Annotated in this window: 55 protein-coding genes (2 of these 55 cut by a window edge); 31 read left to right on the top strand and 24 right to left on the bottom strand. The window is 49.7% G+C overall.

Annotated elements, in window-relative coordinates:
- The 3 genes from gtfA to D9T21_RS00685 form a co-directional block, all read left to right on the top strand.
- On the top strand, positions 1-1138 hold the 3' portion of the coding sequence (gene gtfA / locus D9T21_RS00695) for a sucrose phosphorylase (protein WP_123323277.1). It extends 353 nt beyond the left edge of the window; only the last 1138 of its 1491 coding nucleotides appear in the window; its start codon lies off the left edge, out of view; its stop codon occupies positions 1136-1138.
- Positions 1139-1377: 239 nt separating this feature from the next.
- Positions 1378-2454, top strand: coding sequence for an efflux RND transporter periplasmic adaptor subunit (locus tag D9T21_RS00690; protein WP_123323276.1), 1077 nt, complete (start codon positions 1378-1380; stop codon positions 2452-2454).
- Positions 2447-5575, top strand: a complete 3129-nt coding sequence (locus D9T21_RS00685) for an efflux RND transporter permease subunit (protein ID WP_123323275.1) — start codon at positions 2447-2449, stop codon at positions 5573-5575. The genes D9T21_RS00690 and D9T21_RS00685 overlap by 8 nt, the downstream gene beginning before the upstream one ends.
- Here the strand turns inward: D9T21_RS00685 and D9T21_RS00680 are convergent.
- The 3 genes from D9T21_RS00680 to D9T21_RS00670 form a co-directional block, all read right to left on the bottom strand.
- On the bottom strand, positions 5572-7161 hold the full coding sequence (locus tag D9T21_RS00680; protein WP_123323274.1) for an ABC-F family ATPase: 1590 nt from the start codon (positions 7159-7161) through the stop codon (positions 5572-5574). The two genes, D9T21_RS00685 and D9T21_RS00680, sit on opposite strands and share 4 nt — an antisense overlap.
- A 269-nt stretch (positions 7162-7430) precedes the next feature.
- Positions 7431-8003 (bottom strand): uracil-DNA glycosylase family protein, encoded by a 573-nt coding sequence (locus tag D9T21_RS00675; RefSeq protein WP_123323273.1) that lies wholly within the window; start codon positions 8001-8003, stop codon positions 7431-7433.
- Positions 8000-8917 (bottom strand): LysR family transcriptional regulator, encoded by a 918-nt coding sequence (locus D9T21_RS00670; RefSeq protein WP_123323272.1) that lies wholly within the window; start codon positions 8915-8917, stop codon positions 8000-8002. The genes D9T21_RS00675 and D9T21_RS00670 overlap by 4 nt, the downstream gene beginning before the upstream one ends.
- Before the next feature lie 121 nt (positions 8918-9038).
- On the opposite strand from D9T21_RS00670, the gene D9T21_RS00665 reads away from it, so the two are divergent.
- The 7 genes from D9T21_RS00665 to D9T21_RS00640 all read left to right on the top strand — a co-directional run bounded on the left by D9T21_RS00665 (position 9039) and on the right by D9T21_RS00640 (position 15047).
- Positions 9039-9635 (top strand): glutathione S-transferase family protein, encoded by a 597-nt coding sequence (locus tag D9T21_RS00665; RefSeq protein ID WP_123323271.1) that lies wholly within the window; start codon positions 9039-9041, stop codon positions 9633-9635.
- A 350-nt stretch (positions 9636-9985) separates the two neighbouring features.
- Entirely contained in the window at positions 9986-10135 is a 150-nt protein-coding gene (locus tag D9T21_RS22665) for a hypothetical protein (protein WP_164464534.1), read from the top strand.
- 354 nt (positions 10136-10489) lie between these two features.
- Positions 10490-10936, top strand: a complete 447-nt coding sequence (locus D9T21_RS00660; RefSeq protein WP_123323270.1) for a DUF4240 domain-containing protein — start codon at positions 10490-10492, stop codon at positions 10934-10936.
- A 111-nt stretch (positions 10937-11047) separates the two neighbouring features.
- Positions 11048-11407, top strand: a complete 360-nt coding sequence (locus tag D9T21_RS00655; RefSeq protein ID WP_123323269.1) for a hypothetical protein — start codon at positions 11048-11050, stop codon at positions 11405-11407.
- A gap of 72 nt (positions 11408-11479) precedes the next feature.
- A complete protein-coding gene (locus D9T21_RS00650; RefSeq protein WP_123323268.1) occupies positions 11480-12526 on the top strand; it encodes an AraC family transcriptional regulator in 1047 nt (348 codons plus the stop codon).
- Between the two features lie 125 nt (positions 12527-12651).
- Positions 12652-14133, top strand: coding sequence for an amidohydrolase family protein (locus D9T21_RS00645; protein ID WP_123323267.1), 1482 nt, complete (start codon positions 12652-12654; stop codon positions 14131-14133).
- Positions 14134-14174: 41 nt separating this feature from the next.
- Entirely contained in the window at positions 14175-15047 is an 873-nt protein-coding gene (locus D9T21_RS00640; RefSeq protein ID WP_123323266.1) for a WYL domain-containing protein, read from the top strand.
- A gap of 33 nt (positions 15048-15080) precedes the next feature.
- Here D9T21_RS00640 and D9T21_RS00635 read toward each other — a convergent pair whose 3' ends face one another.
- The gene (locus tag D9T21_RS00635; RefSeq protein ID WP_241155590.1) at positions 15081-16724 is read right to left on the bottom strand and encodes a fatty acid--CoA ligase; all 1644 of its coding nucleotides are present in this window, start codon (positions 16722-16724) and stop codon (positions 15081-15083) included.
- 150 nt (positions 16725-16874) lie between these two features.
- Here D9T21_RS00635 and D9T21_RS00630 point away from each other — a divergent pair, with 150 nt between their 5' ends.
- The 3 genes from D9T21_RS00630 (at position 16875) to D9T21_RS00620 (ending at position 18827) form a co-directional block, all read left to right on the top strand.
- On the top strand, positions 16875-17903 hold the full coding sequence (locus D9T21_RS00630) for an AraC family transcriptional regulator (RefSeq protein WP_123323264.1): 1029 nt from the start codon (positions 16875-16877) through the stop codon (positions 17901-17903).
- A gap of 123 nt (positions 17904-18026) precedes the next feature.
- The gene (locus D9T21_RS00625; RefSeq protein WP_164464533.1) at positions 18027-18287 is read left to right on the top strand and encodes a hypothetical protein; all 261 of its coding nucleotides are present in this window, start codon (positions 18027-18029) and stop codon (positions 18285-18287) included.
- Between the two features lie 78 nt (positions 18288-18365).
- Complete coding sequence (locus D9T21_RS00620) at positions 18366-18827, top strand: amino acid ABC transporter substrate-binding protein (protein WP_164464532.1); 462 nt, start codon at positions 18366-18368, stop codon at positions 18825-18827.
- A gap of 7 nt (positions 18828-18834) precedes the next feature.
- Here D9T21_RS00620 and D9T21_RS00615 read toward each other — a convergent pair whose 3' ends face one another.
- Both D9T21_RS00615 and D9T21_RS00610 read right to left on the bottom strand, forming a co-directional pair.
- Positions 18835-20754, bottom strand: coding sequence for a monovalent cation:proton antiporter-2 (CPA2) family protein (locus D9T21_RS00615; protein ID WP_123323261.1), 1920 nt, complete (start codon positions 20752-20754; stop codon positions 18835-18837).
- Positions 20751-21383 carry an NAD(P)H-dependent oxidoreductase gene (locus D9T21_RS00610; protein ID WP_123323260.1) on the bottom strand — a complete coding sequence of 211 codons (633 nt, stop codon included), beginning with the start codon at positions 21381-21383 and terminating at the stop codon, positions 20751-20753. The genes D9T21_RS00615 and D9T21_RS00610 overlap by 4 nt, the downstream gene beginning before the upstream one ends.
- A 422-nt stretch (positions 21384-21805) precedes the next feature.
- On the opposite strand from D9T21_RS00610, the gene D9T21_RS00605 reads away from it, so the two are divergent.
- Positions 21806-22999, top strand: a complete 1194-nt coding sequence (locus D9T21_RS00605) for an MFS transporter (protein WP_123323259.1) — start codon at positions 21806-21808, stop codon at positions 22997-22999.
- Between the two features lie 104 nt (positions 23000-23103).
- Positions 23104-25344 carry a penicillin acylase family protein gene (locus D9T21_RS00600; protein WP_206427208.1) on the top strand — a complete coding sequence of 747 codons (2241 nt, stop codon included), beginning with the start codon at positions 23104-23106 and terminating at the stop codon, positions 25342-25344.
- 46 nt (positions 25345-25390) lie between these two features.
- On the opposite strand, the gene D9T21_RS00595 is transcribed toward D9T21_RS00600, so the two are convergent.
- The 4 genes from D9T21_RS00595 to D9T21_RS00580 form a co-directional block, all read right to left on the bottom strand.
- The gene (locus D9T21_RS00595; RefSeq protein WP_123323258.1) at positions 25391-26170 is read right to left on the bottom strand and encodes an SDR family oxidoreductase; all 780 of its coding nucleotides are present in this window, start codon (positions 26168-26170) and stop codon (positions 25391-25393) included.
- A gap of 133 nt (positions 26171-26303) precedes the next feature.
- Complete coding sequence (locus D9T21_RS00590; RefSeq protein ID WP_123323257.1) at positions 26304-27557, bottom strand: sensor histidine kinase; 1254 nt, start codon at positions 27555-27557, stop codon at positions 26304-26306.
- Positions 27554-27664, bottom strand: coding sequence for a helix-turn-helix domain-containing protein (locus tag D9T21_RS00585; RefSeq protein ID WP_164464531.1), 111 nt, complete (start codon positions 27662-27664; stop codon positions 27554-27556). The genes D9T21_RS00590 and D9T21_RS00585 overlap by 4 nt, the downstream gene beginning before the upstream one ends.
- Positions 27665-27683: 19 nt before the next feature.
- On the bottom strand, positions 27684-28241 hold the full coding sequence (locus D9T21_RS00580; protein WP_164464530.1) for a response regulator transcription factor: 558 nt from the start codon (positions 28239-28241) through the stop codon (positions 27684-27686).
- Between the two features lie 209 nt (positions 28242-28450).
- Between D9T21_RS00580 and D9T21_RS00575 the strand changes: the two genes are divergently transcribed.
- A complete protein-coding gene (locus tag D9T21_RS00575) occupies positions 28451-29773 on the top strand; it encodes a S41 family peptidase (protein WP_164464529.1) in 1323 nt (440 codons plus the stop codon).
- Positions 29774-29940: 167 nt separating this feature from the next.
- Positions 29941-30753 (top strand): 4-hydroxy-2-oxoheptanedioate aldolase, encoded by an 813-nt coding sequence (gene hpaI / locus D9T21_RS00570; protein ID WP_123323253.1) that lies wholly within the window; start codon positions 29941-29943, stop codon positions 30751-30753.
- A gap of 31 nt (positions 30754-30784) precedes the next feature.
- On the opposite strand, the gene D9T21_RS00565 is transcribed toward hpaI, so the two are convergent.
- Positions 30785-33094 carry a winged helix-turn-helix domain-containing protein gene (locus tag D9T21_RS00565; RefSeq protein ID WP_241155589.1) on the bottom strand — a complete coding sequence of 770 codons (2310 nt, stop codon included), beginning with the start codon at positions 33092-33094 and terminating at the stop codon, positions 30785-30787.
- A gap of 238 nt (positions 33095-33332) precedes the next feature.
- Here D9T21_RS00565 and D9T21_RS00560 point away from each other — a divergent pair, with 238 nt between their 5' ends.
- Positions 33333-33818, top strand: a complete 486-nt coding sequence (locus tag D9T21_RS00560; RefSeq protein ID WP_123323251.1) for a tetratricopeptide repeat protein — start codon at positions 33333-33335, stop codon at positions 33816-33818.
- Positions 33819-33948: 130 nt separating this feature from the next.
- Here the strand turns inward: D9T21_RS00560 and D9T21_RS00555 are convergent, their stop codons facing one another.
- The 6 genes from D9T21_RS00555 to dld form a co-directional block, all read right to left on the bottom strand.
- Positions 33949-34476 carry a response regulator transcription factor gene (locus tag D9T21_RS00555; protein WP_123323250.1) on the bottom strand — a complete coding sequence of 176 codons (528 nt, stop codon included), beginning with the start codon at positions 34474-34476 and terminating at the stop codon, positions 33949-33951.
- Positions 34469-35533: a histidine kinase gene (locus D9T21_RS00550; RefSeq protein ID WP_123323249.1), complete on the bottom strand. Its 1065-nt coding sequence runs from the start codon at positions 35531-35533 to the stop codon at positions 34469-34471. The genes D9T21_RS00555 and D9T21_RS00550 overlap by 8 nt, the downstream gene beginning before the upstream one ends.
- A 149-nt stretch (positions 35534-35682) precedes the next feature.
- Positions 35683-37971, bottom strand: coding sequence for a TonB-dependent receptor plug domain-containing protein (locus D9T21_RS00545; RefSeq protein ID WP_123323248.1), 2289 nt, complete (start codon positions 37969-37971; stop codon positions 35683-35685).
- A gap of 137 nt (positions 37972-38108) precedes the next feature.
- The gene (locus D9T21_RS00540; RefSeq protein ID WP_123323247.1) at positions 38109-39107 is read right to left on the bottom strand and encodes a PepSY domain-containing protein; all 999 of its coding nucleotides are present in this window, start codon (positions 39105-39107) and stop codon (positions 38109-38111) included.
- The gene (locus D9T21_RS00535; protein ID WP_123323246.1) at positions 39104-39763 is read right to left on the bottom strand and encodes a PepSY domain-containing protein; all 660 of its coding nucleotides are present in this window, start codon (positions 39761-39763) and stop codon (positions 39104-39106) included. Before D9T21_RS00535 ends, D9T21_RS00540 begins: the two co-directional genes overlap by 4 nt.
- Before the next feature lie 77 nt (positions 39764-39840).
- A complete protein-coding gene (dld, locus tag D9T21_RS00530; RefSeq protein WP_123323245.1) occupies positions 39841-41541 on the bottom strand; it encodes a D-lactate dehydrogenase in 1701 nt (566 codons plus the stop codon).
- Between the two features lie 142 nt (positions 41542-41683).
- Between dld and D9T21_RS00525 the strand changes: the two genes are divergently transcribed.
- From D9T21_RS00525 to D9T21_RS00485, 10 genes are all read left to right on the top strand, one after another.
- Positions 41684-42589, top strand: a complete 906-nt coding sequence (locus D9T21_RS00525) for a LysR family transcriptional regulator (RefSeq protein WP_123323244.1) — start codon at positions 41684-41686, stop codon at positions 42587-42589.
- 51 nt (positions 42590-42640) lie between these two features.
- Positions 42641-42838: a hypothetical protein gene (locus tag D9T21_RS00520; RefSeq protein WP_123323243.1), complete on the top strand. Its 198-nt coding sequence runs from the start codon at positions 42641-42643 to the stop codon at positions 42836-42838.
- Between the two features lie 370 nt (positions 42839-43208).
- Positions 43209-43748 carry a hypothetical protein gene (locus tag D9T21_RS00515; protein ID WP_164464528.1) on the top strand — a complete coding sequence of 180 codons (540 nt, stop codon included), beginning with the start codon at positions 43209-43211 and terminating at the stop codon, positions 43746-43748.
- 160 nt (positions 43749-43908) lie between these two features.
- Positions 43909-44472 carry a BON domain-containing protein gene (locus tag D9T21_RS00510; protein WP_123323241.1) on the top strand — a complete coding sequence of 188 codons (564 nt, stop codon included), beginning with the start codon at positions 43909-43911 and terminating at the stop codon, positions 44470-44472.
- Between the two features lie 55 nt (positions 44473-44527).
- Positions 44528-44668: a hypothetical protein gene (locus D9T21_RS22660; RefSeq protein WP_164464527.1), complete on the top strand. Its 141-nt coding sequence runs from the start codon at positions 44528-44530 to the stop codon at positions 44666-44668.
- A gap of 233 nt (positions 44669-44901) precedes the next feature.
- On the top strand, positions 44902-45162 hold the full coding sequence (locus D9T21_RS00505) for a hypothetical protein (RefSeq protein ID WP_206427207.1): 261 nt from the start codon (positions 44902-44904) through the stop codon (positions 45160-45162).
- Entirely contained in the window at positions 45152-46021 is an 870-nt protein-coding gene (locus tag D9T21_RS00500) for an MlaA family lipoprotein (RefSeq protein ID WP_123323239.1), read from the top strand. The genes D9T21_RS00505 and D9T21_RS00500 overlap by 11 nt, the downstream gene beginning before the upstream one ends.
- On the top strand, positions 45999-48446 hold the full coding sequence (locus D9T21_RS00495; protein ID WP_123323238.1) for an efflux RND transporter permease subunit: 2448 nt from the start codon (positions 45999-46001) through the stop codon (positions 48444-48446). The genes D9T21_RS00500 and D9T21_RS00495 overlap by 23 nt, the downstream gene beginning before the upstream one ends.
- Positions 48439-48888: a hypothetical protein gene (locus tag D9T21_RS00490; RefSeq protein ID WP_123323237.1), complete on the top strand. Its 450-nt coding sequence runs from the start codon at positions 48439-48441 to the stop codon at positions 48886-48888. Before D9T21_RS00495 ends, D9T21_RS00490 begins: the two co-directional genes overlap by 8 nt.
- A 79-nt stretch (positions 48889-48967) precedes the next feature.
- Positions 48968-50044, top strand: a complete 1077-nt coding sequence (locus D9T21_RS00485) for an energy transducer TonB (protein WP_123323236.1) — start codon at positions 48968-48970, stop codon at positions 50042-50044.
- 12 nt (positions 50045-50056) lie between these two features.
- On the opposite strand, the gene D9T21_RS00480 is transcribed toward D9T21_RS00485, so the two are convergent.
- Entirely contained in the window at positions 50057-50365 is a 309-nt protein-coding gene (locus tag D9T21_RS00480) for a DUF1272 domain-containing protein (protein WP_123323294.1), read from the bottom strand.
- A gap of 94 nt (positions 50366-50459) precedes the next feature.
- Between D9T21_RS00480 and D9T21_RS00475 the strand changes: the two genes are divergently transcribed.
- Complete coding sequence (locus D9T21_RS00475; RefSeq protein ID WP_123323235.1) at positions 50460-51641, top strand: endonuclease/exonuclease/phosphatase family protein; 1182 nt, start codon at positions 50460-50462, stop codon at positions 51639-51641.
- Positions 51642-51845: 204 nt separating this feature from the next.
- Positions 51846-52337, top strand: coding sequence for a TIGR00645 family protein (locus D9T21_RS00470; protein WP_105934163.1), 492 nt, complete (start codon positions 51846-51848; stop codon positions 52335-52337).
- Between the two features lie 65 nt (positions 52338-52402).
- On the opposite strand, the gene D9T21_RS00465 is transcribed toward D9T21_RS00470, so the two are convergent.
- Together D9T21_RS00465 and D9T21_RS00460 are read right to left on the bottom strand one after the other, a co-directional pair.
- Positions 52403-52603 carry a hypothetical protein gene (locus D9T21_RS00465; RefSeq protein ID WP_123323234.1) on the bottom strand — a complete coding sequence of 67 codons (201 nt, stop codon included), beginning with the start codon at positions 52601-52603 and terminating at the stop codon, positions 52403-52405.
- Between the two features lie 37 nt (positions 52604-52640).
- Complete coding sequence (locus D9T21_RS00460) at positions 52641-52817, bottom strand: DUF1328 family protein (protein ID WP_123323233.1); 177 nt, start codon at positions 52815-52817, stop codon at positions 52641-52643.
- Between the two features lie 237 nt (positions 52818-53054).
- Between D9T21_RS00460 and yfbR the strand changes: the two genes are divergently transcribed.
- The gene (gene yfbR / locus D9T21_RS00455; RefSeq protein ID WP_123323232.1) at positions 53055-53705 is read left to right on the top strand and encodes a 5'-deoxynucleotidase; all 651 of its coding nucleotides are present in this window, start codon (positions 53055-53057) and stop codon (positions 53703-53705) included.
- Positions 53706-54097: 392 nt separating this feature from the next.
- Here the strand turns inward: yfbR and D9T21_RS00450 are convergent, their stop codons facing one another.
- The 4 genes from D9T21_RS00450 to D9T21_RS00435 all read right to left on the bottom strand — a co-directional run.
- Positions 54098-54634 (bottom strand): DUF2569 domain-containing protein, encoded by a 537-nt coding sequence (locus tag D9T21_RS00450; protein WP_123323231.1) that lies wholly within the window; start codon positions 54632-54634, stop codon positions 54098-54100.
- A gap of 386 nt (positions 54635-55020) precedes the next feature.
- Positions 55021-55443, bottom strand: a complete 423-nt coding sequence (locus D9T21_RS00445) for a hypothetical protein (protein WP_123323230.1) — start codon at positions 55441-55443, stop codon at positions 55021-55023.
- Positions 55444-55483: 40 nt separating this feature from the next.
- Positions 55484-56059, bottom strand: coding sequence for a CC0125/CC1285 family lipoprotein (locus D9T21_RS00440; protein ID WP_123323229.1), 576 nt, complete (start codon positions 56057-56059; stop codon positions 55484-55486).
- Between the two features lie 216 nt (positions 56060-56275).
- A protein-coding gene (locus D9T21_RS00435; RefSeq protein WP_123323228.1) for a response regulator crosses the window boundary here: on the bottom strand, positions 56276-57671 show its 3' portion. 563 nt of this gene lie beyond the right edge of the window; the window shows 1396 of its 1959 coding nt (coding positions 564-1959); its start codon lies off the right edge, out of view — the gene reads right to left on this strand; its stop codon occupies positions 56276-56278.

Raw genomic sequence — 57671 nt, 5'->3', positions numbered from 1 at the left:
CAAAGTCTTTGCGGCAGATGAACACCAGGATATCGCAAAAATATATCGCCCGCGCCCCACGCCGTGTTTTACCGATATTACCCTGCAAAATGGCCAAACCGTGCCGTTCTGGACCACATTCACCTCTAACCAGATCGACATTGATGTCGCCTCCGAGGCGGGTCAGGCGTATCTTGAAAGAATCTTAACCGCGTTCGAGCGCAACAACGTGGATCTTATTCGTTTGGATGCAGCCGGCTACGCCATTAAAAAGCCGGGCACTAATTGCTTTATGCTGGAAGAAACCTTTGATTTTATCGAAGACCTCAGCCAGCAGGCCCATAGCCGCAATATGAAGTGCCTGGTTGAGATACACAGTTACTATAAAACTCAAATTGAAATCGCCAAGCGCTGCGATATGGTGTACGACTTTGCTATGCCGCCACTGGTACTGCACAGCCTGTTTAGTGGCGATCCCTCTGCACTGGCTAACTGGTTGCAAATTTCGCCACGCAATTGCGTTACAGTGCTGGACACTCACGATGGTATCGGCATTGTGGATGTGGGCCCGGAAGGTGATAAACCCGGGCTACTTAATGCTGCTCAGATTGATTCACTGGTTGAGCAAATTCACGTAAACAGCAATGGCCAGAGTCGCGAGGCGACCGGCGCGGCGGCCAGTAACCTGGATTTATATCAGGTAAATTGCACCTATTACAACGCGCTGGGCGCCAATGACCAGGCTTACCTGATTGCTCGTGCAGTGCAGATATTCTCGCCGGGGATCCCACAGGTGTATTACGCCGGACTCTTTGCTGCCGAAAATGATATGGCATTGCTGGCCAAAACCAATGTGGGCCGTGACATCAACCGCCCTTATCTGGATGAACAGGCCGTCAGTGAGTCACTTGAAAAGCCCGTAGTCAAAGCATTGATTGCGCTGATTCGATTACGTAATTCGCTGGCCGCGCTGGCAGGTGAATTTAGCGTTACACAACAGCAAAATATCCTGCGCCTTAACTGGCAGGCAGAGCAGTCTGCCGCGCAGTTAACGGTAGATTTTGCTTCATTGGTGGCGTCTGTCACTTATAACGAAGAAGGTCTCGAGCGCCACGTAGATGTGTCGGTTGATGGCCTGGCTCAAAGCGCTGCGGCCTGATTTTAACTTTGCTCCTATCGGCCGCACTCGCGGCCCGTTACTTATTTGCTCTCCTTACTACCTTTCTGGCTAAGCTCTTTAGTTCCCCTTACACAGTTACCGGCTTGTTACATCACTGATCTATTTTTAACCTGTTGAGGTACAAAATGAAAAGTTAGGGAGTGGCTGTTGTGTAACCGGTTGCACTCTGTAATAACTACCCGGTCCGGGTAAAAAGTGATGGAAACACCGGAGGCGCAATGTACGGCTGTATCAAATACCTGTTCATGTTATTTGCTTGTATGGGCATCAGTTTCCCTACAAGCGCGCAAGACTCACCTATTAAAGTGACGGCGGCCTATCCGGTGGCCAGTCAGAAATATCAAAGTATTACCTTAAGTGGCGCCGTTAGTTCCGCCAATGATGCCTTCCTTGCACCGCTGCAGGCAGGATTTGTCGATAAGCTTTTTGTGGAAGTAGGCGATCATGTTCAGCAGGGTCAGCCATTACTGACTCTCGATAGCAAGCTCGCTGAGCTGGCGCGTCAACAAGCTGAGGCCGAGCTCGAAGTAGGCACTGTTGCTTACAACGAGGCCGAGCGCCTGCTAACTGAAGTGGATGCGTTATCACAACAACAACTCGCTGCCAAAACCTTATTTCAGCAGCGTAAAGCCGAAGTGGCCAACGCTAAAGCGGAGCTGGCCAGACTCAAAGCAATCCTTGCTTTGCGCAAAGAAGTTGTTTCCCGTCATACGCTAAAAGCGCCATTTGATGGTGTTATTTATCAGCGGGATGTTGATGTAGGGGAGTGGGTGGAGCCAACCACCGCCGTGCTCGGTTTAGTCTCTCAGCAGGCGAAACGCCTTACCATCGAAGTGCCGCAGGAATACTACAGTTATTTTACCAACCTTAATGGCGACATCAGCATTCATCCGGATACCGGCCTGCACGATACCATTACCGGCAAGCTGGAGCGCCTGGTTGCTGCCTCAGGCGGTCAGGGTCGCAGCTTCACCGCGCACATCGCGTTGCCGGAGAATACCGACTTGCTGGTGGGAATGTCCGCCGAAGCTGAAATCATGCTGCCGCAACTGGAAAACAAGCAGGTGTGGTTGCCGACAAGCGCGATCAGGCAGCATCCTGATGGTGGTGCCAGTGTGTTTGCCATTAACAACAATAAGGCCAGCCGGGTACTGGTGAATATTGTTCGTCAGCAGGGCGATGCAGTGTTAGTTGCCAATGCGAGTGAGGGACAATTATATGCTATCTCTGGCGTCTCGCGGTTGTATAACGAGGCGGCAGTCACTGTGACCAACAGGTCTGAAATCAATGATTGAGGCAACAGTAAAGCGCGGCATTCTGGTTGCCGTAGTCGTCGGGATTAGCTGTATTATGGGGATTGTGGCGGCGCTGTCGATTCCTGTGCAGATGATCCCTGATCTGGAAGTCAGAACCATCACCGTGCAAACCGGCTGGCCTGGTGCCACGCCGCAAGACATCGAAAAAGAGATCCTCATTGAGCAGGAACGCTACCTGCGCAATATCACCGGGTTAAAACGGATGATCTCCTTTGCCGAAATGGGCGAGGGGCGGGTAGAGCTTGAATTCCCGTTTGGTGTGGATGTTAATGAAGCCTTGATCCGGGTCAGTAACGCGCTAAGTCAGGTGCCTGATTACCCGGAGAATGTCGACCAGCCGCAGTTATTCTCTGATTCCTTTTCCAGTAACGCCTTCATGTACTTTCAGTTGATCCCCGCTGAGGGGAATCCCATGGCGCTGGATATTGATATGCTTTATGACTTTGCCGACGAGGTGGTTCGCCCGCAAATGGAAAGCGTTGAGGGCGTATCGCAAATTGAAATCAGTGGTGGTTCTCGTCGTCAGGTACAAATCATGGTCGATCCGGCAAAGCTGGCCCAACGCGGGATTAGCTTGATTGAGGTGCGCAATGCTATTGTCCAGCGTAACCAGGACTCCTCCGCCGGTGACATCGAAGCCGATAAAAGCCGCTATTTACTGCGGGTAGTAGGGCGTTTTGAGCAGTTAAACGAGCTGGAAAACCTCATCATCCAGCGCATCAACAATACCAACGTGTATTTAAAGGATGTGGCCGAAGTTAAACTCGATCACTTTGAACGGCGCCAGCTTTCCTATGCCAATGGCGATCGTAACCTTGGGCTCGCGGTGCGCCGTGAAACAGGCTCAAACGTAATAGCCATTAAACAGCAGATCCTGCCAATTGTTGATCAACTTAACGAGCAGGTATTACGCCCTAACGGCCTTAAAATGGAGCTGTTTACTGACGACGTGCTGTATGTTTCCAGTTCGCTGCGCAACGTGATGGTTAACCTGGCATTAGGGGCAGGGCTGGCAACGCTGGTGATGTTTTATTTTCTGCGTTCGGTGCGCTCCACGCTCATTGGCGTAATGGGCATCCCGCTGTGTACGATTGCCGCATTTATTGCCTTGCTGGCCTTTGGCCGCACCATTAACGTTATTTCCATGGCTGGGGTGGCTTTCGCCATTGGCATGACGGTAGATAACACCATTGTGGTGCTCGAATCCATTGTGCAATTCCGGCGACAGGGGCTGAGCCGGTTTAAGGCCTCGGTAGAAGGGGTTAAGGATGTATGGCCGGCGGTGCTCGCCTCTACGGTAACTACCATCCTGGTGTTTGCGCCTATCTTGTTTATTGAACAGGAAGCCGGGCAACTTTATTCAGATGTTGCCATTGCGATTGCCGGGGCGATTTTTGCCTCTATGCTCGCCGCCATTTTTGTTATTCCGGTAGCCATGGCCCGTCAGCCCAAACCAGAAGATAGCGACGCCAGTGGCCAGAAATGGTTTACCGCAAAATGTCTGTGGCTGGTTTCGGCGGTTATTAGTTCGCGCCTTCGCGCGCTGGTAATCGTAGTGGCGGGAGTGGTGTTGATATTAGGTAGCGCCTGGTGGCTGATGCCTGCGGCGGAATACCTGCCGGAAGGCGAGGAGCCCAAAGCGTTTTCGACCATGACTGCGCCACCGGATTATAACTTATCGTCTATGCAGGAAATTGGTGATGAGCTCAGGGCATTCTTTACACCCTACGTGAACGCCGATCCTCAAGCTTACGGGCGTGGTGAGGCAGAATTTCCGGCTCTGCAGTTTTATAATATGCGAGTAAGCATAGGTAGCGTATGGATGGTCACCATGCCGGTTAATCCCGATGAGGTGGGCGATATGATGGCTCTTATAAACGAGAAGTTTGAGAGCTACCCCGGCATGCGGGCGTTTTCCACCAAAGGGTCGATTATCTCTAGCAACGATGGCGGTACCCGGGCAGTGGCGGTAGACTTTTCCGGTAGCGATATTAATGCGTTATATCAGGCGGCCAATGCGTTATACACCAAAGCGGATGACTATTTTAATAACCCTCAGATTAATTCCGATCCCGGCTCGCTGACCCTTGAACAACCCTTTATTGAGATTCGCCCGGACTGGCAGCGACTTGCCGAACTCGGCATGAATGGCGATGATTTTGGTTACTCGGTGGCCGCAGTGAGTGACGGGGCCTTTGTGGATGAGTTTTTACTCAATGACGATCAGGTGGACATGTTTTTGTTCAACAACGCTGGCAATCAGCAGAGCATTGAGCAACTTGCCACAACGCCCATTCTTACCCCGCAAGGTACTATTTTACCGCTCAACGCCATTGCCACTTTACTGGAAAGTAAACGTAGCGACACGGTGCGGCGCATAGATGGCGAGCGCACCGTTTCGGTCTATGTGATTGCCCTCAAAGAAGTGGCCCTTGAAACGGCCGTTAACACGGTTAAAAACACCTTATTGCCGGAGCTGCGCGAAAGCGGTGCTATCCCGCAAAGCGTGAGTACCCGGATCACCGGCGCGGCCGATCAGCTCGCCGCCACACAGGATGCCTTATCGGTAAACTTTTTGATTGCCATTGCGTTGTGCTACCTGTTGCTGGTGGCCATCTTTAATCACTGGGGCTACCCGGCGTTTATTCTCACCATTATTCCTCTGGGGATGGCGGGTGGCCTGTTGGGGTTAATTGCCAACAACGCTGTATCGGGCATGCTCGGCGGTGCTTACCAACCCTTTGATATGATCACCATGCTGGGCTTTCTAATTTTGCTGGGCACGGTGGTGAATAACCCAATTCTGATAGTTGATCAGACCCGGCGATTACTGGCTCAGGGCGAAGCTTTACATAGTGCGGTAAAACAGGCTGTGGAAGTGCGTTTACGGCCAATAATGATGTCTACCTGTACCACGATCTTCGGGCTGGCACCGCTGGTGGTGATCCCCGGTGAAGGGACAGAGCTGTATCGTGGGGTAGGGATTATCGTACTCAGCGGTATTTTTGTCTCCACTGTGTTGAGCGTGACATTTTTACCCGCCTTGTTGGTAACGGTACTGGCCCGGTTTGCACCCAAAGCCAGTACCAGTTCCGATTAGTTGCCCAGGTGCGCCTGGAATTCTTCGTAGGTGCCGTCGAAGTGAGTGATTTGCTTATCTTTAATTTCGATCACCTGGGTGGCCAGTGACTCAACAAATTCACGGTCGTGGCTAACAAAAATTACTGTGCCTTCAAAGGCCATCAGCGCAATGTTAAGCGCCTCGATAGACTCCATGTCCAGGTGGTTGGTAGGCTCATCCATTACCAGTACGTTAATGTCCTGAAGCATGATTTTACCAAATAACAGGCGGTTCTTTTCACCCCCTGAGCACACGCTGACTTTCTTGTTAAAGTCGTCAGAGCCAAACAGCAGGCGGCCCAGCATGGCTTTAACCTGCAGGTCATCGTGTTTGGGCTGGCGCCATTGTGACATCCACTCAAACATAGTCATGTCGTTGGCAAAGTCTTTCGAGCTATCCTGAGGAACATAACCTACAGCCGCATTTTCGGCCCACTTTACGGTACCTTCTTTGGCGGTTTCATCACCAATCAGGCATTTAAGTAAGGTGGTTTTACCTGCACCGTTTTCACCAATAATCGCCAGTTTGGCACCGGCTTCCAGCAGCAGGTTTCCGCCACTGAACAGATGCTCACCGGTATAACCGTGACCGAGCTCTTCCAGGGTAATGGCTAAACGGTGAAGTTTTTTGTGCTGCTTAAACTGAATATAAGGCTTACGACGGCTCGAGGCCTTAATGTCGGCCAGCTCGATTTTCTCCAGACGTCTGGCCCGCGAGGTGGCTTGCTTTGCCTTTGAGGCGTTGGCAGAGAAGCGCGCTACGAAGCTTTGCAGTTCTTCAATTTCAGCGCTTTTCTTGGCATTTTCGTTTTGCAGCTGTTCCTGCACCAGTGCCGCCGCTTCTACAAAAGCGTCGTAATTACCCGGGTAAATGCGCAGTTCGCCGTAATCAATATCGGCCATGTGGGTACAAACCGAGTTTAAAAAGTGGCGATCGTGGGAAATGATGATCATGGTGGACTTACGCTTGTTCAGCTCTTCGGCCAGCCAGTGAATGGTATAAATATCCAGGTTGTTGGTAGGTTCGTCGAGCAGCAGCACGTCGGGTTCGGCAAATAATGCCTGGGCCAGTAGTACACGAACCTTACGGCCTGGCGCCACTTCGCGCATTAAACCAAAGTGATAGCTTTCTTCAATGCCGGCTGAAATCAGAATATCACCGGCGCGGGACTCGGCGGTGTAACCATCCATTTCCGCAAACTGCACTTCCAGCTCGGCCACTTCCATACCTTCTGCTTCGCTCATTTCGGCTTTGGCGTAGATTTCGTCGCGGCGCTGTTTTACTTCCCAGAGTTCACGGTCGCCCATGATCACAGCATCGACTACGCTCATGTCTTCAAAGGCAAACTGGTCCTGATTCAAAATACCCAGCTTGGTGCCCGGAGCCAGTGACACATTGCCTGCAGTTGGCGTTAATTTGCCGCTCAGGATTTTCATCAGGGTGGATTTACCACAGCCGTTAGCGCCAATCAGGCCATAACGATTGCCGTTGCCGAATTTGGCAGAAATATTTTCAAACAGTGGCTCAGAGCCAAATTGCATAGTGATGTTGGCGGTGGTAATCAAAACAGTCTTCCGGGATAGATAAAAATTGGCGGACGCCGGTGAAAAGGCATTAAAGGCGCGCAATATAAAGAAACATTGCTGGCCTGTCCAGCTGATGTGGCGTTTTATTAACCGCATTAGTCGTAAGCCCGCAATCTACGAGTAAATTCAGTTTTTATATCCTGTTTTTCTCCTTGAGAGTCGCTTTCACTGGTTCTGCATAAAAGGCCATTAATTGGTGTTTATCCCGCGCTCTTTTTTGCGGCTCAATGCTGATTATTACTGTTAGATTACCCTAACACCTCAGCAACGCTACGGCGTAACACTTCGAGCGAATGCGCCTCAAACCACGGGTTGCGCGCCTGCCAGCGGTTATTTCTCCCCGAAGGATGCGGTAGCGAGTATGCATTACCTGGTGACTGTGTGGTGGACCTTACTGCCTCGGTTAGTGTTTTATGTTCGGGTAGATAATACTGCTGAGCATAGCGGCCAATGTATAGCGTGAGCGCAGGTTTTACCTGCGCCTGCACTTTAGCGTGCCAGGTAACGGCGCAAATTTTAGGCGGCGGCGCATCCGCACCATTTTTATAGCCGGGAAAACAAAACGCCATTGGCAGGTGGGTAAAGATTGGTGAATAGAACTGCTCGCGGTTAACGCCCAGCCAACCACGTAACTTGTCGCCACTGGCATCATTCCAGGGTTGGCTGCTGTCGTGTGCTTTTATTCCCGGTGCCTGGCCAATAATCAGGATACGTGCCTGTTCCTCAATTTGCACAATGGGCCGCGGTGGATAGGGCAGGTTACCGGCGCACAGTGTACAGCTTCGAATCTCTGCCAGCAGTGAGTCGGCCAGGCGGGTCATGGTTTGCCTCCCTGAGAGATAACAGTGAGATCCTGCTGCAGCGACTGGGTGAGCCAGTCAGTCATAGAACGAAGACGTTTGGTTTGGAGTTTTACCGGCGCATACAGTAAGTGTACTGGCAGCGGGTGAGGCTCATAGTCGGGCAGTAAAATCTGCAAATCACCACGCTTAACGGCGTCACTGACCTGATAGTGTAAAAAGCGGCAATAGCCCACGCCGGCAATGCAGGCATCGAGCGCAGCATCTACCTGATTAGTAATTAAGCGGGTTTGCATGGCCACTGACATCAGTTTAAGACCATGCTGAAAATGCCAGTCTTCGGGGTTATCCAGCACACTTAGGTGAACACAAGGCTGGCCGGCGATATCCTGCGGGTGTTCAGGCGCTGTTTGTCCGGTCATAAAGTCGGGACTGGCGCACAGCACATGGCGCATTGAGCCTAACTGCCGCGCTACTAAATCATGGTTGCCGATGCGACCAATGCGCAGGGCAATATCAATCCCTTCACTAAGCATGTCCACCGGGCGGTCGAGTAACACCAGGTTGACCTGCATTTTTTGGTACTGATTGAGGTAGGCGTTAATTTTAGGCGCGACATGGCGTTTACCAAAGGTCACCGGCGCGGTTACCGTCACTTTACTCAGGGGTTCAGCCTGGCGATCAATAAGCATACTTTCGGCGTCATTGACTTCGGCCAGTATAGTACGGCAGCGCAGATAGTATTCTCGCCCTTCATCGGTAATGGCAATTTGCCGGGTGTTGCGATTAAACAGTCGCACTTTCAGGTGGTCTTCCAACGCGGCAAGCGTGCGCACAACCGAAGTCAGTGAGGTTTCCAGGCTATTGGCTGCCGCCGTTAAGCTGCCCATATCGGCAATCTCAACAAAGACTTTCATGGCTTTTAATTTGTCCATATTGGCTTTATTAGTGCGAAAAACGGTTTACAGAAATTAAATATCGCATATTTTTTGCGAAAAACAGACAAGTTAAGGTGGCTTTGAGTGATTCAACCTTCTTTTAACATGGAGAGAAAGCATGAAATTGTACGATCTTGAGCTGTCCGGAAACTGTTATAAAGTGCGGCTGTTTGCCGCCCTGGCTAATATTGAGCTGGAAATTGTGCCGGTGGATTTTATGGCCGGTGAACACAAAAGTTCAGTGATGCTGGCTTTAAACCCATTTGGCCAGCTACCAGTGTTAGAACATGGAGAAGTTGTGTTGCGCGACTCCCAGGCAATGCTGGTGTATCTCGCCCGTCTGTATGATTTAGAGAGCTGGTTACCTTCCGACCCACAGCAAATGGCTGAAGTACAGCAATGGCTGTCTACCGCGGCGAACGAAATTCAACACGGACCAAATGTAGCCCGGCTGGTGGATAAATTTGGTTTTGAATTTGATAAGCCAGCCGCGTTAAACATTTCTGCCGGTATCCTGACCTTACTGAACGACCATCTGGCCGAGCATGACTGGCTGGCGCTCGGGCACCCAACCATTGCCGACTGCGCCGTGATGCCATATGTAGCGATTGCGCCAGAAGGCGGTATTTCTCTGGATGATTACCCGCATATCCTGGCCTGGATCGATCGCATCAAGCAGCTCCCTGGCTTTATTGGTATGCCAGGGCAGGTGTAGTAGGGATAGAAGATGGAGGGGTGGAGAATTGTTACAGTTGTGGTTACAGGGTTGGTTGAACAAAATAATTGAAACGCTTATTTTCAAAAAGTCCTCCCGAAACAGCGGGAGGTTTTTATATGTTAAGAAAACTATTTAATAACAGCTATTTGTGTGTTTTTTTTGATGTAAGGAAATGTCGTTTGACACAAAATTAATTTGTTAGGTTCAGGCTGCACATATAACTATTTATCAAATTAATGTCAGGTATTCGCTCATTTTTTGGAAATTCTGTAATAAATATTGTATGTTTCCAGTCGCAGTTACATTTAATCGTACCCTTCATCTATTACAAAGCGTGGTAAATACGTATGTCACAACAAGATAGCAATGCTCTGAACACTTCACGTGATGATAACGCAATCCAGGATCGTTCTATTGTTGAAGAACTAGCCGATGCAAAAAAAGAAATCAATGATCTCAAAATGCAGATTATGTGGATGGAACGCCATTACGAGTAAAGTTTAATTGCTGGTTATCGCCGGTATAGTATCAAACCACATTTCAGCGCAGCGACAGCATTCATAGTGCCTTAGTTCATTAAGTCTGCGCTTTAAATCCAAGTCAGATTAGGGTTTTAAATAAACCAACCCAATCTGTCATCCCTTAGTCGCAGAGCGATATCAGGGATCTCCTCAAAAGTCTGGCTCACCATCAACAGCCCTTTTTACCCTTCCCAAATAAATTATTGGAAACTGGCTCATAACCGAGTGTAAAGTGTTGTTATCAATAAATTAGTAAAGAATTTAGCAATGAGTGGCACTGCGAGTTGTTGTGAATTCTCTACAGCAAGTCGTTATGCATAAGGAAAGTTCATGACCGAAGCAGTTTTCTGGATGATTATCAGTCTTTTCGATTGGAGCCATGAAGGTGACGACGAAGCAGTTATCGAGCCTGCCATTGTTGCCTTATCACAAAAGTCAGATAACGAAATTCTCCAATTCGAGGAAATCTTAGCAGAGAAACTATTTGCATTAGATACACTAGCACATGCTAAACAAATTGGGGAGGAAGCATATGTTAATGACAACGAGTATTTTTCTCCCGACTGGTTCCTCTATTCAAGATGTGTCGTCGTAGTAAACGGTAAAGAGTTATATGATGAGGTGCTTAAAAATCCCTCGTCTTTTCCTAAAAACTTAGAGTTTGAGTCTTTGCTCAGCATTGGACCTGCCGCGTACGAGCGTAAAACGGGAAAGGAATATAACCATACTACTAAACTAAGTTACGAAACCTATTCAAACAAAACAGGGTGGCAGTAATGCATAACAGACAAAGTAAGTCACTCGCTAAGGTCGCGGGAGACAAAATAACTGGGCTCCATCGTTTTGCCCCTCTAGGGAAGGGGCAGCTTCAACGGAATAATAAATAAATTGAACAAAGAACAAGTAAAGATTCTTAATCAGGAATTAGCTAAAGAAAAGTGCAAGAAATATGTACCTTTCTTCATCATTACACTAGCGCTGGTTATCGTCTCTGCTCTGATAAAGAACACACAACCCACATCAAGTGAACTTGTAACCGGCACTGCGATTAACTACAAATCAATACTCCATGACGAAGGGCATGATATTGATATTTATGTTCAACTGAAGGATAAAGAAAGGCCAGTAAGAGTAAGGTTATTTAAAAATGCTCCGATTCTGATTGGCAGGAAGGTGGAGCTAAATAGAGTTTTTAAGGAAGACTCGGATTATGAGAAATATATTTTCCTTAGATACATCGATGATTGAACCTGAAAATGGTTTCAAATAACAATACCCCATAACCGAACAAGAGCTGAGTAAGCCTAAGAGGGACCATCTGTGCTATTGGCCGAATTTCATCTGCAAGCAGTGAATATCATTCAGATATTAAGCCTGCTCACCGGCTTGCTGGGTGTTGCTTTACTGGCGGGCGAACGGCGCTATAACGGTCTTGTTCTGGCGCTGTTAATGCAGAGCCTGATGATGGGCTTTAATTTATATGAAGAACTCAATGCTGGTGCAGTTGCCTGGTACATTACGCCAGCTTTTAGCCTGTCTTTGGGGCCCATTTTTTATCTTTTAGTGCGGGTGTTACTGGTTCCCGAGCAACCCTTAACTTATCGCGACAGTGCTCACTTTTTACCAACGCTGATGGCATTACCTTTAACACCCTATCTGCAGTGGATGTTGCTGGCCGGTGCAATTAGCCAATTGATTTACTTTGCACTGGCATTCAGGTGGTTAAAACGCTATCACGCTGCCATGGCCGAGCGTGAAGCCGATACCGAGAGCAAAGGCTTGCATTGGCTGTTCAATACGCTGGTGGTACTGCTGGTATTACTGATCCTGGACATGGTGCGGGTGAATTTACAGAGCGTTACTACCGAGCCCTTTCGCAGTACCTGGTATTTGCTCGATCAGAGCGCGTTTTTATTGGTGTTGTGTGTTGCGATTGTCGGGCTTATTAGGCAACCCGCGTTGTTTAACGGGCTCAGTGAGGTTGAACAAACTAACGCCGAACCAGCGCCTCACGAAGACAGTCAGGCCGCCGCTATTTTTCAGGCGCTGGACAGTCAGATCCGCGAACAACAATGGTATTGTCAGCCGCGTATTTGTTTACAGGATATCGCCGGTTTTACCGGCCTTTCGGTAAAAGACATTTCCTGGTCAATTAATACCGGTGGCGGTATGAGCTTTGCCGACTACATCAATCAACTGCGTATCAACCGGGTAGCCGAGTTAGCCAAATCTACGCCAGATAAAACCTTGCTTGAGCTCGCCATGGATGCTGGTTTTAGTTCTAAATCGTCATTTAACGCGGTATTTAAAAAACACACTGGCAAAACGCCAGGTCAGTATCTTACGCCTTTACGGGCGAGGGATTGAGGGCTGCGGTACAGTATTTCTGAGGGTCCAAAATAGCGTTAAACAGGTGCAGAATCCTGATTCTGGTCGCCCCACGGCCAGCACTGGCGCAAAGTAGCTCCATTCAAATTATATCGGAGCATTGTATGAGCACCTCAAGCGTTAATTTTATTCACATCAAAGCGATTGGCCTGTCGGTTTTGTTTATCTGCAGCATTCTTTTGCTGTCGGTTACCTTACTGGCAGTTTATGTTCATTACGAACACGGCGGCACCTCCTTGACTCTGTTTCGTCCGCAAAGTCACATTCTCACTAATGTGAATGTGCTAACGCTGGAAGATGAGCCGGTATTGAGCGACCAGGCGGTTATCATTCGAGATGGCGTGATTGAAGCCGTACAATCATCAGTGCTGCCGTTGCCCGAGGATTTACCGGTAGTGAACGGTAATGGCCGCTTTGTAATGGCCGGCCTGATCGATTTACATGTGCACGTGCTTGACCGCAGCTATGCCAAAATGGCCCTTGCCACCGGGGTTACCACGCTGCGTAATATGGGCGGCTATCGCTATCATCTAAAGTGGCGTAACGAACTGGAGCAGGGCGACTGGTTTGGTAGTCGTCTGGTGCTTTCGTCACCCATTTTTAACAGTGTGGAACAGGGCGATCCTTTATCCCACTTTACTGTGAATAGCCCGCAAAGTGCTCGTCAGGCTGTGCGTGACTATATCAATCAGGGCTATGATTTTATCAAGGTGTACGAAGGGCTCCATACCGAGGTGTATGAGGCGGTGCTGGATGAAGCGATACAGCTTGGTGTGTCGGTGGCAGGTCATCCTTCCTACGATTTAATGAAACAGAATCTGGCAGCTCATGCCAGCCTGGCAAGCTTCGAACATGTGGAAGAAATATTCGACGGATTTTTGCAACAGCAACGCAATCCCCAAAGAGTAATGCTTGCTGCTGATTTTTTGCGGGAAAATGAGGTACCACTTATTCCAACGCTGGCCGTAAATCAGGAACTCACCTTACTTAGCACCCAGAAACAGGTATATCTGGCGCAGCAGGATCTCAGCGTGATAAATCCTTTTGTCCGCATGGTTTATGAACAAACCTCCTTTCGGCGCTGGTTAGGGGCTTCAGCAGAGCTTGGCGAGTATAACCTCGAAGTGGATGACTACCTCAATGAGTTAACCTTAAGCCTTTATGAGCAGGGCGTCACCCTGGCGCTTGGCTCCGATGCCGGTGCGCTGGTGGACGTGCCGGGGCCGGCCACTATTCGTGAGGCATTGCTGATGATTGAAGCCGGTATTCCAGTAAGAGAGGTATTGCGTAGCGCCACCATCAATGCAGCAGCGGTTTTAAATCGCAGTAACGAACTGGGCAGAGTGGCAAGGGGGTATCGCGCCAATTTAGTAGTATTCAACAACAATCCGCTTACTGTGCCCGAAATCATGCAACAGCCACAAATGGTTATTCAGGATGGCCGGTTGTTTACCCGGGCAGAATTAGAGATATTGCAGAACGAAGGTCGTCAGCACAGTTCGTTGCTGGTAAGTGTGAGCAGACATCTGTTACATCTGTTGATGGACAGAATTGACTCTGCCTGCTTTACAACCGAATCAAAATAAACCATATTGGTGCATTGAGCAGTGTTACTCGAGTCGAAAGGATGTTAGCAAGTATAAGTTTCGCCCAGCGTCAGCGTTTGGCCTACATTGATTTTTGTTTGTTGTTTAAAGGGGCGATCTACCGTCAGGACTTGATCAACCGCTTTGAAGTGGGCTTGTCGGCAGGCTCCCGTGATTTTAATTTGTATAAGGAAATGGCGCCGGACAACCTGGAATATGACTCCAGGGAAAAGCGCTATTTTCAAACCAGCCAGTTTAAGCCGTTATTTGAACATGACGCCCAGCGTACGCTAACTAAACTGGCCAATGATATTTCTGATGGCTTTGATGCCATTGGTGATATTCACTTTCCGGTGGAAGCACCGTCGAGCCTCAATGTGCCGGATATATTTATTGTCGCAAAACTGGTCCAGGCCATTTTAAATAATCGCGCAGTGAGTGTGATTTATACGTCTTTGTCGAGTGGCTCTGCTGCCCGGGAACTGGTGCCTCATGCGATTGTCGATAATGGCCTGCGTTGGCATGTGCGCGCTTTTGATCGTAAAAGTCAGAGTTTCCGTGATTTCGTGCTGACCCGTGTCAGTAAGGTCACCCTAAAATCAGAACCCGCCGCCAATGAACTGGCTGAGTACGACAGCGAGTGGCATAGAATGATCCCATTACAACTGGTGCCGCATCCAAAGAACGTGAGTTTTCCCACTGCCATTGAAATGGATTACGGAATGGAAAACAGCCAGTTGCTGATAAACGTGCGAGCCGCCATGGCGGGCTATTTACTGCGCCGCTGGAATGTAGACTGCACCGAGCGCGGCACGCTGGAAGGAGCCGAGTATCAACTGTGGTTACAGAACCGGTTTACATTACGTGACGTGGATAATCTGGCCATTGCGCCTGGCTACGCAGAGCCGAAATAAGTGGCTGGCGGGAGACTGGCTCCCGCCGGTTGATTAGCCCGCCAGGGTGGCACGAATTACCTTTTTGTTGATTTTACCCACAGACGTTTTGGGAATTTCATCAACCAGGGTGATGTGCTCTGGCACTGCCCATTTTGAAATGTGTCCGGATTCAACGAACTGCTGCAGGTGTTGCTGAATATCACCGGCGCTAAGCTCGTTGTTACTGGCAACCACCATAGCATGAGGGCGTTCTCCCCATTTTTCATCCGGCATGCCCACCACGGCAACTGCCGCAACATCCGGGTGCTGACTGATAAGATCTTCCAGCTCGATAGACGAAAGCCATTCACCACCGGTTTTGATAACGTCTTTAATCCGGTCTTTAATTTCTACAAAACCATCGGGATGCACGCTCGCCACATCGCCGGTATGCAGCCTTCCGCCTTCCCAGAGCTCTTCCTGTTTGGCCGGCTCTTTATGATATCCCTGAGTGAGCCAGGGCGTTTGTACGGTAACTTCACCCACATCACTACCATTGTGTGCCGCGGGTTTGCCACTGGGCTCTTCAATACGCAGATCAACCAGGTTGGACGCCACGCCGGTCAGGGTTCTGTATTTAAGCTGTTCCTCGGCTGGCAGGGCTCGCTGCTCTTTATTTAAATGGGTAACGGTAAGTAACGGGCAGGTTTCCGACATGCCATAGGCGGAATAAATATCAGCCCCTTTGTCCATGGCGGCTTTGGCCAGCCCCTTTGGCAGCGCACTGCCGCCAATAAGGATCTTCCAGCCATCCAGCCGCGTTGTGTGGCCTTTCTCGCAGCCCAATAGCATTTGCAAAATAGTAGGCACACAGTGCGAAAAATCCACCTTGTATTGCTTAATCAGGTCAACCAACAGATTAGGCTCATACCGCCCCGGATAAATCTGTGTGCAGTTAAGCATCACAGCCGCATAGGGAACGCCCCAGGCATGCACGTGGAACATCGGCGTAATGGGCATGTAAACCGAATTGGAGCGGAGCAGCGGCAAGCCTTCATAGCTGCCCAGCATGCCCACCATGTTGATGGTATGCAGTACTAACTGACGATGGCTGAAATACACACCTTTGGGATTACCGGTAGTGCCTGTTGTATAGAAAGTGGTAGCGACACTGTTTTCATCAAAATCGGGAAAATCGCATTCGCTGCTCTGTTCTGCCAATAATGATTCGTACTCGCCAAGCACACTCATATTGGGCGTGGCGGGCGGCGTGCCGCCGTCACTCAAACGAATGTAGCCTTGTACGGTGGGCAGCTGCGCCGCCAGCTGATCGGCAAGGGGGAGAAAATCATCGTGTACCAGCACCAGTTTATCTTCGGCGTGATTCATGGTGTAGGCCACCTGTTCGGGTGACAATCGAATATTTACATGATGCAAAATGGCGCCCAGCATGGGCACAGCAAAATAGCATTCAAGGTAGCGGTGACTGTCCCAGTCCATCACCGCAACCGTATCACCGGCTTCTACCCCGGCTGCTTTCAGCGCATTGGCCAGTTGTTGTACTCGCCGGGTGAATTCACTGTAGCTAAAAGACTGCTCGCCGCGGTAAATGATCTGGTTGTCTGGTTCAAAACGACCGGCTGAGGCAAAGATTTGTTTAATCAGAAGAGGGTAGGCGTGGGCATTTTCTGCCCCTTGAAGAATTTTTACAGGCATCACACGGCTCCGGTGTTTAACGGGTTGTTTTGTAATAGTGTTGTTTTAAATAGGTTAACGCGCAAGGGGTTGGCGTGTTAGGATTTATGATTGGCGTATAAAGATAATATTGGCTGTATAAGCTGCGCCTACCAACCTCAGGATAACCGAATGAAAGACTACAATATCGCGCAATCTCATAGTGTTATCGGCAGCTGGCCGTTGGTCATCAGCAGGGCAATGAGTGCTTATCAGCTTGATGGTCAGAGTCTGCTTAGCCGTGTAGGGATAGATCCTGTCCAGGCTGCTCAACCCGAAACCCGCTATTCTCTTGCCGAGCTAAATCGCTTGTGGCGTCTGGTGGAGAGTCTGACTCAGGATGAAGCGGTAGGGCTAACCGTAGCCCGGTTTGTCCGGCCCACTTCATGGCAGGCACTGGGTTTTGCTATTTGGGCCAGTAACACGCTGATGGCGGGTTTTGAGCGGCTGGCTGCTAATTTCCGGATGTTTGCCGACTACGGTACGCTTAACATCAGTGAGTCGAATAATCAGGTTGATATCAGCCTGCATAAAAGCCTTACTATTGACCATTGGAGCGCGGCTGAGACCGACGCGTTTATGGGCACCTGTATGCTTACCGCCAGACATATTTTTGAGCCCGGCTTAGTGCCGTTGCAGGTATCGCTGAGTCGACCGCAACCAGCAGATCCAACGCCCTGGCAGCGGGTGTTTAAGTGCCCGGTGTTTTTTAATGCGGCCCACGACACGATATCGTTTAGCGAGGCGGTGATGCATCAGCCGTTGTTAACTGCCAGTCCGGAGCTCGCGGCACAGAATGACGCGCTGGTAGCCGATTATCTGGCGCGCTTTGATCGCAGCGACCTGCGCGGCCAATTGGAGTCATTGCTGTTAAATCACTTGCCATTGGGCACTCTGACTCTTGTGCAAGCGGCACAACACCTTGGGCTGAGTTCACGCACCTTGCAGCGACGATTGGCCGACAAAGGCAGTAGCTTCCAGATTGTGGTGGATGCCCTGCGCAGTCGGCAGGCGTTATTGTGGGTAGAAACCGGCCATTTACCTTTAAGTGAAGTCGGTTACCGCTTAGGTTTTACCAATGCCGGTAACTTTACCCGTGCATTTAAACGCTGGTATCAGCAAAGCCCGAAACAACGGCGCCTGCAGGCTTTGTCTGATTAACTTTCTGGCTGTTTCTTATCCTAAAGGATAATGTGTAATTAACCTGTTCAGCTTGCAGCATATCACTCCTGTGCATAGAGTTTAGTAGCAGACAGTTTTTTACAGCAGCCCGGGAAAAGAGATTTGTTGCGATACGTTATGATAATGCTTGCGGCAGTCGTCGCGGCATTGGTAGCCTGGCCGGTGGCAAGTGAAACCGGCGCTAAAAAAGTTATTGTTGGCGCACAGTTAACAGGGCTTTTTCACATTCCCGGTGAACACGAAGGCCCCGGGGTTTACCACGAAATTCTCCAGCGGGCGTTGGTAGAAAGCGGGCTGGCCGACCAGCTTGAGATCATTGTGATGCCCATGTCCCGGGCCAAACGCGGATTTGTGAATAAATAATTTGCCTGTTATGCGCCGGGGATTGCGACCTTTGATTTAGAGGATGCCAGCCTTGATTTACAGGATGTGCTGATCAGCGTGCCGCTAAATAAGGCCATGGTGAGAGTGATTTCCCGCGATGAACAACATTTAGTACGCCAGGCCAGTGATATACCGGATCATGCAGTGTTAAGCATTGTGCGTGGTACACCATTGAGTAGTGAAATGCAGAGGATCGCCAAGCGCGTGATGCACCTTTTTGAGGTCAGCAGCGAAACCGAAAATGTGCAGATGCTTAAAGATCATAAAGTTGACTACATCTTCTCTTTTTATCCGGATGTGTTGTTTGCCTACGAAGAACTGGGGATGGCTGAGCTTCCTTATGACGAAGCGTATTCGCCGCTGACTATGCGCGATACCCTGATTTGTCATCCCGGCCATGAACGCCTGTTTAAAGCCATTAATAAAAAGCTTGAGGAGTTTGCCCGAAACGGGGTATTAAAACAGATGCTGGGCGACTTAAACATGTTTGCCGAGCCTCAATTGCCCGGCAATCAGTAACGGCCGGTTAGTCTTTTTGATTTTTTAACTGTTCTTCTGCGTAGCCTTTTGGCGGCGGTGTCCAGCCTCGCCGCTTGGAGTGATTGTCGTGCAGATCCGATTTAAGCGCGTCATCAATGAGTTGTTGCAACTCCATAAATAGCTCACGGTAGTTGTTATCAAAGCGCTCGCCGCTGGCATCGTCTTTCCAGGCTTCGTAAAGTACGTCACTTTGCTGGGCTTCAATATCGCGGTAGGCATGCTTTTGCCGTTCGGCCTGAAACGGGTGTACGCCCAGCGAACGTAGTGCCTGAGCGCCCATTTCCAGGGCCGAATGATATGTTTCGGAAATCAGGTAATCAGCACCCGCCTGGCGCAACCGGTAGCCATGACCGCGGTCGAAGGCGCGCACCAGCAGCTTAAGCTCAGGGTGAGCTAATTTTACGTATTTTACCATTTCAACAGCGGTTTCCCGGTCGTCTATAGCGATAACCATTAAGCTGGCTTGTTCAATGCCGGCGGTGTCGAGCATGCCCGGTTTTGAAGCGTCACCAAAGTAAGCCTGAGTGCCTATCTGACGCATCAGATCGACCTGCTCTGAACGTATATCCAGAATTACCGTTTTAAAATCGTTAGCCACCAGTAAGCGGTTAACTATCTGCCCGAAACGGCCGATGCCGGCAATAATCACACTACCTTTATCATCTACCGTGTCATGCTGGCGATTGCTGCTGCCGTGCATATAACGGGGCATAATCACCCGTTCGAATAAGATAAACAGTCCCGGCGTTAAAAACATCGACAAAGCCACCACCAACTGCAATAAGGCAATCAAATCGGTGGCCAGCACGTTGTTCTGAGCCGCAAAGCTAATCAATACAAAACCAAATTCACCGGCCTGGGCCAGGCTCAGGGTTAGCAGCCAGCGATTACTGCCTTTTAAGTCAAATAGCAGAGCAATCACAAACAGCACCAACGCTTTAAACACCATCACCCCGAGGGTAATACTGATGATCAGTACCCAGTTTTCGGTGAGCGTAGCAAAGTGAATACCAGCCCCTACAGTGATAAAGAACAGCCCCAGCAGCAGCCCTTTAAAGGGTTCAATATTGGCCTTAAGTTCGTGACGAAATTCACTGTTAGCCAGCACTACGCCGGCCAGAAAGGCGCCGAGGGCAGGGGAGAGACCAACCAGTCCCATTAAAGCTGCAATGCCGATAACCAGCATCAACGCCGTAGCAGTAAAAATTTCACGCAGTCCCGAGGATGCCACAAAGCGAAACAGCGGCCGGCTCAGGTAATGACCGCCAACGGTGACAAACGCTATGGACGCGATAATAACTAACCCGTACAGCCAGCCAGGCAGCCCTTCCACCAGACTGTCGCCATGGCCGGCGTTCTGGCCTGCCGTCTCATTAATAGCGCTCGCCAGCTCGGGTAAGGCCAATAGCGGGATAAGCGCCAGCATCGGAATAACGGCGATGTCCTGAAATAACAGAATGGAAAAAGCGCCCCTGGCTCCTTCGGTTTGTTGCAGGCCTTTTTCCTGAAAGGTTTGCAGTACAATGGCGGTGGAAGACAGCGCGAAAATAAGACCAATAGTCAGCGCCACCTGCCAACTCAGGCCGGCTATCATGGCGATACCGGTGATAACTGCTGAGGTGAGCAGCAACTGTAAGCCGCCCAGGCCCAGTAAGCGCAGCTTCATATTCCATAAGGCTTTGGGTTCAAGCTCCATTCCCACTAAAAACAGCATCATTACCACGCCAAACTCGGCAAAGTGTTGAATGGCGTTGGTTTCCTCACCCACCAGACCGAGCACCGGGCCAATAATCAGTCCGGCTATTAAGTAGCCCAGAACCGAGCCCAATCCGAATCGCTTGGCCACCGGCACGGCAATAACCGCCGCCAGTAAATAAATAAACGCCTGAAGAAAGTAACCGGTCATTGGTGCAGATCCTGCTCGTCAAAATAGCGGGTGAGGTTTTCCAGCTGCCGCGCTTTACTGATATCCAGTTCGTCTTGCGCCAGGGTATCAAGTAGCTTAGTCCACAGCGCTGAGTGCCGGGTGATACGGTGCTCTTCCTTTGCGGTGCGGGAGCCAAATAAGGCGAAAGGGGCCAGGTAGGTTAACTGGGTAATACTGGCCATTTGCTCCAGTGGCTGCAGTAACTGGCGCAGAGTAAAGTGATTAAACCCATCGGTCTGGTAGGCTTCTTCGCGCCCGCCAGCCGTTACAGCACACATAAATTGCTTACCTTTAAGTGCATCGCCCCCTTTGCCATAGGCGAATCCGTATTCAAGCACCAGATCCTGCCACTCTTTTAACAGGGCCGGGGTGGAGTACCAGTAAATGGGAAACTGAAAAATAATCACATCGTGCTCAAGCAAGCGCTGTTGTTCACGCTCGATACTGATATTAAAGTCCGGATACTCAGCATATAAATCTACCGCCGTCACCGCCTTGTGCTGTTTGGCGGCGTTAAACAGCACACTGTTAACCTCCGATCTCGCCTGCGAGGGATGCGCAAACAATAACAGGATACGGCAGGAGGACGAGCTTGCTTCAGTAGACATTCAGGGGTCCGGTACATAATTGAGTCAGCCTAAATTGAGGCTTTTATCAGGATTATTCAAGTCTTACCACAGGCTATCATTCCCCTTCCGTTTGTAAAACTTATCAAAGAATTGGAAATGAAAAGAAACTGGGTTGTAAAGGCTGCCTGCGGGGCGTTGAATCAAGTAAAAAATGGCATAACTTACACGTATTAAGCATAGAATTACTTTGCATACATAACGTATAATGCAAGCTATCAAATAAAAAAAGCAATAGCCCTTCCGGATAAGATTACGCTGTTCAAACAGTGAACGGTTGGTTCTGTATTCCTACAAAATATACTCGCGTTTTATTCGTTTACGCTGCCAGGTTAACAACACCAGTTTAAACAGGCGCACACTCATTGATTTAACTGGCTTCGGCCATGTGTTTAAGGTTGTTTATGTCTGCACCACAAATTAAACAGGGCGCAGCGGTCTGGCCTATTCTGGCTATGGCGCTCGGAACTTTTGTTCTTGGACTAACCGAGTTTTCGGCAATGTCCATGCTGCCCTTAATTGCTGAATCATTCAGCGTCACTCCCTCGTTGGCAGGTAACGTGATCAGTGCCTATGCCATCGGTGTGGTGATTGGTGCGCCATTGTTTATGCTGCTGACCAATAAAACCAATCGTCGCACCGCGTTGATTGTGTTTACCGGCATGATTTTACTGGGCAATGGGTTAAGTGCGATTGCTTCATCTTTACCGGAGCTGGTGGTTTACCGGGTACTCTCCGGGTTACCTCATGGGGCTTACTTTGGTACGGCGTTGCTGGTTGCTTCTGGTATGGCACCTAAGGGTAAGCGTGCAACCTATATGTCTAAAGTCTTTGCTGGTCTTACTATTGCAACTATCGTGGGCGTACCTATGGCAACTCTGGTTGGACAAAATCTTAGCTGGCGGGTGTGTATGGCTATTGTGGCCGTGCTGGCACTGATCACCATGTTTTTGATTTACCGTCTGGTACCCAGCAGTCCGGTAACCAATCCAACCCGGTTGCGGGAAGAATTTGGCGTACTGAAAAACAAACTGGTGTGGTCGATTTCCGGGATTATCTTTGTTGGTTTTGGCGGCGTGTTCTGTATTTATACTTATCTGGCAGACACCATTATTAACGTAACCGAAACCCCTGAAGTGACCATTTCCATTGCCATGATGATGTTTGGGATTGGCACCACAATTGGTAACCTGGTGATCAGTAAACTGGCCGATCACTCGCCGTTAGCCACAACGGGTATCGCCCTGTTATGTAGCGTTGCCATTGCTATCATGTACGTGTTTGCCGCGACAAATATCTGGTGGTTATACGTCACTGTATTCCTGCTCGGCGCTAGTGTTGGTTTGGCAGCCGTGATTCAGTCGATGTTGCTGGACGTATCGCCCACCGGGCACGCTATGATTGGCGCACTGGTGCAATGTGCCTTTAATACCGCTAACGCAATTGGCCCCTGGGTAGGCGGCGCTTTACTGGCATCAGGCGCTTCGTTTAACGAAACCGGCTATGCGTCAGCCATGCTGTTTGTCGGCGGCTTTATTATGTGGGCCCTTAGCTACCTGCAGATGCGTAATCGAAATTTAATCCCCGCAACGAACTAATATGCACATTTAAAGGAGGTCATAAGGCCTCCTTTTATCGTAATAACCTGCTGTTTTGTCCAATTAAAATCTCTCTCTGGTTGCACCCATGCGCCGGACACGGCATGCTAAAAAAGCTTCAGGACGCATTACCCTATACCTTTGGCCGTTTGCCCCGGACAGAGAGCGCCTTAACCGGCGAAGAAGTTGGAATTCTTATGAACATGTTAGCCGTTACTCAGCGCTGCAGGGGCTGGCGTATTGCTGTGCTTGCTATCCTGACGCTTGTTATTACTGCCTGTGATAACGCTCCTAAAACTCCCCCTGATACCGGTACATCTAAGGATATCGAAATTCGTTGGGACACTTTTGGTGTGCCGCATATTTATGGCGGGACTGCTGAAGATGTGTTTTACGGTTTTGGCTGGGCCCAGGCAAAGAGTCAGGGTGACATTGTTTTGAGGCTTTACGGTCAGGCCCGGGCAAAAGGCGCTGAATACTGGGGCGAAGAGTATGAACAAACCGACTTGTGGCTACTCGGTAATGACGTCCCAGAAAGAGGGCAGCAGTGGTACCAGAACCAAAAGGAGGCGTTTAAGAAAAACCTCGATGCTTTTGCGGCCGGCATTAACGATTACGCGAAGAAGTACCCTGAAACCCTGGATCCGCAGGTATTAAAAGTATTACCGGTATCTGGTGTAGATGTGGTGACCCATGCCCACCGGCTGATGAACTTTATTTATGTTGCCTCGCCTTCCCGGGTGATTGGCGAGCGTGCACCGCCGCTCAAGGCTGGCTCAAATACCTATGCCGTAGCGCCTGCTAAGTCTGCCAGCGGTAACACGTTATTGCTGCAAAACCCGCATCTGCCCTGGGCAACCGGCTTCTTTACCTATTATGAAGCCCATTTAAGCGGTCCTGATTTTGAAATGTACGGTGCCACTCAGGTGGGCCTGCCGGTAATTCGCTTTGCCTTTAACCAGCGCATGGGGATTTCCAACACCGTAAACCGTATCCCCGGTGCCACCACTTACCATCTTACCCGTAAAGAAGATGGCTACCTCTTCGATGGCGAGGTGTTGCCATTTGAGACTACCGAAAAGACGTACCGGGTATTACAGCAAAACGGCACGCTTAAAGAAAAAACACTGGCTGTGCGAAAGTCAGTTCACGGGGCGGTGTTTGAAAGGCAAGATGGTGAAACAGTCGCATTGCGCGTTGCTGGGCTGGACCGGCCGGGTATGCTGCAACAGTATTTTGATATGTTGCAGGCAAAGAACTTCGCTGAATTTACTACGGTAATGGAAAGGCTACAGGTGCCAACGTTTAACATTACCTACGCTGATAAAGAAGGCAATATTCAGTATCTTTACAATGGCATTCTGCCCAAACACGAACAAGGCGACCTGGCTTTCTGGACCGGATTGGTGCCTGGTGATAGTTCTGAGTATGTGTGGAATGAAGTCCATGATTACGCGGATCTGCCTAAAGTCATTAACCCCGAAAGTGGATTTGTCCAAAATGCTAACGATCCGCCGTGGCTGGCCACATATCCTGCTGTTTATAAGTATCATGATTTTCCGCCTTACGTTGCAGTAGAAGGGCCAATGTCTTTCCGGGCGCAAAACGCGGTTAAAATGATGGCTGAAAGCGGTAAGTTAAGTTTCGAGCAGTTTGAGAAAATCAAAACCTCTACTTATGCACTCATGACCGAACGCGTGCTGGACGACCTTTTAACCGCGGCCGCTGAAAGTAACGACGAAATGGTGCAGCAGGCAGCGCAAGTGCTTAAAGCCTGGGACAGGCATTTTGGCGTGGATAACCGTGCCGGGATTTTATTTGAGAACTGGGCAGAATTGTTTGCTGGTAAGCGCTCTGGATTTTCGGATCAATCTAACTATGCAGTGCCGTGGCAGGCAGAGTCACCGCTATTAACGCCTTACGGTTTGAAGGATCCTGAAGCTGCCGTAGCCATGCTTAAAAAGGCCGCCGAAAATACCATTTCAACCTATGGCCGGATGGACCCGCGGTTTGGCGATGTCTCACGGTTTATTATTCGCGATAAGGATGTGCCCGGTCATGGTGGCTATGGCAATCTTGGCGCATTTAATGTGATCACCTGGTGGGATCCGGATGGCGATGGGATTCGTGAACCGCGCCATGGTGAAACCTGGGTTTCCATGGTGGAGTTTTCAACGCCGATAAAAGCGAAGGGAATTATGGCTTATGGTAATTCCCGCCAGGTCGAATCGACCCATTATTCTGATCAGCTTGAATTACTGGCAAACGATGAATACCGCACGCTCTGGCTACAGCGGGAAGAGGTTGAAGCGCATACTGAGCAAACGGAGTGGCTCGAAAGGTAGCGATGAACAGCAAGAGGGCACTAAGCGTGCCCTTTTTTGTGTGCGGTTAAAACGCGCTGGGATTTAAGCCGCCATCAAGCAGGATGTTCTGCCCGGTGATATAGCCGCCATACTGGCTGGCCAAAAAGGCGCAGGTATTACCAAACTCTTTCGGATCGCCAAAACGGTTGGCCGGTACTTTCGCGGCCAGGTCTTTAGCGACCGTTTCTTTGTCGTTACCGGTTCGGGCCATGCCCGCATTTAACACGCCGTCTAATCGGTCGGTAGCAAAGTAACCCGGTAAAATGTTGTTGATGGTAACGTTTTTGTCAGCCACGGTGCGGGCGATCCCGGCTAAAAAGGCTGTCAGGCCAGCGCGGGCACCGCTTGAGAGATCCAGTCCGGCTACCGGCATTTTAACCGTCATCGAGGTAATGTTAATGATGCGGCCAAAGCCACGTTCCACCATACCATCCAGCACCTGCTTTACCAGATTAATCGGTGTGAGCATGTTCATATTGATGCCGTCCACCATAGCGTCATTATCCAGTTCACGGAAGTCTTTGAGTGGCGGTCCGCCGTTGTTATTAACCAGAATATCGGGTGCGGGGCAGGCTGCGAGAAGTTTTGCCTGACCGTCTGCGGTGCTCACGTCACAGGCAACGGGCGTAACCGTTACCCCGGTAGCGGTGGCAATTTCTTCGGCTACCTGAGCCAGTCGCTCAGCGTTTAATCCGTTGAGCACCAGGTTCACTCCGGCCTCTGCCAGTGCCTGAGCACAAGCCCGGCCCAAACCTCGGCTTGAGGCGCAGACGATAGCCTGCTTACCTTTAAGTCCTAAATCCATACAACCAATCCTTATCTGTAGTGACCTGTGGCATGTTGCCAGCAGGCTGATAAACCATAGTTCCTCATCTTACCGGCTTGCTGCGCTTTGAAAAGGAGCTCTGTCGTTAATTTAGGCGAAGTCAGCGAGCGGGTTAGCGATGCGCTTGCGGATTAGGAAGCGGGGGCAATGAGATATAAACGCTGAAGTCATTTTCGGTATCGCCAGCTGATGCGGTAACAGTTAGCTCACCATGATGAAACTCAACAATACGCCGCGCCAGAAACAGGCCCTGACCAATGCCCAGGGGATCCGCAGCGCTATCTGGTTTGGTAGCTACGCCAGTATCATTGTTTTGATTACTGAATCTGAGTGATTGGTGCAGACGTGAAATCGTCAGCGTGTTATCACTACCATGATGGTGGGCATTTTCTATCAGGTTGCGAAACAGCAGGTAAAGCAAGGTCTCATTCGCGACCACCTGGTAATCATCCGGCACTTCGATATTAAGCTGAAAGTCGGGCCGCAATCCGCTTAGTGATAGTGTCATGGTGACATCTTCCAACACACTCAGCACGTTAAGCGGGCACTTGTCGCGGCTTTCTTCCCGGGCCAGGGCGGTCAGTACATCCAGCGTTTGGGTGAGTTTATTTAACTGGTCTCGAGCCTGTTTTTCATCGTCGTATGATAACGGGCCCGTTTGATTAAGCGTGTTTTGCAAAATACTGATCGGCGTTCTTAATTCGTGGCTGATATCCCGGGTAAACTGGGTTTCGCGTTCAAGCAGGTCGGTGAGATTGTGCCACTGTTTTTCGATAGCGCGGGCTAAAAAGCCCACTTCGTTATCTGGCAGGCTGGCGGTAAATCCGGCCGGAAATAACAGCTGAGGGGTATCGCTTTCCACCCGTTGACGTAAGCGGTTAAGTGGCGCGACGATTTTCTCAACACGGCGCATCAGAAGCCAGGAACACAGAGCAAAAATCAGTGTGCCCAGAAAGGCCACCCCCGCTATATTCAGCGGCCAGACCTTGTTGGTTACCGTAAAAGCATCTACTTCGGCATATAGCAGGGCCTCCAGCCCGTTTAGTTTTAGCGGCACAATATGAATGCTGCCAGCCTCGGTAATAAATTCGATCCGTTCCGGCTCCTTGTTATGCAACTGCTGAACAGATGCTGGCAGTTGTTGCCAGCTGCTAACAATTTTCATCCACGGATAGCGGGGCAGGGGCAGCGCATCAGTGGCCTGATACTGCTGTTCCAGATAGCGGGCTTCGGTTCTTATCTGCTGGTTAATGACATTGTCTTCGATAAGATAGCCGTACAACTGAGTGAATCCGGCAAAAATACACAACAGCACCAGCGTATAAAGCAAAAACAGCCGTTTTATTTGTTGGCCAATCTGCTTCATGCCGACGCCTGCAAGCCAAACCCTACGCCATGAATGGTTTTTAGCATGGGAAAGTCGAAGGGCTTATCCAACTGCTGGCGAATGGTATAAATATGTGATTTCAGCACGTCGCTGTTGTGAATATCATTACCCCCACACCCGCTCTATGAGTTGCCGCCGACCAAGCGGCATGGGATGCGCTTTGGCCAGTGTTATGAGTATTGCCTTATCGGTGGCCGAAAGGTGTAGCTCCTGTTGCTGACGACTCACGGTATTGGTGATTAAATCAATGGTCATCTCACCAATCACCAGCTGTTTGGCCTGGTGCAGATCGCGCCGTCTAGCCAGTGACAAACATCTCACCAGCACCTCGTCGGGCTGGTAGGGTTTGGTAACATAATCATCGGTGCCCGCAGCAAAACCTGCCAGTTTGTCGCTCAGCGCGGTGCGTGCAGTAAGCATTAATACCGGCAGCACAGACTCAGCTGTTTGTTTAATGCGACCGCACAGCTCAATACCGTCGGTGTCGGGTAACGATAAATCAAGGATCACCACGTCGTACTCAGTGTCTGCTACCTGCCTGATGGCATCTCTGCCAGTGCTTACCGCGTCGATGATGTGGCCGGCGTCAGTTAAAAAGCGCTCTAGTTGCGCCGCCAGTACGGCATCATCTTCGACTATCAGTATGTGCAAAAACTGTTTCATAGGGTGGTTAGTGGTGGGTTTGAATAGTTTAAAAGCTCTCACAGGCGATGCGCTAAAACAAGTCATTGCCGCGCTGTTTTTGCGATCTTGACCTTTTCTTGAAGTTTGTTTTGGTAAGGTTTGCTGTATTACTTAACAACAGGAATTAATCAGCAATGAGAACAGGCATTATAGTGATATTGCTATGCAGTTTATTGGGGTGCGGCGGCATGAAAGACTGGATCCACCCGGATGTGGATAAAGCCTTTACCGGGCAAACTTTCACAGCACAGCAATTACAGCGGGATCTGGATTATCTGGTGGCTACCATGAGTCGCCGTCATCCGGCTTTTGAGCAGTATGTCGACAGCGAGCAGTTCACTGCTCAGGTTGAACGTCTCAGCGCTCAGCTTAAAGATGGCATGACCCGAAAGCAGGCATTTGCGGTATTCGGTCAGCTAACGCCGTATTTCAATGACGGTCATTCAATTTTGTTTCCGCTGCTGGCCGAATTTACCTATGCTGAAGAAGCTGGCGTTCAAACCTTTCCATTCGGGGTGACCGTGCGGGATGGAAAAATACGTCTGGCCCGCTCTTACCAGCGTAGTGACAAGCAGAAGACACTGGCCGCGGGCAGCGAAATTATAGCCATTAACGGTCATGCAACCAGCGAGATTATTGCCCGTCTCACGCCACTCAGTCACGGTGAGTCGCCGGCGCTGCGTGAGAGCATGCTGTCGCTACTGTTTCATTACTGGTTATTTGCGGTATTTGACGTAAAAGGCGACATACAGCTGGCAGTTAAGGATAACGGCCAGACCACCACGCTAACTCTGCGAAATGACCAGCAGTGGGAGAGGGCAGGCGCCGGGCAGGATGATAATGAACTGACATTTATCTCACCGCATATAGCCTATCTACGTATTGACTCGTTTGACGTAGATACCGAGCAGGCCGCTTATGATGCCTTTGTCGACACATCCTTTAAGCAAATCCGCCAACAGAACGCGCAAACCCTGGTCATTGATATTCGCGGCAATACCGGTGGGCAGTCGGATGCGGGCGCGCAAATCATTCAGTATCTGACCGATAAGCCGGTGCCGCAGGGCTCTGTGGCTATAGAAAAACTCAACAGCGATACTAACGGCTGGTTTGGTTACCGGGGCGAGCCGGGTGAGGTAATTGAGTTGAGCGTCGAATCTGATGGCATGATTGAACCGGTAGATCCATCACTGCAATTTAAGGGGGATGTGTGGGTGGTTATCGATCGCATGAGTTATTCTGCGGCTATTTTGTTTGCCACCACCATTCAGGATAACCAGCTTGGTAAACTCATGGGCGAACCGACCGGTGGCTACGCTAATCAAACCGGTAACCTGACACCATTTTATTTACCCAATACCCGTTTGCTGATGCTCGCGCCCGGCCGTTACATTGTGCGCCCCTCGGGCGACAGAGCGAAGCAGCCGGTAATGCCAGACGTCAAATTAACCGATGAAGCGCTGGCCGAACCGCTGACCTGGTTTAAGACGCATCCTCTACCATCGACATAATTTGTCCCATCGTTGCGATAAGTCACAAGTTGAGTCTGCTAACAGGCTCAACTTTCCTATAAATTTCCGTATACTGGGGAACAGATAAAGTCCAAAAACCTCGTGCAAAACATCTTTATCTGTAATGAAGCCAGCGTAAGACTGGTTCTGACAATCAGGAGTACCCTATGCCTGCCCCGATAAATACATTCAAACAGGCAATCACCGGTGACACAGCACAAATTGGTTTGTGGCTGGGACTGGCGAATAGTTATACCGCAGAATTACTGGCCGGCGCTGGTTTTGACTGGCTGCTAATAGACGCCGAACATTCACCTAATGATCTGCGAACCATTTTGGAACAGTTGCAGGCCATTGCGCCTTATCCTGCGGTACCCATCGTGCGCCCGCCCTGGCCGGATGCCGTGCGTATTAAGCAAATCCTGGATTTAGGCGTACAAACCATTCTGGCGCCCATGGTCGATACGGCCGAACAGGCGGCCGAAGTGGTCGCGGCTACCCGTTATCCGCCAGAAGGGATCCGCGGTGTTGGCAGCCCGCTGGCCCGGGCATCACAATTTAACCGTACTAAGGATTATCTGGAAACCGCTAACGAACAGGTTTGCGTGCTGATCCAGATTGAAACGGTAACCGGTGTGGAGAATCTCGATGCCATTCTTGAGGTCGATGGCGTAGACGGCATTTTTATTGGCCCGGCGGATTTAAGTGCTTCCATGGGCCACCTTGGCGATCCGGGCCACGATGATGTGCAAAAGGTTATCGAGAGCTGCATTGCTAAAATCGTCAGGGCCGGTAAAGCGCCTGGGATTCTGATTGGCGATAAACAACTGGCATCCCGCTACATTGAGCTTGGCGCTATGTTTGTTGGGGTAGGGACCGATACCGGTTTACTCCTCAATGCCTCAGCGGCACTTGCCTGTTGCTTTAAACCAGAGTTGACAACTCCGGTTTCGCCAACGGCTAAGCGCTCGGTTTATTAACTAAAATACCTGGCCGGCGAGGCGATGTGTACTACTCCTCGCTGGTTGTTTTCAGGGGGAGCATTTGTTGTCGTTGTAGGGCTGCCTGTTGACGCTGGTATTGAAGTCGTTCGCTTATGTTACTTGCAGTCATAGTGTTGTTGATCAGCCAGTAATAATCCAGCCAGCCATCGTCTTCAATATCCTGCAGTGCTTGATCCGCAGCCGGATTAAGTAATGGATAGATCAATAATGGTACGGCATTATCGCCGATTTTTGTTCTCAACCGCTGCAGGGCTTCTGAAGTCTCATCCGGCAAGGGAGTTAATGCCTGCAGCGCCGCATAGAAACGGTAATTGTGCACATTCACTTGCGGCGCCGTGTCGGCAATTCGGCTTTGTAAAAAACGAATGGCTTCCTCGCTGTCATCGGCTTGCAGATAGTTTTGATAAAGCAGCGGCAACAGGCTAAAAATCCGATTGTCGAGCAGGGGCAACTCCAGCATAAGCTGGCGAGCCACATCGGTCGTCTGCTGTGGCTCAGTGAAGCGCTGTAAGTCTTGCCAAAATCTCGCTTGCGGCGTATCACCCAGTAAGCTGGCGGTGTGCCTGAACCATTGTTCAGCCTGCTTTTCATCGCCAATCTCCAGATATAGCAGCCCCGTATAGGCCGAGTTGACCTCTGAGGCGGAGTCGATGTCTGCCGACTGCAGCATACTGGTTATCGCTCCGTTTAACTGCCCCTGACGATGGAAAATTTTGGCCTGCCAGACATATGCCCAGGTGTAATTGCTGTCGATACTGATGGCGTTTTGTACCGCTTCGAGTGCCCGTTGGTAATCACTTCGCCAGAAATGCACGATGGCCAGGTTAACGTTGATCCACGGAGATAGCGGATCGAGTTCATAGGCTTGCTGCGCACGGGAAAGCGCAGCATCAAAGCGGTTGCGGGCCAACTCAAGCTCAGAATATATATACAGCGCCGTTGCGTGATTGGGTTGGCGGCCGAGAATGCCATCCAGGATGGTTTGTGCTGAACTGAAATTGCCCGCGGCGGTGTCTATAATCACGCTGGCCAGTAAGGCGTTGGTTTCCTGAGGATTGTTGCGCAATGCCGTAGAGATGGCCGCAGAGGCCTTCTGTAACGCTTCTTCGCGAGGCATAAACGCATCATGAAAATCATGACGAGCGTACAGGTAAGCCAGCTTGCCGTGGGCGGCAGCAAAATCAGGCGCGAGCGCAACGGCTTGTTGAAAGGCAGCTTCAGACTTATAAGTCCACTCGCTGGTTTTCCCGTTCATCAGCCAGTAATTACCGCGCAGGTAGTACTGGTAAGCTTCAATGTTGTCGGGCGATGATGCCTGGGCAACCTCAGTGTCGCTAGTCTGTGGTAGTAATGCTTCATTGAGGCGTCGGGCTATATTTTGCTGAATAGCAAATAAACTGGATGCGGTATTGGTATAACTTTCAGACCAAACTACCCGGTCGGTGTCAGCATCAATCAGGCGAACGGCAATTTTAAATTCTTCATCAATACGTCTGACGCTGCCCTCAACCAGATAACGCACACCTAACGAGCTGGCTACATCCGACAAACTGTTATTATCTGAACTGGTCACCGCCAGGGTAGAGTAGCGCGATGGCACGTCGAGATTCTGGTTCTGGGTGAGCGAGTCAGTGAGTTCCTCGGTAATGCCGTCGGCAAAATACAGGGTGTCATCATCGTTACTCAGTTGTCTGAGGGGTAACACCGCTACCGAAATGCGTTGCTCATCAGCCTGGGTGGTATCGTCTGTTACCGTTTTATTGAGTGTGAACACTACTACCGCCACCAGTACAAACAGCACCGCGGCAACAAACAAGGCTTTTTTGCTAACTACCGGGGCAGGGGATAGCGCTTTTTGCGGTTCAGGTTGTTTTGCTGGCGCTAAGTCTTTTGGCGACTCCATCGCCTCCTGAGCAGGGACATCTGCAACTTCAGCTTCTTTGCTATCTGCCGAAGGGGCAGGCTCTGTTGGTAGCGGTGTGCTCTGCCAGTTAACTTCACCACGTAATCGATAGCCTTTTTTAGGCACGGTCTGGATCAGCCGGCGTTGCTGACTGTCGCCGAGGGCCTGACGTAACTGAGAAATTATCCGGGTTAATGCTTCTTCTACCACCACCCGGCCATTCCAGACATCGCGCAGTAATTCACCACGCTCCACGGTGTCGCCGGCATTGCAGGCAAGCAGATAAAGCACGTGCATGGCTTTCGGTTCTATGCGCCGAATATCCTTGCCTGTTCGGATAGTGTGATCGCCAATATCCACCACGATGGCGTTTATGGTAAAGCATCCTTTGCCTGGTGGGGGATTAAATGACAACCTTAGGTCTCCGAAATTTCATTAGGTTTTATTGTAACTCATTATAAAAAAAGAAATAAATAATCTATTAGTTATTCTTTAGGTTTTAATTTGTTGTTCATCAGGCAGCCTGGTGAATCGTGCTACATACTCAACCGAAATTTAAACAAGTAGTGGCCTTTTGGTTAACAAGCAGTTTCTGCATGTCGACAGAGGATAAGGCTAACAAATAACTGTTCGTTGTGTTGAGGAAAAAACTATGTCTTTCATTAACCGTATCAAAAAGCCGTTGCTCGTTGCTGTATGTTGTTCATTTGCCGGTGGCGCAATGGCGAGCAGCCAGGTTACCGCTGAGTCGTTTCAATTAAAAACCAGCATGCGCGATGTAAATGGTGTGCGTGAAATTGAGCAGGGCGACTTTACTAAAGGGATTGCCCGTACTAAAGCAACTCTGGCCCGCACCAGTGTAAGTGTAAACCGCTTACCGCTGCTGAATAACCTTTGCGTAGCTTATGTTGCAGTTGGCGACTTAGACAGCGCCAAAGCGCATTGCAACGAAGCTGTTGATGCCAGCAGCAACAACGTATTCGCTCTTAACAACCGTGCGGTAATGCACTGTCTGGCTGATAACACGCCAGCGTGTATTGCTGACTTAACTCTGGCCAATGAAAGAAAAACCAAGCAGCGTATTGTTTCGCAAAACCTGCAGCTGGCCAAACAACGTGATTTGCTGAGCAAAAACTAATTTACAGACGTTCCCTCTGTGAGCTGTAGCCCCTGCCAAAAGGGGCTCTTATCGGGGTGTTGGTAACACGGATTACCGTTTATACCCCACAGGCTGTTTAGTCAGTCTGCAGCCCCGGCTTTGCCGGGGCTTATTTTTTTGTCGGCGAATGTTTTTGCAGCTTACGCTGCAGGCTGCGCCGGTGCATACCTAAGGCTTCTGCCGTTCTGGAAATATTGCCATCGTGTTCGGTGAGGATCCGCTGAATATGTTCCCATTCTGCCTGAGCCGCTGTCAGCGGTTTATGCTCCACCGCTGCGGTTGCAGGTTGTCCCTCGAGTTTACTGATAAGTTCATTAAAGCTGGCAGGCTTGGCCAGATAGTCTGTAGCGCCGCGTTTCATCGCGGTTACTGTGGTGGCTATGCTGGCGTAGCCGGTCATGATGATCAGGTGTTGTGGCTGATAACGGTCTTTTAGCGCACTGATATACTCAAGCCCCAGTTCATCGTCAATCATCATATCCAGTAAAATGGCATAGCAGGGCTGTGCCGGCGCTGCCAGAGCAGAACTTGCCCGGTCAAAAGTGGTGACTGAGTAATTGCCGGTAGCCGTAAAGCGCCGTTCTAATACCGCTGTGAGGCGGGTGTCATCATCAATAATCAGCAGTGGCTTAGTCAACTGTGTCCTCTCCCTTAGCTAAGGGCAGCTCAATGACCGTTGTGACCTGATTGCCGTTTTTCTCCCAGCTAACCTTGCCGCCATATTTTTCAATGGTGACGTTTGACAAGACTGCGCCCACGCCAAACCCGGACTCACTGTGAATAAGCCGGGAGCCCAATAGCTCTTTGGGGAACGCGGTATTGTGACTAACGGGATTGGTTACGGTTAATCGTAACAGCGCGCTGTTAGCGTCTATACTGAAATTTACCGCCTCGCTGGCTGCGGCATCACAGGCATTAATAACAATATTGGCCAGTGCCGGGATCAATGTTCTGTCGCCCTGAATACAGCCGTTGTGGGGCATTTGCTGTGGCCAGTTAATTTGCGCCTCCGGTCGCGACAGAATAATCAGGTGGCGAATAGCGCGTATCAGGTTGACCGGTGAAAACTCGCAGGTGCGGGCTTCACGCACATCGTCGGCCACGTCCCGCCAGTTTCTTAGCAGTATTTCTAACTGCGAGTACTGACTTTGCAGTTCTGCCAGTAACGTTAGATCGCGGCTGTCGGCAAGTTCTTCCAGTATGAGTCCCATGGTTTGTACCGGCGTGGCTGCATCATGGGTAAGCTGGGCGGCGGCGGTGCCGATGGCCAGTAACTGCTCGTCTCTGAGCTGGCGTTCCCTAAGCTGCTGGATTGCCGCGGTTTTGGCGCCCAGCTGTAAGCGGAAATAAAAGATCACCGTGGTAACCAGCAAACTGGTTAATATAAAGCTAAGCACCATTCCCTGGGCATGGCTTTGCATCATTGCTGAGTGGTGGCCGCTGGCTGGCACTATAAGCTGCATGGCCTGGCCGAGAATACTGATGGCCAGAACCACAAAACCCGCTTTAAAGGGCAGCAGCATCAGACTTAACACCAGGGGGACCAGCAAAATACTGCTGAAAGGATTGCTGGCGGCTCCGTTCAGGGCAATGGAAAGATTGACCAGGCCAATCTCCAGTAACGCCAGCAGCAGAGTAATGCCTGTGGGAATACGATGTCGGCCGAAAATCAGCAAAAACAACAGCAGTAACATGTCAGCACCTGTTTAAATCATTGCAGGGAGTATACCGGAGTTTTGGAAGCAAGGGTTGACCGGGCGCAACAGAGTAAAAAAAGAAAAGGTGTGGCATTCACTGTCCGCAACAACAAGTGAGCCAAGCTGCCACACCTCTTTTCAAGCCTTTAAAACTGCCACTGAACGCCCGCATAAACGGCGCGCCCCATACCAGGCACCGCAATTCCGTATGGTATTCCGTTGAGAGACATCGTCATTCCCTGACCGGTGTAGGCGCCGCCGGTCGGGTTGAAATAAAATTTATCAAGCAGGTTTTCAACGCCGGCATCGATTCTGAATGACTGCCACTGATGACTCACCTGCAGATTCAATAACCCATAGCCCGCAGTTTGTATTTCATTGCGGATGTCAGAGACTTTTTCTTTGCTGCTTGCCAGCGCCCATTCCAGACTACTGTACCAGCCATCTAATTGGTGCGATAACCTTAAGCTACCCTGGACCGGGATCACCTGATACAAACCTGAGCCGGTATCTTTATTTTCTGCGCTGGTAGCACTCAGGTTGCCATCGAGTTGCCAATGGCCACTCTTGCCGTGACTGATATGCCAGGTTCCACTCACGTCGGTACCATAAATACGGGCCGACTGGTTTGCATAGCGAAGTATGTTAAAGCGCTCCGGCATCCATTGGGTGCCGGCGGCAACGGCATCTATGTAATCGTCAATGTAGGTGTAGTAGTTGGTGATAGTAATTGCGTTTTGTTGCGTATCCTGCCAGGTGATACTTGCCGAAACAGTATGGGCTTGTTCCGGTTCCAAAGCGGCATTGCCCACGTATCCATTGCCGTCGCCAACCAGGTTATTCATACCGGCTGCCATCATCCAGGAAGACCACGTATATTTTTCATATAAGTTGGCTGATCGCACTTTGTGCGCGTAACCAAATTCCATGTTCAGCGCCTCACTGGCCTGGTAGCGAGCAACAAGGGTGACATCAACATTGTGGTCGGTACTACTTCGCGAACCGCTATTAAAGGCCGCGGCCTGCATCATTTGCATGCCCGGCGCGCTGGCACCATTTGCATATCCTTCAACCTCGTCGGTTTGCATGGCCACTTTTTCATAGCGCAAGCCGTACATTAACAGCCAGTTTGCACTGGTAGCGTGCTCACGCTCGGCATAAAGAGCAATGCGATCGCGCTGGCCATCATTAATATTTAAAAATGTGCCAGGGCCCATGCCGCCGCCGGAGGGCGTCCAGTAGTCGTCCAGTACGTACTGCTGCAGCTCGAGGCCAATCCGCATAACATCGTTAGCGGCCAGATAGTAATCGGCCTTTATAGTCAGGCCGTTGTTGTCTGATTCGCTGTACATTGGCATACCGACAGCACATGTGCCTTGCGGATCGCCCATAAACCGCATGGGCGAGCATGGCATGCCCATCATTGCGTTGCTGCCATACCAGTACTGTTTATCCGCACCGAAATTCATCATATGGTCGACTTTTTCGTGATAAAAACGAGTGGTTAGCTGCCCCCAGTCGGTTTCGCGGTGCCAGGCCAGATTGAGGTTGATTTGTTCATTATCCAGTAAGTCCATGCGCTGATTGGGGTAGAGCTGTTGGGGCATGTCCTGATAATTCAGCCTCGCATCAATGCTGTTATTCTGGTTGAGTTGCCAGGCTAAACGCAGAGAATGATTTTGCGTTTCATAGGCCGATGAGCCCACTTCATCCAGAGCAATTTGGTGGCCCGGGCGTCCGCTGGCGGTCTGGGTCTTAAATTTATCCGCGGCTGTATAGTTGTCGGCTTTACTCCAGTTACCGGAATAGCTCAGCAAGGTAGTGCCGGTAAGATAACTGACCTTAAGGTTTGCGCCACGCGCATTGTTATTACTGCGGTAAAAGCCGCCGACCTCGCCGGAAAATTCTGCACCGGCACGGGTAAGAAATTCCGGTGGCAGTGACTCAGCGATAATAGTTCCGCCGAGACTATCGCCGCCAACACTGACCGGCGCTAATCCGGTATATACCGTTAAAGTACCCACATCATTTGGTGCCATGTAGGAAAGCGGCGGGTTCATATGATTGGGGCAGGAAGATATCAGGTCCATGCCATTTACCTTTACCCGCAGACGGTCATCAGCCAGACCATGGATAGCTGGCAGGCTGGATAGTCCGCCGGTGGCATTTAAATGCACGCCGGCTATGCCCCTTAACAGGCTGGCGGTATCGACACTGGCAGCGCCCTTACGGTTAATATCGACTTCACTCAGCACAGCAGTATGCGCGGCAAGTGACTGTCCGATATTTCCTTCCACCGTAATATGTTCTATAGCCTCGTCATCAGACTGGGTGCTGGTGCTGGCGAAAATCGGAATAGAGAGTGAACTGAAAGCCAGTCCAATCGCGATGGCTAACTGGCAAGGCCGCCAGCGAACAGGCAAGGGGTGTGTCATTGTTGCTCCTGAGTATCTTTATCAGGCGTGCTGATTTGTGGTTCGATGTGCACCTGATTTCAGCAATAATAGCGAAAACAGGGGGTTAGCCAATGTGGCATATTGTCGCACCGGTTAGAGCAGTTTAGACGGGAGGCTTAGCGTCGGGGGAGTTCAACTTGCTGACATGCACCTACCTGCTGCTGACAACCCAAACGGATCCCGCGGACGAGTTGCTGCTGATTGAGATGATGTTGCTCGATGTCGGTAACTGGTGTATCTGGTGTGCATTGTAGCCGGCATTTTCCGCAGGTACCGGCACCACCGCATTCTGAAGGGAGATGGATGCCATGCCTGCTCAGGGCATTAAACAATGTGTCGTCCGCCCGGGCTTGCAAGCTGGCGGATTCGGCGCCGGATAAAAAATTAACTGTTAGCGTGCAGGGCGATGCCAACTGCTTACCTGTTGGGCCTGAGCGACTAATTAATAAGTACCCGCCACTTAATGCTAACAGGCTGGTGGCAATGGCAAAAATGACGATCAGAGGGTGATTAAAAAAGCCGGTGCCGGTGTAATCCATAAAATGCAGGGTTAACATCAAATCGTCGAGGCGTTGCCGGTCATTGGTGTGCCTGATGACATGCCCGGTTAATGCATCGAGATATACGGCTGTATTGAACTCATCGGCAAACCTGACCTGCCATAACGGATTTTGCTGGCGAGGCAGGTCGTCTATCGGCGGTTTCAGTAGTGCTGGTTTACCTGCAGTGGCGCTGCCTGAATAGGCCTGGCGGGCTATAGTAGCCACCTGTTCAGCGCCGATTTGCCAGGGCTCACCGGTAGTGGCATCGAATATCCGGCGCTGGCGGGGAAAATAAGCGTGTGACGGTTGATTGTATTCAAACTGATAATAGGGGGCACCAAGCACCCAGATAATCGAAACCGCCACCGGCGGTGGGGCATCTATCGCTTGTGGCGGATACAGTTCACGGCCGGGCAGATAGCCTTCATGCTGCACTGGCTGTCGGGTTGGGACATTGTCGGCGCTGTTCATCAGGCTGTTAAAGTACAAGCCGGTGAGCAGCCACACCAACAGTTGAATGCTTACCAGCAGGGCCAGCCATTTGTGCCAGTTGGCTATCACTAAGCGGATCATAAGGCGGCCTTTTTGCGCAGGGTAAAACGCAGCAATAGCAGCGCTAAACCGCTAACTGCAGCCAGTACAGAGAGCAGCGAGACCAGTCGTAACCAGCCGTTGGTGACATTTTCACCATCGTCATAGTCCATGATGTGCAGTCGCCACATCCAGTCGAACAGATACCAGTAGTTATGCCGGCGGCGGATGATGCGCCCGCTTTGTTGTTCGATAAACAAGGTGGATGAAGCAATATCGTCGAAACTCACTACCCAAAGCGGGTTTAGAGCACCGCTGGCATCGCGGCTAATTAATGGCGAAACAGTGTTGATTGCTGCTGTGCCCGTGTAAGCATCATCAGCAATTGTGCTGGCCTGCGCCTGGCTCAGTAAGTCCTGAGGTTTGCCGGTTATGGCATCAACCACATGAATGGCACGCTGACCAGCGGCTGAACGAAATCGGTACACTGGCTTTTGCAATAACGTAACCAGCTTAATATCGGTCGCGTCCGGGTAATCAGCCAGTAGCTGCGCCGTTGAATAGCTAATGTCTTTAAGCTGAAGCGGCGCTGACTGCGGGTGGGTAAGTGGTTCGCCATGGATAAAATGAATATCCAGACAAACCATATATAAGCCGGTAATAGCCCACAGAATAAACTGTATACCTACCAGTCGCATCAGCCATTTATGTAGCGTTCTAGCCTTTTGTATCACAGATTAACAGCAGTGGCCCAAAAGCGTCAGAAAACCATAAATCAGCAGCAACTGCAATTGCGTTTGTGTTTTTCCAGTTTGCCCACACCGGGATTAAAGGTGTTGGTAGGATCAATACGCTGGTAAAAGGCAGCGAGCCCTTCTTCAGCTTTATACAGGTGGCCAACGTTATGTTCCGCCGGGTATTTTGCGCCACGACTGTCCAGAATACGTAGCATTTCTGCCTTAACCTCTTTGGCATCCACGCCTTTTTTCAGGACATAATCCTGATGGAAAACGTGACAGAAGAAATGCCCGTAATACAGCGATTTGTCGATTTTATCGGCAAGTGACTCGGGCAGTTTTTCTACCCAGTCATGCTCGTTACGGCGCAGGGCAATATCCAGTGCGAGGATGTCACCCACCTCTTTCTGATGGAGTAACTGATAGCGCACCGCTGCGCCAGCGGCGGCAAAACGGTGTAAAAAGGCACTGCCTGACTCGCGTTCGGTGCATTCGAAGAAGCCGCCTACCTGTTCGTTGTTGTCGAAAAACACCGGTAGAAACGCCTGCGCCTCGGCAATACCCTCATCGCTCATTTTAAGGATCAGGTGATGCTCATACTTTTCACGGTATTCAAGCATGCGGTCCGGCAGGTGTTCGCGAAGCAACCCCGAAACACCTTGCATGAGACGGTCGGTGAGGAAGTCAGGGACAAAAGAAACCTTGTTAAGTACCGCGTCGATGCGGCCTTTCAGGGCGAACATTTTGGGTAACCGGTCGGTGCCCAGATGTTTCACGCTGAGAAAGGTATCCTTGCCGTATTTGGCGGCAATATCAAAAATATCGCGGTGAATATATTCGCCCACTTCCGGCAGGTGAGTAAATTCAGCCAGAATGTGGCGGCGCAGCCGGGTTAGTGTATCCGGATTATTAGTACCGATATAAAAGGTTTTTTCCTGTTTAGCTACCGCAAAGGTGTCGAGTCGAACGGCAAATACTGCCAGTTTGCCAGCACAGCCACTGGCCTCGAAAAGTCGGCTGGTATCGGCGTTAAAGCGGCTGGGAGAATCGGCTTCCACGTCACGCAGTCGCTCGGCGTAATCCGAGGCACTGGCCTTTTTATCACTGGCTGTGGTCGCGTGATCAAAGTTGCCGCTTTCTAAATTAGTCAGGATCTCCTGTGGCGTATCGCCCAGTTCAATATCCAGGTGATTGACCAGCTCCAGTTTGCCCTCGGCGGTGACCTGAGCAAACAGCGCAAGCTCAGTGTAAGCCGGTCCACGCTTAACCAGCGCGCCGCCAGAGTTATTGGCAACACCGCCTACAATGGATGCGCCTAAACACGAAGATCCAATCACAGAATGAGGAGCCCGGCGTAACGGTTTAAGTGTGGTTTCCAGTTTATGCAACGTGGTACCCGGGAAGCTCAGCACCTGTTCACCATTGCCCAGTACCACCAGGTTGTCCATGGCCAGGGTGTTAATCACTACCACTTCACGGTCGTAGTCATCGCCGCTTGGCGTGGAGCCCTCCGTAAGGCCGGTTTTGGCGGCCTGCATGATAATGATGCAGTTATTATCCACACAGATTTGCAGGGCCTGCCACAGGCTGAGTAACGAATCAGGAAATAACACCGCCAGTGCCGTGCCAGAGCCTGAACGCCAGCCTGAGCGATAGTGCTCAGTGCGACGATCGCCGGTGGCTACCTTGTCCTCACCGAGGAGCTGGATAAATTGCGAGAGGATAGGGGATTGACTCATTGTGTTGCTCCTGTACTCAGACCCGGATAACAGACTTTAATTTATACAATGGACTCTACAACTGTGCTGACTGTTAATCTATATTCAGATCCAATATGATTGTTTCCTTTTTTGCACAAATACACGAGACCAGACACGTAAAATGGTAAAAGCAGATGACATGTTATTGTTTGTCTATGTGGTGGAAGAAGGCTCTTTTTCCAAAGTATCGGCAAAGTATGAAATAACCATGTCGGTGGTCAGTAAGCGGGTGGCGCGGCTGGAAAAAGCCCTAAATGTGCAACTGCTCTATCGCACTACCCGCAAGCTTAGCCTGACAGATGCCGGACAGGCACTATATAAAAAGGCTAAACTGGCCCAGCAGGCTTTGCAGGATGCCGAAGACGTGGTAGCCGGTTACAGCAGCGATATTCGCGGGCGGATTAAAATAACCATGCCGGTGGTGACGGCCAATCTGGTGCTTAACCAGGCATTAGTCGAATTTTGCGAACAATACCCTGGCATTGAAGTTGAGCTTAGGGTGACTAACCGGGTGGTGGATATTCTTGATGAAGGTTTCGATCTGGCGATCCGTACCGCTAATCTGGCCGATTCTTCGCTGGTTGCCAGACGGCTGGTGGACTCCAACTGGATAGTCTGCGCCACGCCAGATTATCTGCAAACCTACGGAGAACCAGAACACCCCGATGAGCTGGAGAAGCACCATTGTCTGCTCTACAAATATGAAGGTACCAAACCTGAAGCCTGGTTGTTTCGGGTGGATGGCGAGGACAGGCTGATGGCGGTAAAGGGGCGGTATCGTACCAACACTCTCGATACTCTCAAGCATGGCGTATTGGCCGGGTTTGGCCTGGCTTACTTACCCCGCGCCCTGATCCACGAAGAGCTGGAGGCGGGTAAGCTGGTGTCGGTATTGTCGCCCTATGTTGGCAAAGAACTGGGTATTTATGCGGTGTATCCTGGCTCACGGCAGGCCGACAAAAAGCTCAACCTGCTGGTTGAGCATTTCCGTCAGGCGCTGCAGCGTAAAAAGCAGTACTTCGTTTAAAACGACATCTACGCAGAAATCTGCAGGTGGTCTGAATCCACCGCCAGTGATTTGAAAACGAAAATCATTGCGCTCAGAAACCTTGCAGAATCCGGCAATATTCGCGGCAAAAGCGGTTTCATCAATACCACCTTTATCAACCTGACGGATCATACCGGCAAGGGCAACCCAGCCCCAGTCGGCGTTGTGGGTATGGCGGGGAACAAAATCAGGGATAGACTGATCCGGGTCGGCATCGTCACCACTTAAACCAATGGCGCTGGATGGTGTACCAATGTCACCATAGAATCAACCCCCGAATACTGACTTCAGGCATACAATCAGTGTAATGGAGAACAGAAAGTGCAGACTGATGGAGGTCAAAAAAGACGCTGGAATCAACGGCGTTCATTTACACGCGGCAAGCATAATGACTCGATAAACTGCTGTCGTCCGATTCTGCAACTGAGGTGGGCATTTGCTTAAATGATCATCAGTTATGTAAACGAGTTGATGGAATTGTCATAATTTCCTGTAAAAACATGGGCTAGGCGTTACATTGCAACGCAATAATCATTGTACCAACCGGTTATTTAGGTAATATATCCACATCACTATCTCAACCGCTGAAATGCCTAAAGTGAACTCACAAAGTCAGGTTGCTCTACTGGAGTTAGAACCACAGGAAATTAAGCACGCCAAAGTTATTTCGGGGGTGTCTCCTTATGTGCTGCGCAGAGTGTTTGGTTTCTGGATGGTATTTGTTGCGGCAATTGGAGGTTTGGTAACCGTAGCGCCGGATCTTTCGCAAACATTTATCACAATGACCTTAGTGGTTTTGTTGTTATTTACATTTTTGATTTTCTATCAAAGTCGCATCGCTGAAGGCTGGCCGTCAGTGATTCACTATCATAATGCGATTGGTGTGGTACAGGACCCGGTCGCCCGGCGGTTTTTGTTTGTTGCTGACAATCTGGTAACCGATGCAAAACCCCATGTGTTAACACCAAACAAAAAAGCGGTAGCAATTCACTTCGACGATAGCCAGCTATCTAAAAAAGAAAAGTCTTTGTTAGAGCAGGCCATCTGGCCGGAAGATAACTGTCTGATTGCACTGAGTTACTTTAAAAAGCGTGAAACCATTTGTGCTTCGGTTAAAGAGATAGCGGGTGTAAATTAATCTTATACTTTTGGGTAATATCTTCACAGTGTCGAGAATTCGCTACACATTAGCGGGCTTCTTTTGTCTCTGAATTTTAATAAATCAAATAAAATCAATAATTTAAATTTTGGCCTGAATATCGCAATAGTCACTTCGAATTCTCAAACGGAGCGACATTATGAAACGTTCAGTACTTTCTTTAATGGTTGTAGGGGTAATTACGGCATCAGCCGCGGGTCCGGCTTTAGCCGATTCAAAGTGGGAAGATAAGGCGAAGGATGCCTGGATTGATGGCAAGGCAGAAGCGACGCTACTGTTTAATACCCATCTGAATTCTTTCGACATCAATACCGACGTACAGGAAGGCGTGATCATCCTGACCGGTAAAGTGGACAGCAACGTAGATAAGAAGCTGGCCGAAGAACTGGTGACTGGCATCGACGGTGTTGCGTCAGTCGATAATCGTCTGACCATCATCGAAAGCGATGATGATGAGATGATCAGTGAAGAAACCTCAAGTGATCTCACCGACGCCAAGATTGCGACCGTGGTGAAATCCCGCTTGCTTATGGATACCGACATTTCCGGTCTGGACATCGACGTTGATGTAGAAGACAGCGAAGTTACTCTTAAAGGTACCGTGGGTAGCGAAGCTGAGCGTGCTTTGGCAGTGGAAATTGCTAAAAACGCCTCAGAAGTAAAATCTGTAGACGACCAGCTTTCAGTGGTCGAATCCGAATAAACTTTTCTGCGGTTGGTCGTATTGACCAACCGCTTTTTTTTGCATGGAACTGCACATGAATAACAGCGATAACAACTCATCAGCAACAAACTCAACACCTGGCATTTTTAACTGGTTTGCCCGCTATGAAGAAGCGGCACATCCGAGCCAGTACGAAGTCAATCTGCCGTCAGCTGATAAGCAGGACGATGAATAGGTAGCCAGCGGTGCTACCGGTGCAACATCCATGAGTGGCAATACCAGCAGCGACGTAGTCAGGGCTGATCAATGTTCTGAGTACGAGCACTAACTAATCAGACAACCGTGGTGATAGCGATGCGAAATTTAACTAAATGGGCATTAGGATCTCTACTGGTTTGCAGCGGTGTTTTGGCAGCCAGTCAAACAACAACAGTTTCTCAATCGGTCAACCGCTCAGTATCCGAGTGGGTGAGTAGTGAGGCCGCTATGCAGGCAACATTGCACTCAGAGGCGCTTACAGAGCTTGAGAAGAGCGTTGCCACTACGCAGTTTGACAGTGCCAACCGTATGCATGCATTGCGACTCAAAAGAATCATGTTCTATATTTCACAGGCACGAGCTTACGAGCAACAGAACTGGCAATACAACCGCGATGATGCGGTGCAGCGGGCAAGTAATATATTACGTCATCATCAGATGAAAACCGGACAAGGCAGTTATGTATTATAAAGTAGTATTTTCGGCAGCGCTGTTGGTGCTGACGGGATGTTCGTCGGTACCACCGCCAGCTCAGACTGAAGAGGCGGTTGCTCAGTCCGGCGAAACCAACCCGTCTCAACCTACCAAAAAAGAACAGTTAAGCGCCGGTAAGTCGGTCACCATAACCACTTCGCAGGGGGAGATAAATGTTGCCCCTGCTGTAGTGTCGGTGGCCAATGCGCCAGTGGATAACCCGGCTTCCGCGCCGCAATATTACGATCCCTGGGAAGGGTTTAACCGTTCCGTGTTTGCGTTTAATAATGCAGCTTATGAATATGTCCTGATCCCGGTGAGTGACGGCTACAAAGCCGTGGTACCTCAACCGGTACGTTCATCGGTAGGCAATTTTTTTGCTAATTTGCGCGAGCCACTGAATCTACTGAATAACCTTTTTTCCGGTGAGGTATCGGACGCAGGTTCTAACCTCGGCCGTTTTTTAATTAATTCTACGGTAGGGTTACTGGGGCTATTCGACCCTGCTACCAGTTGGTTTGAAATTGAGCCCAAAAGGCGCTCAATCGGCGACACCCTGGCAACCTACGGAGTGGGATCGGGCCCATACCTGGTGCTACCGCTACTTGGTCAAAGCGATGTCAGAGGCGGCTTTTCGGTGTTAACGGAAGGCTTCATCCATCCGGTAAATCATGTGGCAGACGCCCCGCAAAACTATCAGCTCAGAGCCTTTGATGGCGTCGACGATTTTTCCGAGCAGTCGGAAACCTACCAGAATTTGTATAAAAACGCCGACGATCCCTACTTGTACTTCCGTAATCAGTATCTACAGGGACAGGCCAGGGATTTGATGTATGAAGACAACAGTGATCGATAATCTTGCTACCGGCATCGTGCGTTGGCGTTGGGCGGTGGTTATCGCCTTTGCTGCCTTACTGTTGCTGGCCCTGACCGGTGTGGGCAAGTTTAAAATTGCCGCCTCGGCCGACACTTTACTGGTAAAAGACAATAAATTGTATATCCAGACTCAGGTCGCCCAGCAAACCTTTAATCCCGACGAGTTTATCCTGTTAGCTTACGAGCCACGTGAGCACGACGTGTTCAGCGACCAGACGTTTAGCGATCTGAGCCACTTACAGCAGGAAATTGAACAGATCCCGCGGGTGGAAAGTGTCACTTCCATACTAACGGTGCCGCTTATCGACAGTGCTGATGCACTTTCAGGACAAACGGAAGTCAGCGAGCTCACCTGGCAACAACAGCGTTATTCTGCCGCACGGATGAAAGAACTGGTCAGCGGGCACCCGATTTTCACCGATCTGCTGATTAACCGCGACAACACGGCTACGTCTGTTCAGATTGTGTTTAAGCCTAATCCGGAACTGGTAAAAATTGACCAGCAAATAACGGCTATTCAGGCGCAGCTGCTTAATCGTGAGCTGAGCGAAGATGAGCAAGCACAACTCGAAGCCCTTAAAGCACAGGCCGAGCCTCTGCGCGCGGCGCTCACTCAAACCCGTAAGCAGGAAATTAACCAGTTAAACGAAATTACCCAGTCATATAGTCAACGGGCCAATACTTATCTTGGGGGCTCTTATGTGGTAGGGCAGCACCTGATTGATATTATCAAATCTGACCTGGTGATTTTCGGGCTCGCTATCGCACTGGTAGTAGCGCTGTTACTGGCTATCTTATTTCGCCGGGTTAAGTGGGTGGTGTTTCCGCTATTGAGCTGTGGCCTGAGTGTGACTCTGACTATCGGCGCGCTGGGTTGGGCAGACTTACGGGCCACGGTGATTTCGGCTAACTTTGTTGCGTTACAGATTATTCTGACGCTGGCAGTAATGATCCATATGCTCGGCAGCTACCGCTACATTGCCCGGGAACACGCCGATAGCGGACAGCATAAACGGGTGGAACTGATGCTCAAAGATAAGCTCAGCCCCTGCTTTTTTGCTTCGCTGACTACCAGTGTGGGTTTTGCAGCGTTGCTATTTAGCGGCCTTGAGCCGGTCATTTCTTTTGGTTTAATGATGCTGATCGCAATGGTGATTTCACAGTTGGTGAGTCTTATTCTGTTCCCGGCCCTGCTGGCGTTGTTACCGGCTGGTAGCGAGGCGGAGGATTACGGCTTTATTCGCAAACTGTTGCGCCATAGTCGTCTTCTTACACTTAACAGACCGGGGCTGACGATTGCCGGTACCGCCGTTATTTTTATTGCGCTCAGTGTAGGTATAACGCGACTCAACGTAGAAAATTCATTTATCGATTACTTTGCCGATGACACCCAGGTACACCGAGAATTGGCGTATATTGATAAGGAGTTTGGCGGCACCACAGCACTGGATATTATTCTCACCGTAACGGATAAACCGGACGATCCGTCTTTAATTATCAGTGCCGACAGTGTCAATCAATTGCAATTGGTACAACAGGCGGTGACCGCTTTTGAGGCTACTGGCAGCGTGACGTCGCTGGCTAATTTTACGGAGTTGGCTACCCAGCTTAATAACGGCCGACCGCTCACTGAATATGAACTGACCAGCATTTATTATTTGCTTAATGAAAAAGTGGTAAACCAACTGGTGGGGGCTTATTTTTCCGAGCAAGATCAGCAGTTACGTATTGCTATTCGAGTGCAGGATACCACCGAGGGCCTCGATCGCGAGCAGTTTCTGAATAACCTCAGGCAGGATCTGCAAAGTGTGGGAATAGCCGCTGAGCAATATCAGTTAACCAGTCTGTTTGTGTTATATCAGGATATTCTGAGCCGGTTATTTGACTCGCAAATCACGACGCTGGGGCTGGTTTACATCGCATTAGGCTTGGTATTTCTGGCGATTTTCCGCTCACTCAAGGTTGCCCTTATTGCGCTGCTTCCCAATGTATTAACGACGCTGGCGATTCTTGGCGTGATCGGCTGGGTGGGGATACCACTGGATATTATGACCATAACCATTGCCGCTATCGCTATGGGCATTGCTGTGGATGATACCTTGCATTTTGTTCACGGTTACATGGCAGGGTTAAAACAGGGCGAGGGGCAGGCTGAAGCGGCAGCTGAAGAAGCCTTTAAACACAGTGGCCTGGCCATTTTGATGACCACAACGGTAATTGCTGTGGGCTTTTCCTTATTTGGTTTTTCTGACTTTTTGCCCAGTGTGTACTTTGGATTGCTAACCGCACTGGCGATGATCATGGCACTGGTGGCCGACCTCACCTTACTGCCCGCGTTACTAAACAAGCTGGTGGCAACGCAATCTGTACCAGCTCAACCGCAAGGAGATAAAGCCAATGTCTGATGTATTGCGTAATGGCTGGCTGAAAGATATTTCAGCCCGCTTTTTTGCCGGACTCTTTATGTGTGTATCCGCCACAATGATTGTGATGGCAGGGCTACACTTTTATCAAGGGTTCGCACCAGATAAGGATTTTGTGTCGGCGGTCATTAAAGCGGTTAATGATTTATTTATTGCCCTGGCTACCTACGAGCTGGCCATGGGGATTTTTAAAGAATACCGGCATAACCAGAAAGAAGATCTGTTTATGTCTATACGCCGCACGGTAACCCGTTTTGTCAGCGTGGTGGTGATTGCCCTGGTACTGGAAGGGTTGATTATGATTATCAAGTACAGCCAGCTCGACCTTGCCGGTAATTTATTTTATCCGGTGGCGGTAGTGGTGGCGGCCAGTCTATTGCTGATGTCACTGGGGCTGTTTCTGCGCTGGTCGCGGGATGTGTGACTACCAGGCGTCATTGCAGTCGTCAGGTAATTCGGCTATGGTTATGTTTATTAAGTCATTTTAAGGAAGGAATGATGCTATGCGCAAACCATTGTGTTACTCACTAACCCCCTTTGCACTGCTATTCTTATCAGGTTCATCATTAGCGCAATCAGAGGCGCCATCGGAAGCCCCCTTAGCTGAACATATCGCTACGGTTATACAGGCTCAGCCGCTCAAGAGAGTCGATCCAACATATCCGTCGATGTCGGCCAGAAAAAGCCAGGAAGGTTGGGTCAGGGTGAGTTTTGTGATCAACAAAGACGGCGAAGTGGAAGACCCTGTGGTGCAGGACTCCAGCGGTTTAAAAGCCTTTGAAAAAGCCACGCTACGAGCGGTTAAACGCTGGCAGTACAGCCCGGCAATGCTGGATGGAGAAGCTATTCAGCAATGCCGGAATATGGTGCAAATTGATTTCAGACTGGCTGGTTCGTCGGGGGTTACCCGCAAGTTTATGCGCCGCTATAAAGCGGTTTCTGAGGCTATTACTGATAAAGACTTACCATTGGCCGCCGAATTAATCGCCGAAATGAAGGATGATCAGCTGTGGAACCATACCGAGAGTGCCTACTTCTGGCTGGCCGACTCCTATTATGCCAAAGCTACAGATGACACTGCCCGGGAGCTAAAAAGTGTGCGCCGTGCACTGGCGGTAAATACCGACGCGGTTCGTACATCGACTAAGCAGTATTTACTCGAACGTGAATTTGTCCTTTCCATCAATGAAAGTGAGTACAACGAAGCCATGAAAGCGTATGACAAGCTGGAAAAAATAGCTGATGAAAAACCAGAACAGCTGGCGCAACTGGCTCCTTATGCCGAGAGAGTAAAAGAACTGGTGCAGGGCAACGAACCAATGGTCCGCAAGGCGAGCATCGATGAAGAAGGGCGGGTATTTCATCAGCTCAGTCGCAACGCCTTTGCACTGGATATTGCCGAAGGGGATTTGGATGAAGTGCAGATCCGCTGTGACAATAAACTTTCGCGCTATACCGCAGTGAACAAATCACAATGGCACATCCCGTCGTCCTGGGGACAATGTTCTGTGTACGTGTCCGGCTCTCCCGGCGCCCAGTTTGAAGTGGTTGAGGTAGGGGAATACATCGGCGAAATTTAATTCGCCGATGGTTTAACGTTGCCAGGGCGGAATATCTTTAACTTCTGCCGCAAAGGCTTTGATTTCGCTTACGCTTTTGCTGGTATTCACGCGTTCAGTGGATGCTGGTTGAAAAGCCAGGCTAACTCCCTCGCGGCGAGCTGTTTTGGGGCGAACCGGGCGTCGCGTAAAACCACCGCCGCAATTCGGGCAAACATTGCTCAGTAAGTCATTCACGCACTTCAAACAGAAAGTACACTCATAAGAGCAAATCATCGCTTCTGTCGCATCGGGCGGTAGATCGCAATTACAACCTTCGCAATTGGGCTTTAAAAGAAGCACGGGATTCTCCTTAATTTGTTCGAATACCAATTCACACGGGGTTATTTTCATACTGTGATTTAGCGTACACTATGCCTTTCTTTTTGTTGTCTCTATGATTATGAATAAAACGCTTTTTTCTCTCTTTCTGGCTGTTTTCTCCCTCCCAAATGTTTACGCTGATACGGTGCGTGTTGCAACATTCAACGTTAGTATGGAGGCCAGTAATTATCAACCTCAGGGCGCCTCGGAACACTCCGGCGAGGTATTACTGAACTTGTTAGAGTCAGGTGAGCATCAACAAATTCGTAATATTGCCGAAATTATTCAACGGGTAGCCCCGGACATTATTCTGCTCAACGAGTTTGACTATTACCCGGATGCAACGCCAACAGCTGTCTCTTTGTTTGTTAAAAACTATCTGAATAAAAGTCAGCAGGGCCAGGCCGCGATTGATTACCCTTATCAATATATTGCGCCGGTAAATACGGGGGTGGCTACCACCTTTGATTTGGACAACAACGGCGAGAAAACCGGTAACGCGGGTGATGCCTATGGTTGGGGGATGTACCCCGGACAGTATGGTATGGCACTGCTGTCGCGCTATCCAATTGATGTGGCCGCGGTACGTACGTTTCAGCATTTTTTATGGCGGGACATGCCCGGCGCTCTGCAGATCACAGATCCGAACAGCGGTGAGCCCTGGTTTACTCCCCAGGAGTGGGCGGCGGTTAGGCTGAGCTCAAAATCACACTGGGATATTCCGGTAACCATTAACGGAAAAACATTACACATTCTGGCCATGCATCCCACGCCGCCAACCTTTGATGGGCCAGAAGATCGCAACGGCAAGCGCAATCACGATGAGATCCGGCTGATGGCTGACTATTTATCCCCTGAACGAGTGGAGTATATCTATGACGATAGCGGTAAAAAGGGCGGGTTTGCTGGCCAGCGTTTTGTTCTGGCAGGTGACTTTAATGCGGCTGATATAGGTGATAAATACCGTCCGGGAGTGATTGAACAGTTAACCGAACATCCGCTGGTTAATAGCAGCGTGATCCCGCAAAGTGATGGCGGCAGCGAGTCGGCAGAGCAGCCTTACAGCAGCCGTTTTACCGCTTACTGGGGCGCTCGCGCCGATTATGTGTTGCCCTCCAGAGAGGGGCTGACAGTGCAGGGTGGTGGTGTGTTCTGGCCGGTAAAATCATCGCCCTTGTACCGGCTGGTGAAAGACCGCCAGAGCAGTTCCGATCACCGTCTGGTTTGGATGGACATTGTTCTCGACGAAGATTAAAACGCTGTCGTGAAGATTGCCTCAGAGCCGTTAAAATTTGTAAGAAATGATACCTCAAAATTACCGGCTCTGATAAAATCACCGGCATCAGGATTCACCAGCGCCGCTGAATTTCAGTTCGCTAGTTGAGAATCGCAATGTGTGGTGTGTGCATATCCTTTTTCTTCTCTGACAAGTAAGTTTTTCCAACGCAGGAGGCCTGGTTTGGAAGTGTTAATTGAGCGTATGATGTACGCATCCCGGTGGTTACTGGCGCCGATTTATTTTGGTCTATCACTGGCGCTTATTGCCCTGGGGATTAAGTTTTTCCAGGAAATATTTCATCTTTTACCCCATGTACTTGAAATCAGTGAAGCCGATATTGTGCTGGTAGTATTATCGCTGATTGATATTGCTCTGGTATCCGGCCTGATCATTATGGTGATGTTTACCAGCTATGAGAACTTTGTTTCCAGCATCGATTTAAAAGAAGGGACAGAAAAACTGGCCTGGCTGGGTACGCTGGATACCGGCACGCTTAAAAGTAAGGTGGCAGCATCGATTGTGGCAATATCATCGATTCACTTGCTGAAAATTTTTATGAATGCAAAGAATATCGAGAACGAAAAGCTCATGTGGTATGTGCTTATCCATTTAACCTTTGTGATTTCAGCGTTTGCCATGGGCGTGCTGGATAAGAAAAGTAAACAGCACTAAACGCAAAAAGGGCAATGTGCTACCACGTTTGTAGCGACACATTGCCCTTCTGTTACGAGTGCAGATTAACAGTCTTTGTCTTCTGCATCCACGCCTTCTTTAACATCTTCACAGGCGTCTTCAACGGCATTGCCAGCATCAGTTACTGCTTCATCAATAGCTTCACCGGCATCTTCGGCTTCACCGTCACCACATGCGATAACAGAACATGCAAAGGCAGCGATAACAGTCATTTTAAGTACATCAAGTAATTTCAACGTTTTCATAATAATCTCCCTGATTGGTTATTGAGTTTGTGATTGACTACGCTCTTGGTCTTTTGCCGCGAAGCGCGCCAGCAACCAAAGAGATAACCAGTAATACTACAAATAAGAAGAACAGAAACTGTGCGATACCAGTTGCTGCACCGGCGATTCCACCAAAACCGAAAACTGCTGCGATGATGGCAATGATAAAAAATGTAATTGCCCAACCTAACATGATGTCTCCTTTAATTTCATCTAATGTCACAGTGATATATGCTTATCTTGTGCCAACACTTATCTAATTGATAATTATGATAAAAATAAGAATTTCCTGGGTTGGTCAGGCAGTCTTTGATAATTCGTTACAGGAGTTCGTGCATATTTTACAGACCACGATGCTGTGTTAGGCTGACATCACTGCCGATAAGCTTTAGGATCGGTTTATCATTGCTAAAATTCACCCGGAGAACCCATGGCCAACAGTCATTCCGCCTTTATTGGTCTTATGCAGCGCGCCCGAAATGTAAAACGCTGGCCGCTGATGGCGCAGTTTCAGTCTGAGATGCTATCTACCCACATTTATGAAGCGTCGGTAATTGCCCATATGCTTGGCGTAATCGCCAGGGAAGTCTATGGGGAAGATATTGAGCCAGACCGGGTAGCTGCCATGGCTATATTTCATGAAGGCAGCGAAATTGCCGGTATGAGCGACATTCCCAGCCCGGTGAAATATCACGACCCGGAAACCACTCAGGCGATTAAAAAACTTGAGCGACGGTTTGAGCAAATGCTGATAAAAACGCTGCCAGAGCCGCTACAAGCCTGTTATGAGCCGCTGATACTACAAGATAAAAATGACGTGCATGTACGCCTGGCCAAGGCGGCCGATGTGCTGTGCGCCTACCTCAAGTGTGATTATGAGCTGGCTAAATCGAATCATGAGTTTTCCAATGCCATGGAAGAAATGGATATTCAGTTGGAACGTTATCGCGAAATGCATCCTTGTGTGGATTATTTCTGCAAAGTCTTCTTAGAAGATGCCAAAGGCACGCTGGATGAACAAACCAAGGACTTGGACTGGGTGGAAAATGCCAATCAGGCAAATTTAAAAACACCGGAATAGTACCTGAGTTAGGTTTCTATTGAACGCAGGTGTGATTTATTTCCCCGCTAGCAGCGTTCAGCTACGATAGTTGTTTATATATTTTTTGTCGGAGTCGGTGACAGCGAATTTGAGACAATCGTAACAAACGTCCCTGTGATTCATTCCAGCCACGCCATTCATGGCGTGTCGTTCCTCATACTGCGAAATGCCACTGGCATTTCGGTTATTCGTCACCCCTGTGCCGCATCGACTGAATCCTCATCCATGATTATTCTTCCAGTTTGTTATGTATGCCAGTGACGATGACAACACTGAACAAGGGCACAATGATTTTTCTTTCTTCGATTTAGATACTGCCGATTTTTAGATTCAAACCAGAACCACACAGCTTGTGAATAGAACTAATTTCATCAATTGGATTCTGCTACCGGTAAAGCGGGTGACAGGTCTTGCTGGTCTTTAACAAAGGTTTCTTTTACGCGTTGAGACATCAGCATGTATGGGATCCAGATGAGAGCACCAATCAGCGTTCGTACAAACTCTTTGGTAGTGTCAGGATCGAACATGGGCTCTTGCGGTAACACAATGGATACTAACCAGGCATCAGCCGGAATAAACACCAAAGAGGAGAGCACGATACCAATGTAAAATGAGGGAAACAGCCAGTGGCGGGTAAAAAACAGATAAATTAAATACAGCGAAGCCAGAAACAGCCCTACATTAAAAGTAATTTCACCAATTAGTAAAGGCCCCCATAAAGGATGATAGGCCGCGGAGTCCGGATTGGTTAGTGCATCCCATATGTCACTTTGTAGCAGTGGTTGATAAGCGGGTAGTGTATTCATCAATAGCCGAAACGGCGACAGTACGACTCCTATACCAACTAAAATTAACCAGCCACCCAGGCGCTTTTTCTGCGTTGACGGGGCGTCGTTTTTTGCATCCATGTTATGGTTTTCCTTTTACTACTCATAGCCCTGATTGACTCGTGATATGAGCAGACAGGACCAACTACGTTCCATACCAATCGGCATAGAAGTTTGCCCACTCAGCAAGACTGACAGCATTGCCCAAAGGGAGTGGCCAAAACGACTTACATCTGTGTTGCGTCCCCTGGACATAGAGTAACTATGCCTCAGTGAACGCGTCGTGATCTAAGCCGTTTTCGACTAGCCCTCAGGGATCACTCTGAGAGGGTAAACTTCTATGCCGATTGGTATCAGTAGCTTACGCCATATTATCGCAGCTGTCGCGATAAATTTATGGCGCCGGAGCAGGAGATGTTGTCACTGATCCAGACGGTAATTTTGTGTATAAATGGGGCTGTACCGGACTACTTATCCGGCTGCCCGGCAAGCTCACGACTGAGCTTTTCCAGGCACTGCTGATGACGGGTTGTAATTGTGCGCAGGTTTAAAGACAACGGGGACGGGGTCAGCGAAGTCAGGTTTTCTTTGAGACTTGCCAACAATCGTTGTTCTATTTCTATGAAATCGCTAACATGACGAATTGAAGGGTAGTGCTCAAGCATTGACTTAAATTGCTCTTTCACCTGTTCCGACAGAGCATAATCATGTCCGCTATTGCTCTCTGCCTCCATCAATCGCAGGGCGCGAAGCTTCTCGGCTCTGAGCACCCGTAAACACGCGCGCTGTTGCGGCTGCTGATTGCTTTGCTGAGCGGTTTGGTAAAGCTCAGCGCCTTGATTGAAAAGGTCTTTAAACATTTTGATGGCACATTTTCCGGTGTTCGACATAACCACAGTTACACCTTATTTGTTTGACCTTTGAAAACGCTTATTGCAATTTAATAGCGTCTTCGGGGATCGGTTCGAAACGACCATACTGGATGGTCATGGCATAGAATTGCATGCCAGCTTCAGACGTATCGCCTGAAACAGGATTGGGCGTAGACACCTGCTCACAGCCGGATACCGTGCACTGCTGATTAGAAGGTAAACTGGTGGCGGTGACATCACCGGTAACTGCACCATCAACCGTTTGTGACTGAGGGGCGGCAGTTATTACCTGTTGGTCGGTCATGGATGGCATGGTCACAGCCTCGCTGGAAACAATGCGATACCAGTTGTAATCACGTTCCAGGCCAATCTCTTCTGCACGTTGCAAGCTGTATTGTTCCAAAGTTTCTTCACTGGTAGCGCTATTGGCTTTGTAAAGAATTTTAAATTTCCCCTCTGACAGGCGATGTGATGAATAACCTACGTCGCGGGCTGACTCGGCCGCCTGATAAGGTGTTGCTGTTAACCCGGAACCTGCGCAACCGGTTAGCAAACAAGTGGTAACCACAGCGAATACCAAAGCTCTGATCAACACTGCATCGCTGAATAATCTGCCTAATAGTTGTATATCCATGTTGTTGTCCTGTTTGCATTATCGTCAGTAACCGGGTGTTGAAAGCTTTGATTAACTGGTTACTGACCGAATTAAACCTGTGCTTACAGGAGAGAGTGCAACGCTTATGCCATCAATGTGATTATGTGTAAGTTATTGATAAAATTGATTTAAGCCTGTTTTATTGCAAGTGGAGTTAACAGTGATGGGAAAATGCAGTGTAAAACTTGCAAGGAGTTACCCGCAAAAGTTCAGTACGGCCAGATCAGCTTTACTCACGGGCTTGAGTAACACCTGCGCGATGGGTAAACCCTCGAGTCGGCCTTTATCTGGCTCAGCGCCGCTGATAATGGTCACGTTCAGGCCAGGGGCGACTTCAGCGATGGCAGCGGTCAGTTCATAGCCGTCAGTATCGGGCAAATGCAGATCCATAAGCACATGGACATAATGTGCCGGGGCATTGGCAACTTTTTCCAGAGCCTGTTGGCCATTAAGTGCAATATCTGCCTCGTAACCCAACGAATTTAGCAGCAGGCACATTAACTCGGCCGCGTCCTCATCATCTTCTACTACCAGTAAAGATGACTTCTGCTCAGCGTTGCTGGTTTCTTTCGGCGCAGCAGGCTGGGTGGCTGGCAGTAAAAAGGTACTGAGCACTTCACTTAAATCTTTACGGTCGATAGGCTTGGCAATTACGTTGTCAAAACCCTCGGCCAGTAAGGATTCTCTAAGCCCTTTACGACTGGCTGCCGTAACGGCTACTACCGGCGTTTGAATACCAGAGGAGCGCATAGCCTTTAAACAATCAATGCCATTCATCACCGGCATATGTATATCCATCAGTACCAGGTGGAAAGGTTCACCGCTATGCTCTGCGCTGCGTATTTTTTCCAATGCGTCGGCGCCATTCTGGGCGTAGCTTACCTGTGCCTGGCTCATGCTAACTAAACGGCCGGTGAGACGGCGAATTTCACGTAAGTCATCAACAATCAGCACCCGGCCATCAAGGTGTTGATTTATTTTAAATTGGACTGGAAGACGCTCAGGTGCCTCCAGATTCAAGCGAATAAGATTCTGTTCAGTGCTGCCTTCGGCATTGATACAAAACCAAAAGCGACTGCCTTCGCCCTGGGTGGACTCTACTCTGATACGGCCACCCATACGGCTGACTAACTCATTGGAAATGGCCAGCCCGAGGCCGGCACCACCATGGTTGGCGTGGATAAGATCCTCAATTTGCTCGAAGGGCTTAAAAATGGTTTCAAGCTTGTCTGCCGGCATGCCAATACCGGTATCTTTTACCGCAAAGCAAATCCGCTCGCCGTCTTTATCGAATTCAACATTGATTGCCACTTCACCATTGTCGGTAAATTTAATTGCGTTATTAACAAGATTGATCAGGATTTGCCGCAGTCGGGTAGGGTCTACTTTGATATATTCGGGGATTAACGAATTGGCGCTAACTGTTAAAACCAGGCCTTTCTCACTGGCGTGCACAACCATCAGGCTATAAAGATCGGTTAAAAAGCCGTTCAGATTAAGCGTTTGTGGCACCAGCTCTAACTTGTTGGCCATGATCCGCGACATATCCAGTAAGTCGTTGAGCAGGCTAAGCAAATGTTTGCTGTTATTA

The sequence above is a fragment of the Marisediminitalea oceani genome (assembly GCF_003731635.1).
Lineage (GTDB): Bacteria > Pseudomonadota > Gammaproteobacteria > Enterobacterales > Alteromonadaceae > Alteromonas > Alteromonas oceani.
This window is presented reverse-complemented; position numbering and strand designations above follow the sequence as displayed.

What these genes read in the sequence shown, in the direction of transcription:
- D9T21_RS00690 (WP_123323276.1), top strand. Translation starts at nt 1,378, where the DNA reads ATGTACGGCTGTATCAAATACCTGTTCATGTTATTTGCTTGTATGGGC.
- D9T21_RS00685 (WP_123323275.1), top strand. Translation starts at nt 2,447, where the DNA reads ATGATTGAGGCAACAGTAAAGCGCGGCATTCTGGTTGCCGTAGTCGTC.
- D9T21_RS00675 (WP_123323273.1), bottom strand. Translation starts at nt 8,003, where the DNA reads ATGACCCGCCTGGCCGACTCACTGCTGGCAGAGATTCGAAGCTGTACA.
- D9T21_RS00670 (WP_123323272.1), bottom strand. Translation starts at nt 8,917, where the DNA reads ATGGACAAATTAAAAGCCATGAAAGTCTTTGTTGAGATTGCCGATATG.
- D9T21_RS00665 (WP_123323271.1), top strand. Translation starts at nt 9,039, where the DNA reads ATGAAATTGTACGATCTTGAGCTGTCCGGAAACTGTTATAAAGTGCGG.
- D9T21_RS22665 (WP_164464534.1), top strand. Translation starts at nt 9,986, where the DNA reads ATGTCACAACAAGATAGCAATGCTCTGAACACTTCACGTGATGATAAC.
- D9T21_RS00660 (WP_123323270.1), top strand. Translation starts at nt 10,490, where the DNA reads ATGACCGAAGCAGTTTTCTGGATGATTATCAGTCTTTTCGATTGGAGC.
- D9T21_RS00645 (WP_123323267.1), top strand. Translation starts at nt 12,652, where the DNA reads ATGAGCACCTCAAGCGTTAATTTTATTCACATCAAAGCGATTGGCCTG.
- D9T21_RS00640 (WP_123323266.1), top strand. Translation starts at nt 14,175, where the DNA reads ATGTTAGCAAGTATAAGTTTCGCCCAGCGTCAGCGTTTGGCCTACATT.
- D9T21_RS00635 (WP_241155590.1), bottom strand. Translation starts at nt 16,724, where the DNA reads ATGCCTGTAAAAATTCTTCAAGGGGCAGAAAATGCCCACGCCTACCCT.
- D9T21_RS00630 (WP_123323264.1), top strand. Translation starts at nt 16,875, where the DNA reads ATGAAAGACTACAATATCGCGCAATCTCATAGTGTTATCGGCAGCTGG.
- D9T21_RS00615 (WP_123323261.1), bottom strand. Translation starts at nt 20,754, where the DNA reads ATGACCGGTTACTTTCTTCAGGCGTTTATTTATTTACTGGCGGCGGTT.
- D9T21_RS00610 (WP_123323260.1), bottom strand. Translation starts at nt 21,383, where the DNA reads ATGTCTACTGAAGCAAGCTCGTCCTCCTGCCGTATCCTGTTATTGTTT.
- D9T21_RS00605 (WP_123323259.1), top strand. Translation starts at nt 21,806, where the DNA reads ATGTCTGCACCACAAATTAAACAGGGCGCAGCGGTCTGGCCTATTCTG.
- D9T21_RS00600 (WP_206427208.1), top strand. Translation starts at nt 23,104, where the DNA reads ATGCTAAAAAAGCTTCAGGACGCATTACCCTATACCTTTGGCCGTTTG.
- D9T21_RS00595 (WP_123323258.1), bottom strand. Translation starts at nt 26,170, where the DNA reads ATGGATTTAGGACTTAAAGGTAAGCAGGCTATCGTCTGCGCCTCAAGC.
- D9T21_RS00590 (WP_123323257.1), bottom strand. Translation starts at nt 27,557, where the DNA reads ATGAAGCAGATTGGCCAACAAATAAAACGGCTGTTTTTGCTTTATACG.
- D9T21_RS00580 (WP_164464530.1), bottom strand. Translation starts at nt 28,241, where the DNA reads ATGAAACAGTTTTTGCACATACTGATAGTCGAAGATGATGCCGTACTG.
- D9T21_RS00575 (WP_164464529.1), top strand. Translation starts at nt 28,451, where the DNA reads ATGAAAGACTGGATCCACCCGGATGTGGATAAAGCCTTTACCGGGCAA.
- hpaI (WP_123323253.1), top strand. Translation starts at nt 29,941, where the DNA reads ATGCCTGCCCCGATAAATACATTCAAACAGGCAATCACCGGTGACACA.
- D9T21_RS00560 (WP_123323251.1), top strand. Translation starts at nt 33,333, where the DNA reads ATGTCTTTCATTAACCGTATCAAAAAGCCGTTGCTCGTTGCTGTATGT.
- D9T21_RS00550 (WP_123323249.1), bottom strand. Translation starts at nt 35,533, where the DNA reads ATGTTACTGCTGTTGTTTTTGCTGATTTTCGGCCGACATCGTATTCCC.
- D9T21_RS00545 (WP_123323248.1), bottom strand. Translation starts at nt 37,971, where the DNA reads ATGACACACCCCTTGCCTGTTCGCTGGCGGCCTTGCCAGTTAGCCATC.
- D9T21_RS00540 (WP_123323247.1), bottom strand. Translation starts at nt 39,107, where the DNA reads ATGATCCGCTTAGTGATAGCCAACTGGCACAAATGGCTGGCCCTGCTG.
- D9T21_RS00535 (WP_123323246.1), bottom strand. Translation starts at nt 39,763, where the DNA reads ATGCGACTGGTAGGTATACAGTTTATTCTGTGGGCTATTACCGGCTTA.
- dld (WP_123323245.1), bottom strand. Translation starts at nt 41,541, where the DNA reads ATGAGTCAATCCCCTATCCTCTCGCAATTTATCCAGCTCCTCGGTGAG.
- D9T21_RS00525 (WP_123323244.1), top strand. Translation starts at nt 41,684, where the DNA reads ATGGTAAAAGCAGATGACATGTTATTGTTTGTCTATGTGGTGGAAGAA.
- D9T21_RS00510 (WP_123323241.1), top strand. Translation starts at nt 43,909, where the DNA reads ATGAAACGTTCAGTACTTTCTTTAATGGTTGTAGGGGTAATTACGGCA.
- D9T21_RS22660 (WP_164464527.1), top strand. Translation starts at nt 44,528, where the DNA reads ATGAATAACAGCGATAACAACTCATCAGCAACAAACTCAACACCTGGC.
- D9T21_RS00500 (WP_123323239.1), top strand. Translation starts at nt 45,152, where the DNA reads ATGTATTATAAAGTAGTATTTTCGGCAGCGCTGTTGGTGCTGACGGGA.
- D9T21_RS00495 (WP_123323238.1), top strand. Translation starts at nt 45,999, where the DNA reads ATGAAGACAACAGTGATCGATAATCTTGCTACCGGCATCGTGCGTTGG.
- D9T21_RS00490 (WP_123323237.1), top strand. Translation starts at nt 48,439, where the DNA reads ATGTCTGATGTATTGCGTAATGGCTGGCTGAAAGATATTTCAGCCCGC.
- D9T21_RS00485 (WP_123323236.1), top strand. Translation starts at nt 48,968, where the DNA reads ATGCGCAAACCATTGTGTTACTCACTAACCCCCTTTGCACTGCTATTC.
- D9T21_RS00475 (WP_123323235.1), top strand. Translation starts at nt 50,460, where the DNA reads ATGATTATGAATAAAACGCTTTTTTCTCTCTTTCTGGCTGTTTTCTCC.
- D9T21_RS00465 (WP_123323234.1), bottom strand. Translation starts at nt 52,603, where the DNA reads ATGAAAACGTTGAAATTACTTGATGTACTTAAAATGACTGTTATCGCT.
- D9T21_RS00460 (WP_123323233.1), bottom strand. Translation starts at nt 52,817, where the DNA reads ATGTTAGGTTGGGCAATTACATTTTTTATCATTGCCATCATCGCAGCA.
- yfbR (WP_123323232.1), top strand. Translation starts at nt 53,055, where the DNA reads ATGGCCAACAGTCATTCCGCCTTTATTGGTCTTATGCAGCGCGCCCGA.
- D9T21_RS00450 (WP_123323231.1), bottom strand. Translation starts at nt 54,634, where the DNA reads ATGGATGCAAAAAACGACGCCCCGTCAACGCAGAAAAAGCGCCTGGGT.
- D9T21_RS00445 (WP_123323230.1), bottom strand. Translation starts at nt 55,443, where the DNA reads ATGTCGAACACCGGAAAATGTGCCATCAAAATGTTTAAAGACCTTTTC.
- D9T21_RS00440 (WP_123323229.1), bottom strand. Translation starts at nt 56,059, where the DNA reads ATGGATATACAACTATTAGGCAGATTATTCAGCGATGCAGTGTTGATC.